Here is a 56643-nt window from a genome sequence, read left to right as displayed (position 1 = left end):
GCTGCGCGCCATGGGGTGGCCACTGGTCGCTGCGGGCGTCGGCATCGGCGCCGCTGCCCTGCTGCATTTTCGTGATCCACACCGCGAAGGCTCGTACGGAATCTGCCCCGTCTACGCGCTGACCGGGTTCTACTGCCCCGGCTGCGGTGGCATGCGGGGTATGCACAATCTGACCGACGGCCGGATCCTCGATGCGGTGCACAGCAATTTGCTCGTGCTGCCACTGGTCCTGGCCTTCGTGCTGTGGATCGGTGACTGGTCGCTGCGCGCCTGGCGAGGGGAGCCGATGCGACTGCCGCGGACCAGCCGCACCACGTTGTGGGTGTTCATCGCGCTGCTCATCGGCTATACGGTGCTGCGGAATACGCCATGGGGGACCTGGCTGACGCCGGTGTGACGTGATGGAATCGCTGAAGGACAGGGTGCGAGCGAAGCTATTACGTCAGCTCGCCGAGGACGGCGCGCTCGATCAGGAACAGGACGATCCCCGCCTGATCTCGGTCGTCGCCGATCTCGGCGCCCTGAACAGCGTCGCGGCCGATGATCCCCTCGTCGAGGAATTGGCCACGCGCTACCTGGTGTTCTGAGGGCGCGTCAACGCGATGTCGTATTGGCCTGTCCGCCGATCGGCGGCAGTTGCGGCAGCGGTTGGGCGAGCAGCCAGGCATCCCATAGCGGCCGCAGTGGTACCAGGCTGTAATGGCCGGCCAGATCGGTGAATTCCTCGGTGCTGACCGAGGCGTGTCGATAGCGAATCGTCCACTCGCGCAGTAGCTCCCAGAAGGCTCGCTCACCGAGTTCCAGACGCAGTGCGTGCACAGTGAGTGCACCGCGCTTGTACACGCGATCATCGAACATGCGCTGTGGGCTCGGATCGCCGATGATGATGTCCTGCGGTTCCCTGGACAGATTGTGTCGGGCGGCGCGCGCCAGCTGATCGGCGGTCGGCCCGCCCGCGGCCTCCGACCAGATCCATTCGGCGTAACAGGCGAAGCCTTCGTGTAGCCAGATATCGCGCCACTGCCGGATGGTGAGGCTATTGCCGAACCACTGGTGCGCGAGTTCGTGTGCGACAAGGCGTTCCGCGCCGCGGCGGCCGTCGCAGTGGTTGGCACCGAAGACCGAGATGCCCTGGGCCTCGATCGGGATCTCGAGGTCGTCGTCGGTAATGACGACGGTGTAGCCGTCGAAGGGATACGGGCCGAACTTCTCGATGAACAGCTCCATCATCTTCGACTGGCGGGCGAAGTCGTGCTCGAAATTGGCGCGCAGCCGGGCCGGGGCGACGGCCTGCATCGCCACCGAACCGTGCGGGGCATCGAACCGGTGCTTCCGGTACGGCCCGATCTGGATGGTGGCCAGATAGCTCGACATCGGTTCCGGCTGTTCGTAGACCCAGGTGGTCTGGCTCGCCTTGGTCTGCTTGCGGACCAGGGTGCCGTTGGCCAGCGCGTAATACGGGGTATCGGTGGTGATCGAAATCCGGTAGCTGGCCTTGGAACTCGGATGATCGTCGCAGGGGAACCAGGATGCGGCGCCATTGGGCTGGCTGGCGACCAGGGCGCCCTCGGTCAGTTCCTCCCAGCCGACCTCACCCCACGGCCCGCGCACCGGCTTCGGAACACCCGCGTACTGCACGACCAGTCCGAGCACCCCGCCCGCCGGAATCCGATGCTGCGGGGTGATCACCAGCTTGCCGTGCTGGTGGACGTACTTCGCAGGCTTGGCCCCGTTGACGAAGACCTTGGCGACGGTGAGCGCTTGGGACAGATCGAGTGCGAAACGATCGCGCACCTCGGTGGTCACCGCGGTGATCGCGGCCCGGCCTGCCAGGCGGTTGCTGGTGACCTTGTAGGTGAGCTCCAGTTCGTATCGCGATACCCGGTAGCCCCGATTTCCGTTCTGCGGTAGGTATTCGTCGATGGGCTCTTCGTAGAACTTGCCCCGCATCAGTTGGCTGCTCCGACCTCGCTCGGCCTCGGCGCCGCACTGGACCACGGCGCGATCGGATTTCCCCACCAGCGACTGGACGCCGGGACGGTGTCACCCCGCATGACCAGCGACGCGGGACCGATGGTCGCGCCGTCGCCGATGCTCGCGGCGGGCAGCGCGACACAGTGTGGTCCGAGGGTGGCACCGGCGCCGAGGGTGACGGTGTCCATGGCCATGATTCGATCGTGGAAGAGGTGGGTCTGCACCACACAGCCTCGTTCCACGGTCGCGCCATCACCGAGTGTCACCAGGTCTGCCTCCGGTAGCCAGTAGGACTCGCACCATACCCCGTGACCGATCTTTGCGCCGAGTCCACGAAGCCACAGATTCAGCACCGGGGTGCCGGTCGCGGCCCGCGCGAACCAGGGCGCGGCAACGGTTTCGACGAAGGTGTCGGCAACCTCATTGCGCCAGACGAACGAACTCCACAGCGGATGTTCCTCGGCGCCGATTCGCCCGACCAGCAACCACTTCGCGATGACCGAGCTGGTGCCCGCGATCGCACCAGCGGCCAGCAGCACCACACCGCTGAGCAGCGCGGCGGCCAGATAGCCCACCGATTCCGCGATCCAGGCCAGTGTGAACAGCACACCGAGGCCGATCGCGAAGGTCACCAGTACCGGTATCAGCCTGCAGGTTTCGACGATGCCGCGGAAAACCTTGAGACGTGGGGGCGGATCGAAGGTGCGCTCGGTATCGCCGGTTTCGGAGGCGCGGCGCAGCCGGACCGGCGGGCTGCCGAGCCAGGACGAACCCGCCTTGGCCTTGGACGGCGCGGCCGAGAGCACCGCGACCAGACCGTTCTTCGGCACCCGCCGACCGGGCGCGGTCATTCCGGAATTGCCGAGGAACGCGCGCTTGCCGACCTTGGCATCGCCGATGCGCAGCCAGCCCCCGCCGAGTTCGTAGCTGGCGATCATGGTGTCGTCGGCGAGGAAAGCGCCGTCGGCGACGGTGGTGAACTTCGGCAGCAGCAGCACCGTGGAGGCCTCGACGCTCTTGCCGACCTTCGCGCCGAGCAGCCGCAGCCACAGCGGGGTCAGCAGGCTGGCGTAGAGCGGAAACAGGAAGGTGCGCGCCGAATCCAGCAGGCGTTCGGTGGCCCAGGCCTGCCAGCCGACCCGGCTGCGGACGGGGTGATGGCCCTCGGTGAGTCCGATGCTGAGCAGTCGGACCGCGAGCACCGTCGTCACCGCGTAGATGGTCAGGCTGAGCAGGGTGGCGACGGGCAGGATCGCGAAGCCGCGCCCGAGCGCGCCCGCGAGCGTGGTCGCATCGCGGATGAACCAGGCGATGAACGCGCCGCCGGTGGCCAGGCCGAGAATGGGCATGGCCGCCAATGCCATCGACGTCACGCCGAAGATCGCGACCCAATGTGCCGCCCTGGCGGGGGTGTTTTCCGGCCAACGGTGCGGTGCCTTGCCGACCTTCGTGGCTGGCGAGCCCGCCCACTCCTGTTCGGCCTTGACCTTGCCGGCCACCGAGGAGCCCGGTGCGATCTCGGCGTTCTTGCCGATTTTGCTGCCGGGCAGCAGGATCGATCGCGCGCCGATCACGGCGCCGGGGCCGATGGTGATCGGCCCGATGTGCACGATATCGCCATCGATCCAGTAACCCGAGAGGTCGACCTCCGGTTCCACACTGCAACCGTCGCCGAGTTCGAGCATGCCGGTGACCGGCGGCAGGGTATGCAGATCGATACCGGTGCCGATCTTGGCGCCGAGTGCCCGCGCGAACGGCACCATCCACGGTGCGCCGGAAAGGCTTTCGGCGCCGCTGGCCTCGGACAGCCGGACCGCGGCCCACAGCCGCAGATGTACCGACCCGCCACGTGGGTAGCTGCCCGGCGCGACGCCGCGCAACAGCACCCGCGCACCCGTTGCGCATATCACCATGCGACCGGGCGGGGAGATGAACAGCAGGAAGGCGGCCAGCGTCCACCACCACGAAAGATGCGGCAGCCAAGGCAGCGAGCCGGACCAGCCCGCGATATTCCCGGCAATGGCCAGCCAGGTGAGCCACTGCATGCCGGTGAGGGTGCTCAGCGGGACGGTGGCGAGCACCTGTGCCCACTGGGCGCTGCGCGGGGTGGGGCGCACGACGCGGGTTTCGACCGTCTCCGATGGTGCGGTCTCGTCCAGTAGTTCGGCGAGTGCGCCGAGGCGCGGATGGTCGTACAGGTCGGCCACGGCAATGCTCGGATAGCGTTCGCGCAGGGCGGTGACCAGTTGGGCGGCCGCGAGCGAGCCGCCGCCGAGATCGAAGAAGTCGCCGTCGGGGCCGGTGACCTCGGCGCCGAGAATCGAATCCCACAGTCCGGCGATCCATTGCTCGGTTTCGGTGAGGTCGGCGCGCGGGGCGTCGTTCTCATTGGGCAGCGGCCACGGCAGGGCGTCGCGGTCGACCTTGCCCGAGGTGCGGGTCGGCAGATCGGGGACGATGGCGAGCCTGGGGACCAGTGGGGCCGGGAGTCGTTGGGCGAGTTGGGCTCTGGCCGAGGACAGGTCGAAATCCGGTGCGGTACCGGTGAGATAGCCGACCAGGATCTTATTGCCCGCCTTGGTGGATCGGATGGCGGCTGCGGCCCCGGTCACGCCGGGCAGATGCTGTAGCGCGTTATCGATCTCGCCGAGTTCGATGCGGCGGCCGCCGAGTTTGATCTGATCGTCGGCGCGGCCGAGGAAGACCAGCCCCTCGCTGTCATTGCGAACCAGATCGCCGCTGCGATAGGCCCGGTCCCAGCCGAGTGACGGTAGGGGAGCGTACTTTTCGGCGTCCTTGGCCGGATCGAGATAGCGGGCCAGGCCGACGCCGCCGATCACGAGTTCACCGGATTCGCCCTCGCCCACCGGATTGCCCTCGGTATCGACGACCGTCAGATCCCAGCCGTCGAGCGGGAGTCCGATCCGGACCGGGAAGCCGCCGTCGAGCAGGGCCGCACATGCGACCACCGTTGCCTCGGTGGGGCCGTAGGTATTCCACACCTCGCGGTCCGAACGGCGTTCGCCCGGCCCTTCGTGATCCGCTTCCTCATCCGAGTCCGCCGCTCGCGCCGCGGGCCGTCCGGCAAGGCGTTCGGCGAGTTCGGGCGGCACCGCCTCGCCGCCGAAGATCAGCAGCCGGACCGGGTCGAGCGCCTCGGCGGGCCAGGTCGCGGCCAATGTGGGCACCGTCGAGACGATGCTGATCTCGCGACGGACCAGCCAGGGGCCGAGATCCGCGCCGGTGCGGACCAGGGCGCGCGGCGCGGGCACCAGACAGGCGCCATTGCGCCAGGCCAGCCACATCTCCTCACAGGAGGCGTCGAACGCGACCGAGAGTCCGGCCAGGACCCGGTCGCCGGGCCCGATCGGGGCGTCCTGGAGGAACAGGCGTGCCTCGGCGTCGACGAATGCCGCGGCATTGCGGTGCGAGACCGCGACGCCCTTCGGGGTTCCGGTGGATCCGGAGGTGAAGATGATCCAGGCGTCGTCGTCGGTGGTAGGGCGAACGGTCGATTCGGCGGCGGTCGATTCCGGGTGTCGATCGGTTCGTTCGGCGGCCGCGACCGTCGGTTCGATGCCCTCGGCCGTCGCGATGGCGGTAACTCGGGCTTCGCCGAAGACCAGTCGGGCGCGCTCCTCCGGATCGTCGGCGTCCACCGGGACGTAGGCGGCACCGGCATAGAGAATGGCCAGGATTGTGACGTAGAGCTCATGCGAACCGGACGGCATGCGGACGCCGACGCGATCGCCCGGGCGCACGCCCGCCGCGATCAATCCGACGACACCGGCGTCGATCTCGGACAGCAGCTCGGTATAGCTGAGCGCCACGCGGCCGTCATCGATCGCGGGTGCCTCGGGGTGGGCCTGCGCGGTGCTGTTCAGAACGTCGACAAGGGTCCTGGCCTGCGGCACGAGTGCGGCGCGTAGCAAGGGGTTCGGCGTCGGGAGCCCCGTCGCCTGGTCCTTGCCCGCCGCGGTGTCGACCTGCGGCTGCAGCATTACGTCCTGCCCACCTCTCATAGACCTGCCTAGCGCTTTCCCCGTTGTTGTTCCACAAGATGGTTACCAGTGGGCAAACGCCACGGTGACCAACTGTCTACGGTACCTGCGGTATCGGCATGTTGTCGTCGACCGAACCGGGTGGTCGGTTGGCGGCGGCGGGCTCAGAGGTCTTCGCCGAGCGCCTTCAGGGCCAGGCGATGCAGCGTGCGCCGCTCCTCGTCGTCGAGCCGGTGCAGCACCCGCTCGGCGGCCTGTTCGATGAGTTCATCGGTCTTGCGGCGCTCGGCCCGTCCGGCCCGGGTGATGGAGAGCCGGTACTTGCGCCGGTCCGTCGAATCGCGGGTGCGGACCACGAATCCGGCGTCTTCCAGGCCATCGATCAGCCGCACCACCTCGCTGCGATCGATGCCGAGCGCGGTGGAGACCTGCTGCTGGGACAGGTCGTCGAACTCCTCCAGACAGACCAGCACCCAATGTTCGCGCAGGGACGTGCCCATTTCGGCGTGCACGGCCTTGTGCAGCTTGCCGAGCGCATAGGTCGGGAAGCGGAGTAGGCCGCGGGGGTGGATGTGGTCGGCGGGCATTCGGTAATTGTATCTATTGTTGATGCATGCGATTGTTGATAACCTCCACAATCTAGATTGTCTACAAATAGCGGAGGATCCATGTCGGATACTCGAACGGCCGTCGCCGCCACCGCACCCGCACCCGCACTCGAACCGATTCCGGCGCGGGTATGGCGGGTCGCCGGTGTGGTGGTCTTCGGCGCCGTGATGAGCATGTTGGATACGTCACTGGTCAATATCGGCCTGAACACCATTGCCACGGATCTCGGTGCGGCACTGGACAGTGCGCAGTGGATTGCGAGCGGATATCTGCTGGCACTGGCCGTGACGCTGCCGCTGTGCGGTTGGCTCGGACGCCGGTTCGGGATGGATCGGGTCTGGTTGAGCGCACTCGCCGGGTTCACCGTCACCTCGGGGTTGTGCGCGCTCGCGCCGAATATCGATTGGCTCATCGGGCTGCGGATCGCACAGGGGTTGGCTGCAGGTTTGCTGGTGCCCGCTGGGCAGACGCTGATCGGTCAGGTCGCCGGTCCGCATCGGCTGGGTCGGGTGATGAGCGTGGTCGGGATCGCGGTGGTCGCCGCGCCCGCGATCGGGCCGACGATCGGCGGAATCATGCTCGCGAACCTGGACTGGCAGTGGTTGTTCCTGATCAATATCCCGTTCGGGCTGGTGGCGTTCGTACTGGCGCGCCGGGTATTGCCGCGGGCGGCGACGGCGGATACCGGGGGCCGATTCGATGCCACCGGATTCGCGTTGATCGGCGTCGGTCTGTCGGCACTGGTCTACGGGCTCGGCGAATTCGGTAGTCGCGGCAGCGTTTCCGCGCCGACGGTGTGGGTTTCGGTGCTGCTCGGCGCGCTGGCACTCGGACTGTTCGTGGCGCGGTCGGTGCGCGGGCGCGGTGCGAATCTGCTCGATGTCGGACTGTTCCGGCACCCGGTGTTCGCGACGGCGAATGTGGCGAACTTCTTCGCCGGTGCCTCGATGTTCGGGTCGATGCTGGTGCTGCCGCTGTACTTTCAGGTCCTGCACCGCGAGGGTCTGATAGCGACCGGATTGCTGCTGATGTCGTTCGGGCTCGGCGGCATTATCGCGATGCCGATCGGCGGCCGGTTGACCGATCGGTACGGCGGGGGCGTTGTCGCGGTGGTCGGCAGTGCGGTCACGGTCGCTGTCACGGTGCCGTTCGCGCTCGGCGATGCCTCGATGAATCCTGTTGTGATACAGGCGCTTTTGCTGATTCGGGGCATGGCGACCGGGTTGACCGGAATGCCCATCGTCGCTGCGGCGTACGCGGCGGTGCGCCCTCAGCAGATGCCGGATGCGGCGTCGTTCGTCAATATTCTGCAGCGGGTCGGCGGGTCGATCGGGGCCGCGTTGCTGGCGGTTGTGCTGTATCGCGCTGCGGCCGCCGGATTGCCGGTGGATGCCGGGTTCCGGCAGGCGTTCTGGTGGCTCACCGCTGCCGCGGTGGTTTCCTTGGTCGCGTCGGTGCTGCTGTGGCGCAAGGAGATTCAGCCGAAATAGCGATGCTGTCCGCCTTGTCGACGGCGACCGGAGGTGGCTGTCGACAAGACGCGCAATGGATTACGCGGCCGAGGCGGCGGTGCCGACACCGAGTGCGGCGAGAATCGCCGCGCTGATCTGCTCCAGCCGATCGCGGACCTGGGGGCGGCGCAGCATGGCCACCGCCCGGGAGGCGAGCAGGGCGAGCAGGATCATCTCCACGGCCGCGATGGTGCTTTCGATGGCGCCGAGCGCGAGGGTGTTCGCGAAGGTGACGTCGGTGAGGAACTGCGGCAGTACCGCCAGGTAGAACAGACCGACCTTCGGGTTGAACATGCACGACACCAGGCCCGCGGCGAATGCCGAGCGAATCGAGGTCGCCTCACCCGCGCTCGGCTGACCGGACACCTGCGCGCTGGCCCCGCGCTGTTTGCGGTGCTCGATCAGCGCCCGAATTCCCAAGTACACCAAGTAGATTCCGCCGATGACCTTGAGTGTCCGGTAGGCCGTCGCGGACTGTTCCAGCAGTGCGGCAACCCCCGCCGCGACCACTACCGCCCAGACGATGCCGCCCAGCGCCGAACCGATTGCCGCGGCGATGCCGGGGCGTGCGTCCACGATCGAGAATCGCAGCACCAGGAACGAGTCCGGGCCGGGCGTGATCGACAGCAGAACGCACAGGCCGACAAAGCTGAGCAGCAGGGAAAGCGTCACCTCTCGATGAGATCGCAGATCGCCCGGCTTTGCAAGGTTATTTATTTGAGTGCATGTATATGCACTGGCGAAAACGGCGGTTGACACGGCGGTGCGGCATCTGCCAATCTCGGTTCAGGTCATGAGTACCAGCGTCAAGCCCCGGCTAGCTGGTCGGCAACCCTCCTCCGCGGTGGGGTGCTCCGGGTGACGACCGGGCCGCAGCCCGACCGGGTGCGGCAAGCGCGGACTCGGATAATCACCTGATTACGGGTCCCATAACCGATGGGATTTTGTGATGACTGCTGCCGTTGACCAGACCTGTTCCGCCTTCGCCCGGGTCTCCGGCGACGATCTCCGGGTACCGCTGGTCCAGGGCGGGACGACCACCTACGCTAACTTCGACTACGCCGCGAGCGCACCGGCATTGGCGCAGGTCACCGATCGGGTGCAGCAGTTGCTGCCGTACTACGCGAGTGTGCACCGCGGCGCGGGCTACGCCTCGCGGATCTCCACCGAGTGCTACGAGGCGGCCCGCGGTTCGGTCACGCGTTTCCTCGATGCCGCCGACGACCAGGTGGTGGTATTCACCCGCAACACCACCGATTCGCTCAACCTGCTCGCCGCCTGCGTCCCCGGTGACACCGTGGTGCTGGATATCGAGCATCACGCGAACTTCCTGCCGTGGACCCGGCACGGCCGCCGCGTCGTCCGGGCGGCGTCGACCGTCGGGGAGACCATCCGCCAGCTCATCGCCGAATTGTGCAGTAAGCCAGCCGCATTGCTGGCGGTCACCGGCGCCTCCAATGTGACCGGTGAGGTACTGCCGCTCGAGCGCCTGGCCACCATCGCGCACCAGTGCGGCGCCCGCATCCTGGTCGATGCCGCCCAACTGGCACCGCATCGTCGGATCAGCCTGCGCGACACCGGCATCGATTACCTCGCCTTTTCCGGGCACAAGCTCTACGCGCCGTTCGGCGCGGGAGTGCTTGTCGGACGCCGGGATTGGCTCGATGCCGCCGAACCGTATCTGGCGGGCGGCGGCGCGGTCCGCGAGGTCGGTGTTGCCCGCACGGAGTGGGCACCCGCGCCACAGCGTCATGAGGCCGGCTCCCCTAATGTCCTCGGTGCGGCCGCGCTCGCCGCCGCATGTGACGCGCTCTGTGCGATCGATCCCGAATCCCTTACCACTCACGAACATCTGCTCGCCGATCGGCTGCGCACCGGCCTGTCCGCCATTCCCGGCGTCAACCTGCTGCGCATCTGGGACGACAGCCCGGATACCGTCGGCATCGTCGCCTTCACCCTGGACGGTTTCGCCCCCGGCCAGGTCGCGGCCTACCTCTCCGCCGAACACGGCATCGGCATTCGCGACGGCCGCTTCTGCGCCCACCCCTTGCTCGCGCGCCTCGGCCTCGACGGCGCGCTGCGTGCCAGCATCGGCCTCGGCACCAGCTCCGCCGATGTGGACCGTCTGATCGAGGCCATCGCCACCCTTGTCACCAGCGGCGCGAGCTGGAACTACGCCTGCACCGATGGACTGTGGCATCCGACCCCCGAGACCCGCCCCTTCACCAGCGACAATGCCGCGGACGGCGCCGCACCCTGCGTGATCGGCTAGCCCCACGTCCAGATCGATTGCTGCGCTACTCCCTCCGACTGCTCGCCGAGCGTAGTCATACAGCGGTCGAATACGGCGGCCTGGGCGACCACCATTCGGCTACGTTCGACGGACCCCGGCCCGGGGCTGAATATGGCAGGAGCTAGCTGGATGCGGCACTGAGGCCGCCGACTTCGTTCTGCGAAATTCACCGCGCGATCGCGACCCGATGGAACCTCCGCCCGGTCACCTGCGTCTAGGAAGGCGATGGCACTCGTCCAGCGAATCTCGGAAAGGCGGCTGAATGAATTCGGCAGAGCGGGATGCGCTCCAGTCCTGGACGGCTGGGATGCGCGGCCGTCGACTGACCGATGTCTACGAGCGCCAGCTACAGCAGTTCGGCGCAGCCAAATCGGAGCCCCGACCATGAGTTCGCCCGGGACGACCACCAAGGATCCGTCCACGGCGCCGCCGAAGGAACCGGTCAAGCCGAACTGACCCCGGACTCGACCCGGCCGTCATTATTGGACCTCGGTGCGGGCGACACCTTCCACATCGAGGTTCACCGGGGCTCATCGCTCGATCTCTAGCGATCGAACTCTATTGCTGCCCAGCAGAATTCGACTGCGCTCACTCTTCGAGCGAGGTCGGGCGGTAGTAGCGGCCCCGGTAGTAGAGCAGGGGCGCGGCGGCGGGCTGTTCCTCGGTGCTGTCGCGCACCCGGGTGACCAGGCCGACGACGAAGGTGTGGTCACCGATCGGGATCAGCTGCTTAATGGTGGCCCGGATCCAGATGGGGGTGCCGTGCAGCACCGGCTCGCCGCTGTCCAGGGTGGTCCACAGCGAACGATCGGTGAAGCGTTGATCGGCGGTGCGGGCGAAGCGCTGGGCCAGATCGTGCTGATGTTCGCCGAGGAAGTGGATGACCACGGACTCGGCCGCCCGCAGCGCGGTCAGGCTCGATGAGGTGTGGGCGATATTGAAGGAGACCAGCGGCGGCTCCAGCGACAGCGATGCGAAGGACGTGGCCGTGAAACCGACCGGACCATTTTCCGAGCCGAGGGTGACCACCGTGACGCCCGCGGGATAGTGCCGCATGGAGGCGCGGTACTGCTCGGCGGTGATACCGCTCAGATCGTCGGGAACCTGGATGTCCGTGGCAGGCGGTTGCGCATCGGTCACAGCTGCGCCTCGTCAGCGCTCGGTTCCGCTGCGACCGTTGGTGCTGTGTTGATGGCTCTCCGCTCGCTCACATGACGAAACTACGCCGGGTTTGTCGGTAATGGATCGCCCCATGGTTGTTGGATTGATCTCCATCCCGCGATCCGCGCTGTTCCCGGGCGGGCGCGGAATTCAGTCCACGTCGATCGGAAGTCCGGCGGTAATGCGCACCAGTTCGCGAAACGAGGTGCGGAACACGGTATTCGGAACGCCGCCCGCGGCCCACACCTCCCGGTGCGCCGATAGCGCATTGTCCACCCAGGTCGGCAGGTTGGTGGGGTGGCCGACCGGTGCGATACCGCCGATGGGCTGACCGGTCACCTGCTGCACCATATCGGCGGGGGCGGGGGTGAGCGTGCCCTCCAGCCGCGCGCCGGTGTTCGCCAGATCCACCTGATGCGCCCCGGAGACCAGCAGCAGCACCGGATCCTCGTCGAGCAGGAACACCAGCGACTTCGTAATGGCGCCCACATCGACGCCGAGTGCCCGTGCGGCATCGGCGGCGGTGGGCGTGGGAGCGGGCTGAGTGACGATGACACCATGGTGGCCGCGCGCGATCAGGGTATCCGCGACCCGGCATGCGACTGGTGGAAGCGACCTGCGCATGGATCCAGAGTAGAGCGATTGCGGGCGATACGCCGGGCGAGTTTCGCCGGTCAGTATTCGGGATATCCTTCGGTGGGTCCGAGCAGCCGGTCGATCCGGTCGTGCACCACCCGGACCAGCTCCGTTATGTTGCGCTGCGAGACCTGTTCGTGCACAACCGCATCGAAGGCGCGATCGAGATCGGATTGCGAGAGCGCGAGCAGTTCGACATCCGCCGTGGCCAGCAGCGCATCGCGATCCGGATAGGGCCGGGCGTCGGCGAGCGTGGCCGCCCAGGTGACATTGCAGCAGACTTCGAACAACGCGTGTACGGCACGGGCGCGAGTCATCGCATTGAAACGGTCGAGCCCTATTCCCTGATGCATCAGCACGATGGCCTCCCAGCCGGATGATGCGGAGTTTGCTGACTCGACCATCATGCGGCCAGCGTCGACTGGGCAACCAGCGCGCCACGCCAACTTTTGCACAGGATTTACATGCTGTGTTGGATTTGCAGCGCCTGCGTCGTATGCGCTTCGACGACTCGGACGCGAGACGGGCCGCGAACGTCGCTCGTAAGACTCGCTCCGTGGTGGTTACGGAAGTGGCCGGGCTGCGAACTGATCGCAAACCGGACTGCGAGGCGCGGGCAATCCGGTACCAGTGGCCGAGGTTCATGGCTTCGGCGCCGGTACTTCGACGGCTCGGACGCGAGACGTGCCGCGAACGTCGCTCGTGAGACTCGCTCCGTGGTGGTTGCGAGAGGCCGCAGACGACCGTCTCGATACGCTGTACAAATGACTGATTGGCAGGCGTTTACCGTTGCAACCAAAGACCATGTCGCGCAGGTCACACTGACCGGTCCCGGCAAGGGCAATGCGATGGGTCCGGACTTCTGGCGGGAGCTGCCGGAGATCTTCCGCGGCCTGGACGCCGATCCCGAGGTGCGTGCCATTGTGCTCACCGGTTCCGGGAAACACTTCTCCTATGGACTCGACCTGCCCGCGATGGCCGGGATGTTCGGTCCGCTGCTGGCGGATAAGGCACTGGCCGCGCCGCGCACCGACTTCCTCTACGAGGTGCGCCGAATGCAGGCCGCCGTGACCGCGGTGGCCGATTGCCGCAAGCCGGTCATCGTCGCGGTCTCCGGCTGGTGCATCGGTGGTGGGCTGGATCTGATCGCCGCCGCCGATATCCGCTATGCGAGCGCGGACGCGAAGTTCAGCCTGCGCGAGGCGAAGGTCGCGATCGTCGCCGATATCGGGTCGCTGCACCGGCTGCCCGGGATCATCGGCGAGGGGCATCTGCGCGAACTCGCCTACACCGGCAAGGACATCGATGCGGCGCGCGCCGAGAAGATCGGCCTGGTCAATGACGTATTCGCCGATCAGGACGCAGTACTGGACGCGGCGCACGCCACTGCGCGCGAGATCGCCGCGAACCCGCCGCTGGTGGTGCAGGGCGCGAAGGATGTGCTCGAGCAGCGCACCAAGGATCAGGTGGCGGCCGGGCTGCGCTATGTGTCCGCGTGGAACTCCGCATTCCTGCCGTCCGAGGACCTGACCGAGGCCATCCAGTCGGTCTTCGAGAAGCGCGCCCCGGAGTTCAAGGGCCGGTAAAGGCCGTTTAATTGCTTGCCCTAGCCGCCAGGTCGCCTACATACTTGTATCACGCAACTAATTGATTGACGCAAGTAAAGGTGAGTCCAGTGGATGAGGACGAGCGGTCGGTCGACACGATCGCAATTCAGCTCACCCGCCTGCAGCGGATCCGCGATCGGACCGCGGCGCAGCTGCGGACCAGGGACGGCGTGGATCCCGCGGCATTCGCGATCTTGTTCCGGCTGCTCTGTGACGGGCCGATGCGCTCGGGCGCACTCGCCGACGCGGTGCACTCGGATGCGTCGACGATCAGTCGGCACGTCGCCCACCTGGTCGAGCGGCAACTGGTCGAGCGGCAGGCCGATCGCAATGACGGTCGCGCCACCGTGCTGGTCGTCACCGAACTCGGTCGCGAGGTCGCCGAGCGGATCCGCAGGCGCAGGCACGAAAACCTGACGCGGGTAATGGCGGCTTGGACGCCACGGGACCGGGTCGCCTTCGCCGGGCTGCTGCGACAGTTCGTCGACGACTACGAGCTGGCCAAGCCCGCCATGCTCGCGGCCATCCGCAACGACCAGAACCTGTACAGATTCGAGATGGAGAACGACTCGTGACAGCACCGGCCACCGTGGAGGAGTCCACGGGTTTCACCCACCGGCAGATCCTGACCATTCTCAGTGGTCTGATGCTCGGCATGCTGCTCGCGGCATTGGACCAGACGATCGTCTCCACCTCGATCCGCACCATTGCCGACGATCTCAGCGGCTATTCGATGCAGGCCTGGGCGACCACCGCCTATCTGATCACCGCGACGCTCGCGACGCCGCTGTACGGCAAGTTGTCCGATATGTTCGGCCGCAAGCCGTTCTTCATGGCGGCCATCTCGATCTTCATAATCGGTTCGCTGCTGTGCACGATGGCGCAGTCGATGTACCAGCTGGCGGCGTTCCGCGCATTCCAGGGCCTCGGTGCGGGTGGTTTGATGTCGCTGGCGCTGACCATCCTCGGCGATATCCTCAGCCCGCGTGAACGCGCCAAGTACCAGGGCTACTTCCTGGCGGTATTCGGCACCTCGAGCGTGATCGGCCCGGTGCTCGGCGGTGTGCTCGCCGGACAGGACACCATCCTCGGGGTCAGCGGCTGGCGCTGGGTCTTCCTGGTGAATGTGCCGGTCGGCCTGATCGCGCTCGGCGTTGTCTCCAGGGTGCTCAAGCTGCCGAAGCGGCCGCACTCCACCGACCGAGTCGACTGGTGGGGTGTGCTGGTGCTCGCCATCGGCATGGTCCCGCTGCTCATCGTCGCCGAGCAGGGCCGCGAATGGGGTTGGGGCAGTGGACGATCCATTCTCTGCTATGTGATCGGCGTGCTCGGCGTCATCGGGTTCGTGCTGGTCGAGAAGGCGATGCGGGATAAGGCGCTGATTCCGCTGCGGATGTTCGCCAATGGGACGTTCGCACTCGGCGTGCTGATTTCCTTCGTGGTCGGCGCCGCCATGTTCGGCGGTATTTCGCTGCTGCCGCAGTACCTGCAGGTGGTGCGCGGGGCCAGCCCGACGATGGCGGGTCTGCAGCTGCTGCCGATGGTGGTCGGCATGATGACCGGCTCGATTGTTTCCGGCCAGTTGATCTCGCGGACCGGGCGCTACCGGATCTTCCCGGTCATCGGTGCGACCATGCTGACGCTGGGCCTGTTCCTGTTGCATTTCCTGAATGCCGACAGCCCGCTGTGGGTCGCCATGATCTTCATGGTCTGCACCGGATTCGGGCTCGGCAATCTGATGCAGCCGCTCACCGTGGCGCTGCAGAATGCGTTGCCGCCCAAGGATATGGGCGTCTCGACGGCCGCGGCGACCTTCTTCCGGCAGATCGGCGGCACCCTGGGTGTCGCGGTATTCCTGTCGATTCTGTTCGCGCAGCTGACGCCGAATATCTCCACCGAGATGCAGTCCGCGGCCACCGATCCGGCGTTCCAGCACGCCGTGGCCGAGGGTGCGCAGAGCAGCAATCCCGCCGATGCCGCGCTCGCGAAAGGTCTACTCGCGCATGACACTTCGGCGGCCGGTGGGGTGCTGAAGGACAGCTCGATCGTGCAGCAGCTGAATCCGGAGCTGGCGCGGCCGTTCAAGGTCGGATTCTCCGAATCGATGTCGACGGTATTCCTTTCGGTGACCGGTGTCGCGCTGCTCGCGCTCATCCTGGTGCTGTTCTGGAAGGAAGTGCCGCTGCGGATGGTCGGCGGTATCGAGGCGGCCAAGGGTGATGCGGCCAATGGTGCCGGACCGGATGTGGTCGAGCGCACCGAATTGTCGACCGTCGGTGGCGAGGCACTGCTATCCGAGGATGCGGTGAGTTCGACCAACGGTGCCGGACCGAGGTCCGGCGGTTCCGCCTGAACCCGTCCGGAGTGAATCGCGCCCGGTCCCGGCAGTCGTCGGGGCCGGGCGCAACCCGTTTCACGGTCCCAGGCAGCAGCGTTCGCCGGGCCCATTGAATCGAGTTGTGGTCAGAGTCGGGTTCGTGACCTCTCTCGACGCCAGTGCTGCGCAAAGCATTCCTGGACGAGAGCGATCTGCTCGCCGACCTGTACCGGTCCGCCGACCCGAAGACGCCGCTACCGACCTGCCCCGGCTGGACCATGGCTAACCTGATCGCCCACGTCAGCGGTGAAAACCGTTGGGCCGCAGCGATGATCGCCGACCGGGCCACCGAACGCCCGGAATTCCAACAGGTCCCCGAAGTCCGTCGGCCACGTGACCTGGACGAGGCCGACCGCTGGCTGCAAGCTGGTGCCCGAGCGGTGGTCGACAACATCGACACAGTGGGTTCCGGAGTCCCGGTCTGGACGCCGTTCGGCTCCACGCATCCGGCTGCCTAGAGATCGGAAACCCCTTCGGAGTCGGCAAGTTCAGCGATCACCTCGGCGTGGCACGGCTGGGGGAGGCACCAGCATCCGAGGCGGCGGCCGCGAAGAGCTGGGAGCAGTGCCAGGAGATCCGGTCGGCCGAGTAAGTGGGCGCGGTACTTGGCCAGGACTTCTGCACGCGTGCCGTCAGGCCCGGGGCGGAAAGGGCTGGCCATCGGGGATTCCGCCAGATGCCAGCCACCTCTGGTCATAGCCCGGCCCACGTAGACGACGTCCGCGTAGTCGGGGTCGTCTCGATGGCCTTTGAGGTTCACGACCGTCGTACGGCTCATGGTCTGCCTTCTTTCGGTGGTCTTCTCGGCCGAACGGCTCAGGAGGCGGTTTGGTCCTGGCCCGCGTTCGAGGGTGTGAGGAGCAGGTGCTCGCCGGGATCGCCCTCGAACGCTGCTGTGCCCTCGGCGACCTCCACCAAGCGCAATCCCAGCGTCCCGGCGATGGGCGGCTCCGGGATCTCCTCTTCGAGGATCTTCTGAAGCAGTTCCAGGCCGGTCAGATCACCGGCGTCAGCCCAGGTCAGCGGCTGTTGCCAGGTGTGGGTTCGTGAACGCAGCACGCGGGGGTTCGTGGTCACCGTCATGGTTGTCCGTCTCTCACACGGATGTGGTCCGCCGAGTCCCGTCAGGAGATTTTGACGCCGAGCAGGTCCACGGGTGTGATGACCGGAGCCGAGCTGAGCATGGTTTCCGCAGCGCCCATGAGTGCGGCGGCGATCTCGCCGTTCAGATGCTCCTGACGCCCCTGCTCATCGTTGAACGTGTCGAATACTCCGAAGGTGGTGGCGTCCAGGCGGAACGAGAACCAGGTCACCGTGTGCTGCTCCCGCTCGGCGAGCGTCACCGCATCTCGCAGCATCTCCGCCACCTTGTCGGCGTACTCGGGTTTGGCCTCGATACGGGCCAGCAGACCGATCTTCATCGTGGTCACTCCTTGTCTGGGAAAGCCGCCGGATCTGCGGCTTATAGCAAACCTACGTCGCTGATCAGCGACCGCGTCAGTGGCAGAAACGACACTTTTGATATCATTTACGCCATGAAGGTGGCGGTTCTCGTCTACGAGGGGGTGTTCGACTCCGGCCTCGCGGCGATCCTCGACGTACTGGACAGCGCCAATGCGATGGGCGAGGAGGCCGACGTGATGGGCGAGGAGATCGTCGAACCGCCGTCCTGGCACGTGACCACGGTCGGCCCCCAGCCCCAGGTACGCACCGGAGCCGGACACCTGGTCACGGCCGAGCCCCTTGCGCACGCCGATGCGGCAGATCTGCTGATCGTCCCCGCCCTGGCGGAACGTCGCCCCGCGGCGCTGCTCGACCATGTCGGCGGTGACCAGTCGCTTCCCGTTCGGAACCTGATCGCACGAACCCGTGAACGCGGCGCCGCCATCGCCTCGGCCTGCACCGGCACCTTCCTGTTGGCCGAGGCGGGAGTCCTGGACGGCCTGCGCGCGACGACGACCTGGTGGCTGGCGCCGATTTTCCGCGGGAGGTACCCGGCGGTCCAGCTCGATCAGAGCCGGATGGTCATCGCCTCGGGCGGCGTCACTACCGCAGGTGCAGCCTTCGGACACGTAGACCTCGCCCTGGCGATCGTCCGGGCGAGCAGCCCCGCACTGGCCGACCTGGTGGCCCGCTACCTGGTGGTCGACGAACGCCCGTCCCAGTCCACCTACACCATTCCCAGTGCCCTGGCACAGAACGATCCCACGGTCGCGGACTTCGAACGCTGGGTCCGCGAACGCCTGTCCGAGCCCATCAGCATCCCCGATGCCGCGAAAGCCATCGGCGTCAGCAACCGCACGCTGCAACGCTCCATCCGGCGCACCATGGGAACCTCGCCGATCCGCTTCGTCCAGGACCTCAGGATCCAGCAGGCTTCCCACTTGCTGCGCACCACCGAACTGCCGCTGGAAGCCATCGCCCGGAGAGTCGGCTACGAGCACCCGAACACGCTGCGAGTGCTGCTTCGCGAACGCACCGGCAAGACCACGCTGGCCCTTCGGGGCGTCTGACCCACCCAGAACCCGTTGGCGGCAGGGGCTGAACTGCTGCGGCTGCAGGCGCAGGCTGTCGGTCAGGGAGTTGGCGCGCGTGCTCCGATACGACGCTGGTGTGCTCTCTCGCTGCGAGAACGGTCGCCGCAAACCTCTCCCTGGGTGGCGTGGACTACCGTCGCTTCGTGACGATATTGGCGAAGTGCTGACCATGCGATATGTCGGGTCCGGGCTGCGGCGGCTGCCGTCCGCGGTCGGGTATCTGGCGGTCGGCGGCGCGACCTCGGTACTGGCCATGTTCGCGCTGATCGGTCTGCTCTTCGTGGCGGCGCTGAGTCTGATCGGGGTGGGGATTCCGGCGATTCCCGAGGCGATTCGGGTGATCCGGCCGCTGATCGGAGCCGAACGGCGCAGGGCGGCGTGGCGACTCGGTGCACCGATCGAGGCGGTATATCGGCCGATGGAAGGCGATCTGCGGCAGCGCCTAGGGACGGCATTTGCCGATCCGGCCAATCGCCGCGATATCGGGTGGCTGCTGCTGCATGCGGTGACCGGGATCTATGTCGCGATTCTGGCGGTCGCGTTGCCGGTCAGTGTGGTCAATCAGCTGTTGATTCCGGTGTACTGGCAATTGCTGCCCGCGGGTACGATCGCCAACTTCGGTATTACCGTCGACTCGTGGCCGAAGGCGGTGCTGAGCATGGTGATCGCGGTGCCGGTCGCCGCGCTGGCCTTGCAACTGCCGATGATCGCGGACTGGCAGGCCATGGCCGCGCGCCTGCTGCTGTCGCCCTCGGAGGATGTCCTGCTGGCCGATCGGGTGGCCGCGCTCACCGCGACCAGGGCGGCCGCACTGGATGCGCACGGCGCGGAACTGCGGCGGATCGAGCGTGATCTGCACGATGGCGCGCAGGCCAGGATCGCCGCGGTGATCATGCAGCTCGGTTTGGCCGATCAGCTGCGCGAACAGGATCCGGAAGCGGCGCAGCGCATGGCCCGCAAGGCGCAGGACACCGCGACCGCTGCGCTCGCGGAGCTGCGTGATGTGGTGCGCAGTGTCTATCCACCGGTGCTGTCGGATCGCGGGCTGGCCAGCGCACTGTCGGCGCTCGCCGCGCGCAGTCCCATTCCGGTGGTGCTGGATTCGAGCCGGGTGGGCAGGCTCCCGGCAGCGGTCGAGGCCGCGGCCTATTTCGTCATCGCCGAAGCTTTGACGAATGCCACCAAACACTCTGGAGCCCAGTCTATTTCGATTGTGCTCGGCAGTGCCGCCGAGGTGTTGGCGATCGTGATCACCGATGACGGTGTCGGCGGTGCGCGGGAGGCGTACGGCGGCGGGCTGGCTGGCATCCGCCGCCGCGCCGAGGCGCTGGACGGGCGGATGACGCTCACCAGTCCGGTCGGTGGCCCTACTGTGTTGCGAGTGGAGCTGCCGTGCGGGTCATGATCGCCGAGGATGACGCCCTGCTCCGGGAGGGGTTGGTGTTGTTGCTGAATACCGCGGGTATCGAGGTAGCCGCGGCCTTCGACAATGCCGACGATTTCCTCGCCGCGGTGACCGCCGACCGCCCGGATGCGGTGGTCATCGACATTCGATTGCCGCCGACCTTCACCGATGACGGCCTGCGAGCCGCGGTGCGCGCCCGCGAGCTGCATCCCGGCCTGCCGGTGCTCGTGTTGTCGTCGTATGTGGAGGACTCCTACGCCACCGAACTACTCGGCGACGGTGCCGGTGGCGTCGGCTATCTGCTCAAGGAGCGGGTCGGCAAGGTCGACCGCTTCCTCGATTCGCTGCGCCGCGTCGCCGACGGCGGTACCGCAATGGATCCCGAGGTCATCTCGCAATTGTTGGTGCGGCGCAAGGCGGATGATCCGTTGGCCGCATTGACCGCGCGGGAGCGGGAGGTGCTCGCATTGATGGCGGAGGGGCATAGCAATACCACCATTGCCGAGCGGTTGGTGGTCACCGAAGGTGCTGTGCACAAACATATTCGGAGTATTTTCGCGAAGCTCGGATTGGCGGCCGATGAGGTCGGTCATCGGCGTGTGCTCGCCGTGCTCGCGTATCTGAACGCGTGAATTCGCCGATCGCCCGAACCGCAATGGGGTTCGGGCGATCGGCGTGTCGGTCAGTCCGCGTGGCAGGTCACGTCCGCAGCCGGGAGCGTGCCGTCGCGGAGGTAGGTGTTCACCACGTCGTAGGCGCAGTTGTTCGGATAATTCCCGAAGATCCAGTGGATCGGGACATCCTGCAGGGTGACCATGCGGGATGCGGTCAGATCCCGGTGCATGGCGACCGCACCCGAATAGGTCGTGCGGGTGTCACCGGTGGACTGCACGATCAGCGTCGGCACCGAATTGCGTACCTGCGTCGGCGATTCGGCGGGCGGAGCCCAGAACGCACACGGTGTCAGATTGTTGACGAAATCGCCGAATACCGGTTGGCTGGCGCGGGCGGCTTCGATATTGCCCCAATACCAAGCCGGGTCTCTTGGTACCGCCACATCGCCGCACATGATGGCGAACTGTGCCGAATTGTCGCGTGGCTGTGCGTTGAGCATGAAGTCCAGCGCCGAATGCAATTCGGGCGCGAGCTCGACTGTTCTGCCGTCGGCAGCGTCGGCGAGCTGACGTACGGTGGCGGCCAGCGTCGGATACTTTCTCGGGGCGTCCAGCTCGATGAACAGCAGTACCGGCAGGATGTGGTCGTCGATGGTGAAGTCGCCGAACCGGATCGGGTCCGCGGCCGAGCGGCGGATCAGTTCCAGCACCTTGTCGCGGACCTGTTGGCGGGTTGCGCCCAGGTGATATTCGTCCTCGTGCGCGGCGGTCCAGTCCGCCCACATGTCCAGCGCGGCCTCATTGGCCGGGCCCATATCCTGCATCATGCCGACGGGCCCGTACCGGTCCGGATCGGCGGTGCTGTCCAATACGATTCGGTCGCTGCGCTCGGGAAACATCTGGGTGAAGACCGCTCCCAGGTAGGTGCCATAGGAGGTGCCGAAGTAGCTGATCCGCTGCTCGCCGAGCGCACCGCGGATCACATCCATATCCCGCGCGGTATTGCGCGTGGTGAAGTGCCGCAATCGCTCGCCCTCGGTGGTGGCGCAGCGGTTCGCCAGATCACGCTGTGTGGCTGCGGATTCGGCGAAGCTGGCCGCGTCGATACCGGCCGCCTGCAGTCCGTAGCCGTGTGGCCAGTGACAGTCGACCGGTGACGAGCGCCCGACCCCGCGCGGGTCGATGCCGATCAGGTCATAGCTGCCCCGCACATCGGGGGTCATCGCCGCACCGACATCGACCATGAAATCGAGCCCCTCCCCGCCGGGTCCGCCGGAGTTGGACAGCACCACCCCGTGCCGCCGCGCGGGATCGGTCGCGGCCATGCGCGAGATCGCCACGGTGATCGTCTCGCCCTGCGGGGCACTGTAATTCAGCGGAACGGTCACATCGGCGCACTGGGCGTGCGCTTCGTCCAGCCGCGGGTTATCACACGATTTCCATTGCAGCGCTTGACTATAGAAGCGTTCCAGGCCCGGACCGTCCGTATCGGCAGGGTTGGCGCAGGCCAGTCCCGTACCCGCGAGCAGAACGGCCAAGCCGGCCTGCACGGCCATCGCCATCTTATTGCGTAGCACTGTCGATTCTCCGTTTCTCGGTCGCATGTTTTCGCTGGTCATCCGCTACAGATGGCGATATCGAATACCTTCTCGACAGCGTCGAAGGCAGTTTGACCGGCGGGCAATTGGTTCGTGCTCACCACTACCGCGGTCCCGTCGGCGGCGACGCCGGTGCGCACTTCGAAACCGGGAATACTGCCGCCGTGTCCCCACACTTCCTTGCCGCACGGCACGGGGCGGTGGATCAGCCCCAATCCGTAACCCTCGCCGGGGCTGCGGTCGAATGGGACGGTCTGCTGCATCTGCGCTAATTGCGCTGCGGGCAACAGCTTTCCGCTCAACAATGCGATGAAGAATCGATTCAGATCCGATCCGGTCGAGATCATCGCTCCCGCTGTGCCCGCCCATGAGGTATTCAGTTCTGTGAAATCTATTCGCCTGCCGTCGATTTCGTGATAGCCCGACGGGTGTGGATCGTGAATTCCGGTGTCGCCGTCGGCTGGAAAGTACGTCGCTCGCAAATCGAGCGGTTCGATGATCCTGCGGGTGATCTCCGCGGCGGGCGGTTGACCGGTGACGCGTTCGATCAGCATACCGAGCAGAATGTAGTTGGTATTGGTGTAGACCGATTTCGCGCCGGGTTCGAAGTTCGGCGGCATGGTCATGGCCATGCGGACCAGGTCCGCGGGTGCGAACTGCCGTCGGCGGGCGGCATCCGAGGTGGGGTCGAGTTGATCGCCCGTGGTTTCCATGCCGCCCTCGGCACTGCCATGCCCCAAATAGTCGGGCACGCCACTGGTGTGCTGCAGCAACTGCCGCACGGTTATCCGGTTGCCGTCGTTCCCACTGCCCTGCACCACACCCGGGAGATACCGTTCCACGGGCGCGTCGAGTTCGACCTTGCCCTCGGTCGCCAATTGCAGAATCACCGTCGCCACGAAGGTTTTGGTATTGCTGCCGATCCGCACCTGCGCGTTATCGGCGAATGGCGCACCCGTCTGCAGGTCGCCGACGCCCGCGGTCAGCGTGCGGTGTCCGCCCGGACCGTCGATTACCGCCTGCACGCCGGGGAAGCCGCTCTTGACCACCTGCTCCATGGCGGCCGTCAGTTCCTGAGACGGTGTCGCGGTGGTGGATGGCGCGCAAGCCGCACTGGCCAGGGCCGCCGCCACCGCGATTCCCAATAACGCGCCCCTGCTGGAATGGCGCCGAAATACCTTCATGAGCAGTGATTTCCTCCTGTTCGAGCGCAGGAGTCATCGTTTGCTCCCTCGCGATTCGAGCCTAGAAATCCGGGCTGGTCGTGCCCATGCTGTGCGCACCCGAATTCCGGGTAGCACCACCTGGTGTCGGTTGGTAGTGCCTGCACTACCAAGGGCAGGTGCGCCGAAAACCTCTCGGGCACAGGGCAAGGTGAAGAAGGTGGCATTGCCCAAGGGGGCGATCTTCGAGCCCTAGGGTCGGCTGTTCAGGCCGCGCGGCGTACCTACGGTTAGCGAGGTAATCAATCAACCTCGCTTTCAGGAGCAGTGAAATGCGAATCAAGTCCTTCATCGCGGCCGGTCTTCTTGCCACCGCCGCCGTCGCCGGGGTGTCGACGGCAGCCACCGCCTCGGCCGCAACGGGCTACTACTACGGCAGCTACGCCACCTATGCGGCATGTGCGTCGGACGGCGCCTCGCCCGCCACCGGCGGCTACTACTGGGAGTGCGTCGACACCTACAGCGGCTGGGATCTGTACATCTACTACTGAGTTGATGCGCTACTCGAATTCGGTATTACCGCACCGTAATTCGAACTCGAAGGGACATCCGGACGATCCGGATGTCCCTTTCGCATATCCGGCGCAGACTCGAGGTGAACCAGTGGCGGTCCTGTCGTCTACTGAACGGACCGTCCTCGCGGATGTCTCGGGGGCGGAGCAACTTCCGTCCAGTACGCGTGCCGAATCGCATCCCACAACCGCGACAGTTCGGGAAATTGCTCGCGCATCTGCACAAGGTCCGGAGCCGGTGCTGCGGCGCACGAAACCAAAGGCTCCTCGGACCCGTTGCATACCAGAATCATCCGAATGCCGCGGCAGTCGATCCGCCATTCGGCAAGCCAGCCGTCTATCTCGGTGCGGTGTACGTGCATTCGCGGATGTGCGCTATCGGGTTCGCACATCGTCCGAGTCGTGCGCCAGCGACTCGAGCCGGTCCAACACTTCACGTAACGTCCCCAGCGTGGCGCCGCCGTGTATCGGTGTGCCGATCCCCGGTGTCGGCGGGTAGTCGATACCTCGCGCCGCGGCGCGCTCACGCGGGCTCATCGACTGCGGAACCAGTCGACCGGCCAGGACAAGCGTGTGCTGCGCCGCCGCTTTCCACACGCACTGATGAATACGGCACGCCCGATGCCGCTGCCACAGCTCATGCGCCAGCTGCACGTCCGCGAAATTGCACAACGGCTGCGGCACAACGAATATCTGTCGCTTGGCCACTCGACCGATGCCGTTGCGGTCGTCGACGATTTCCGGGTCGACCTCCCATCCCTCGTCGTCGATGAGAGAACATGACCCGTCGGCGCGTTCGAGGTATCGCGGACTGTCATCCTCCGCTGCTATCGCGAGTTTCCGGGCATCCTCATCGTCAAATCGCGCGGGTTCTTTCATAGCCTGCCCCCTAACGTCGTCCGGTTTGGTGGCACCCGCCGCCGAGGGGTAAGGCATCGACTCGGCGGCGGGGCTACCGGAAGCGTCCTGCGACCAGCGGATTCGCGCTAGCGTTGCAGTGTGGCCAAGGCGTTGCCAAATGAACTGGCAACGTTGCAACGCTGCTCAGGGCGGTCGCGAGAGGGGGCTGGATGGAGGATTGGAAAGCGTTCGGGGCTGAACTGCGGCGGCTGCGGCTGCAGGCGAGGCTGTCGGTCAGGGAGTTGGCGCGCCTGCTCCGATACGACGCTGGTGCGCTCTCTCGCTTCGAGAACGGTCGCCGCAAACCCCCTCCCGATATCGTTGAGAAGCTCGATCGTGTTCTCGAATCCGACGGGGTGCTCGCCAGCATCTACGAGAATCTGATCGTCGTGGCGGCCGCTGCCGCGCAGGCTCCACTGCTCGAACATGAGTCGGCTGCCTTGGCCGAACGGCGCTATATCGACCGCAGGTTGGCCAAGGACCTTGCGGAATTGCTGTCGGAAACTCGGCGGCTCGAGGATCAGGTTGGTTCCAAACTCGTTCTGTCGCTGGGAGTTCGGCAAACGGGCGTGGCCTCAGCGCTGGCCGTGGAGGCTCGGCGGACGGCCCGCGCCGATATGGTCGACGTTGCCGCTGGATGGCAGCAGTTCACCGGCTGGCTCCATGCCAGCCTCGGCCAGCATGCCGCCGCGGTCCAGCACTATCGCATCGCGCTCGAACTGGCCACCGAGAGTGGCAACCGCGACATGATTTCCACTGCGCTGTCCATGCGCGGCCATGTCGCCTGGATGGCGGGCGAGGTCGGTCCGATGATCGGTTTATCGCGGGCCGCGCAGCGTGATGGCGATGCCCTGAGCCCAACGGTTCTCGCACTGGCCGTTCAGCAGGAGGGGCGTGGACTTGCGATCGAAGGTGATCTCGACGAGTTGGAGGCCAAACTCGAGCAGGCCGCCGAGTTGGTAACGCAGGGCGATTCCGACAAGCCCGATGCCCAGTACTTCTACTCCGACGCATTCATCGAAATGCAGCGCGGCTTGGCCTATCGCTTGGCTCGACAGTGGGACAAGGCCGTCGTATCGCTCAGTCGCGGCTTGGCGGGATTCGATTCCGACCTACGCACATCCGAGTGGGCGACCTGGTACATCGCAGAGTTGGCCTGCGCACTGGCCGGAGTCGGGGAACCCGAAGCCGCCTCTGAACGAGCCTCGGAGGCACTGCGAGTCGGGGTTGCGACGCCAGGTTCCAGGCTGACCAAATTCATTCGAGTTCTCCACCATGAGATGTCAGCGAAATGGCCGACCAACGATGCCGTCGGCGCCCTGGGCGAGGAATTGCGTCAGACCCGCTCGAAACAGGCGAGAGGGTAATTCTCGAGGTCGCGCGAATTACCGGGCTGGTCACAGACTTTCGAGCCAGCTTGCCCATGCGGACCGCCGAGGCTCGAGCTCTGGACGATGCGCTGGCAACCGGCTGCTCCGTAAATGACCGCGTTCTTGTTTCGAGCAACATGGCTGCACCATCGGCGTAAACGGGCCGCTTCTGTTTGGACGATCTTGCGTTCTCCGTCGTACTCGTTGGGCGATGGCTGCGGCCGTTCAGGTTCTGCGCGAGATGACCATGATGTATTCGCAGGGAGCGTTCGTTCGGTTGGCGAAGCCGTGGTCCGCGTCGGCCTGGAAGAACAGGGAGTCGCCTGTGTTCAGGGTCTCGCTGATCCCGCCGATCGCGACGGTGAGGGTGCCTTCGAGCACCACGAGTTGTTTCTCCGTACCTGGCGGATACGCGGGCAGCAGCCCGGTAGAGACCTGTGCGGGGAGGTAGTGGACGACCATCTCGGCTCCTCCCGCGCCCGGGGCCGCTGACACCATGTGCCGTTCGAAGCCGGTTTCCGGGTCACGGAAAACGGGGCGATCGTTCTTGCGCATGACAACGGCCACACCAGACGCGGCAGCAGCTGTCCCACCGATCAGGTCCGAGAGCGACGCGTCGAGCGCGTGGGCGATCCGGGACGCGACGCCGATCGTCGGGCTCTTCTCACCGCGTTCGACCTTGGACAGCATCGCCCGGCTGACCGACGACTGTGTGGACAGCTGCTCCAGCGTCAGGCCCGCCTCCTCGCGGCGTCGCCGCACGTTAGCGCCGAACGCGCCGGCCAGGTCGTCACCGTGCTGTGGTTCAGCCGCGTTTGCGTCTTGCTCGACCACCATGCTCCTCGATCGATGGGTACCTTGCTGCCCACAGTGTAGATTTCTCCTAAAGAAGATGTATTCTTCTATCGGAGACGCGCGATATGCGCCCAACACGACGGAGGTTCCATGCGTTTGATCTCGAGTGGCCAGCACCATGCCACGTTCGAATTCGGCGATCTGCAGGTGATCTCGTTGCGAGACGGGTACATCGACATGCCGCCGACACGGCTCCGCGACGAGGACGGTCGCACGCTCGATGAGCTGCCAGCCGCCGTGCCGCTGGCCGGCGAGAACTTGCGGCTGTCGGTCAACGCCTTCTTCGTCACCGACGGCACTCGGTCGGTTCTCATCGACACCGGCGCGTCCAACGCCTGGCACGACCCCACCATGGGATTGATCTACGACGCGCTCGCCGAAGCGGGAATCGACCGCGCGCATGTCACCGATGTGGCCATCACTCACAACCATGAAGACCATGTGAGCGGCCTGATCGCGCCGGACGGTTCAGAGGCGTTCAGCAAACTCGAGCGCGTGTGGATCGGCGCGGGCGACACCTCGGTGTTCACCGGGCGGCTCGAGCCGATCCGCGACCGGGTGGTACCCGTGTCGGAGAAGGTCGCGATCAATGACTGGACCACCGCGATCCCGACACCGGGCCACACACCCGGTCATACCGTCTACGACGTCAGGAGCGGCACCGGCCACCTGCTCGTCTGGGGCGACACCGTTCACGTTCCCACGCTCCAATTCGATCAGCCGAACGTGTCCTGGGAGTTCGACGGCAACCAGTCCCAGGCCCGCGCCGCGCGAGCGGCCCTCCTCGAACAACTGACCCAGCCACACCACTTCGTAGCCGGCGCCCACCTCGACTCACCCGGCATCGCCCGCGTAACCCCCTCCGGCGATGGTTATGCGCTGGAATACCTCGCACCACCGATCGGCTGATCGAGCCTGTCGGCTCGGGGCGGCGCCGGAGTCGGCAGGACCTCCGGTGGCGGCACCTCATCGCACGTGGCCGCACGAAGGGCGCCTAACGCTGTGAGGTGCTGCCCGCATGACCGAGTAGGGTCCGAACGAAGGTGAGGTCGATCACATACCGGTCGAGGAGGTCTGTATGTCGATAGCTTTTCCAAACGAGTCGCGGGAGTATCGCGAAGCGCGTGACGCGCTGCTGGAACGGGAGATCGAACTCCGGCGGCAAATGGAGGCCGTCGTGGCGCAACGGAGATCATTACCGCCCGGCGGCAAGGTCCCCGAAGACTATGTGTTCGACCGAATCGGCGACGACGGCGCCGCCACGACGGTGCGTATGTCCGAGCTATTCGGCGATAGCGACACGCTGATGCTCTACCACTACATGTTCCCGCGCCACCCCGTGGATGACCGCCCCAGACCGACGCGCGGTATCTTCTCGGAACTGCCCACGGCCGAAGGCCCGTGCCCCTCGTGCACCGCGCTGATCGACATGTGGGACGGCACGACGCCCCAATTCGACGATTTGGGTGGCAATTTGGTGATCGTTGCAAAGGCCCCGATCGAGCGGGTAGCGGCGTTCGCGCAGGACAGGGGGTGGCGAAATACCCGGCTGCTGTCGGCGGCGCACTGCAATTTTCGCGGTGATTATGGCGGCGACGGCGCTGACGGTCACCCCGTACCGCTGCTGACCGTCTTCAAACTTTGGCCCGACAGCACAATACGGCTGCACTGGGCAAGCGAACTCATGTTCGCACCACCGGATGATCCGGGGCAGGCCCCAAGGCACCCGGACACAGTGGAGCCGCTCTGGACACTGTTCGATCTGGCCACAATGCCCCGATTCCGGGAATGGCGAGTTCGACACCTGCCTGCGAATTGGTGACGACACTGATCCACTGAGCCGGACACGACGACGTCGGCGACAAAAAGAAAGCGGGAAGTCCGGAGGTGCCGGTCTTCCCGCTTTCCTTGGTGGCAGGCGAATCGTCCACCCGCCCAATGAGACTCAGTGGCCGCCGTTTTCCTGCAGGCGCTTGAAAGAGGCCTCGATCTCGGCCTCGGCCTCGGCGCGCCCGACCCACTCGGAGCCCTTGACGAACTTGCCCGGTTCCAGGTCCTTGTAGCGCTCGAAGAAGTGCTTGATCGCGGCCAGTTCGAACTCCGGCACATCGGCCAGGTCCTGGATGTGATCCCAGCGCTTATCGCCCGCGGGCACGCACAGGACCTTGTCGTCGCCGCCCTTCTCGTCGACCATCTTGTACATGGCGACCGGGCGTACCTCGATCAGGCAGCCGGGAAATACCGGCTCCGGCAGCAGGACCAGCGCGTCCAGCGGGTCGCCGTCCTCACCGAGGGTGTTCTCGATGTAGCCGTAGTCGGCCGGGTAGACCATGGACGTGTAAAGGAACCGGTCGAGCCGGACCCGGCCGGTCTCGTGATCGACCTCGTACTTGTTCCGAGAACCCTTGGGGATCTCGATGGTGACGTCGAACTCCACGCCATCTCCTTACTCGGTGCTTCTGTGTGGACTGTCGCAAGCGGTCGTTGGAACGCCGACTCGACAGGTGTTCGGGGGGAACGGTGCCGCAACGAGGATAGTGTGGTCCGCGGGCACTTGGGTGCGGTAGGTGGGTGGCCCCGGCGACTGTTCGAGGTCACGGGAAACGACTACGACAGAGACGGCGGGCACGTGGTGGGTGGCAGCAGCAGGAATATCGGTGGCTTGGCCGCCAAGCGGCGCCGAAATATGTGGATCGGCGTCGCGCTCACGCTGGCCTTGCTGCTCGGTGCCGTGGCAGGCGTAGTGATTGCGCTGAAGCCGTGGACCGAGGAATTCCGGCACGGCGGGCTGAAGATCGCCGCGCCACCCGCGCCCGTAAAGCCGATTCCGCAGGTAGCGCCCGCGCCGTCGAATGCGTCCGCACCCACCGCGGCCGGTATCGCCGCCGCGCTCGCCCCGGCAGTCGCCAATCCCGACCTCGGGGCATTCGCCGGTGAGGTCACCGACGCCACCTCGGCGACGGTGCTGTGGAGTGCGACGTCCGATAAGCCGATGATCCCGTCCTCCACCGCCAAAGTCCTCACCACCGCGGCCGCCCTGCTCACGCTGCCGTCGGATCACCGGGTGAGCACCCGCGTCGTCACCGGATCGGCGCCCAATGAATTGGTGCTGGTCGGTGGTGGTGATCCGACGCTGACCGCGCAGCCCGATGGCAACGGGTACTACCCGAACGGGCCGCGGCTGTCGGATCTGGTGGCGCAGATCAGGTCCTCCGGCCACGCCGCCGACACCATCGTGGTCGACACCTCCGCATATGCCGGTGCGCCAATGGCTCCCGGCTGGGATCCGGTCGATATCGGCGAGGGCTCCATCGCGCCGATGGATCCGGTGATGCTCGACGGCGGCCGCCTCGATCCGCTGGTGGAGTACTCGCCGCGCACCCCGACTCCGGCCCTGGCCACCGGCCAGCGCCTGGCCGTCGAACTCGGACTCGATCCGGCCAAGGTACGGATCGGCAATGCCGCCGCCGATGCCACGGAAATCGCGAGTGTCCAGTCCGCGCCGCTGCGCGACCGGCTGCGCGACACGATGGTCCACTCCGACAATGTGCTCGCCGAGGCCATCGGCCGCGAGATCGCGGTGGCGAGCGGCAACGAGCCATCGTTCACCGGAGCCGTCGCCGCACTCGAAACCGCCCTCGGCAAGGCCGGATTCGATATCACCGGCCTCTCGATGCGCGATGCCAGCGGCCTGTCGACCGAGGACCGGGTGCCACCGCGACTGCTCGACAAGATCATCGCCACCGCGGCGAAGCCCAGCGGCGCCAATGTCGTACAGCCGAGCAACACCATGGCAAGGCCGGAAACCGATCGGATCGCGGTCACCTTGGCGCCGATGCTCGACGATCTGCCGATCGCGGGTGCGACCGGGTCGCTGATCAGCCGTTATGTCACGCAGAACCGGGGCGGTGCGGGCTGGGTGCGGGCCAAGACCGGAACTCTGTCGGTGGCGAGCACGTTGGTCGGTTATGTGCTGGACAGCGACGGGCGGGTATTGACCTTCGCACTGATGTCGAACGATCGGCCACCGGAGCTGAGTCGTCCCGCATTGGACGCCATCGCTGGCACGCTGCGCAACTGTGGATGCTCGTGACGGGTGGTTGACCATGTTCGAAGGCACTGACAAACCTGGCGTTATGCCCGCTGTGGATTCGGGTGCGGATGCTCCGGCCGAGCGCAGGCGCTCCGGATTCTCGGGCGCGGTCGATTGGCGACTCGCCGCGCGCACCGGTGCGGCCCTGGTGCCGTCCGGCCCGCGGACCTCACGGTATTCGGCCGAGCAGGTGGTCAGCGAACTCGCCGACGCCTCGGTGCGCGCGGAAGGGCCGGTCCGTGAGGTGAGCGGACTGCTCGACGACAAACCGGTGCCCTCGGCCCGCGTTGTCGACCGGCCCGGCTGGATCACCGCCGCGGCCGACTCCATGTCCCAGCTGACCGGCACCGGCGCGCAGTCCTCGGATAAGGGCCTGCTGTCCGGCAAACCCGCCGGTGTGCAGGCAGGCGCGATGCTGGCCTTCCTCTCCACCGCGATCCTCGGCCAGTACGACCCGTTCACCGGACCCGATGGGACGCTGCTGCTGGTGGCGCCGAACATCATGGCCGTGGAGCGCGCACTCGGGGTTGCGCCCACCGACTTCCGCTTCTGGGTCTGCCTGCACGAGGTGACCCACCGGGTGCAGTTCTCCTCCGCGCCGTGGTTGACCGACTACATGCGCGCCAATGTCGACATCCTCGGCGAGGTCGGTGACGAACCGCTGGCCGATATGCTCGGCCGACTCGTCGACGAGGTGCGCGACCGCCGTCGCCGCACGGCTGCGGACGATCCGAATTCGCGCGGTGTGGTCGGGCTGCTGCGTGCTACCCAAGCTCCAGCGCAGCGCGAGGCGCTGGACCGGCTGCTGATGCTCGGCACGCTGTTGGAAGGCCATGCGGACCACGTCATGGACGCGGTCGGCCCGGCCGTCATCCCCACGGTCGAACACATCCGCGCTGCCTTCGACAAGCGCCGCAAACGCCCGTCCAACCCGCTGCAGCGGATACTTCGTGCCCTGCTCGGGGTGGACGCGAAGGTCGCCCAGTACGTCCGCGGCAAGAAATTCGTGGACGCCGTGGTGGACCGCGTCGGCATGACCCAGTTCAACACCGTCTGGACCAACCCCGAAACCCTCCCTCGCCCAGACGAAATCGAAGACCCCCAGCGCTGGATCACCCGCGTACTCGGCTAACCCGCGTCGCCGCCCCCTCGGTGGTTGCCGCATACGGGGTCTGATCGGTTCGGCGGTAATCTCCGGGTATGACGCGTGCGGCTGGCGGGGCGCCGGGGAGTTCGCGGCGGCTGCCCGAGACCGGGGCGGTGCTCGAGGTGCGGCGCGCGGTGCGGGGGTGGCTGGCTGATTATGCGCCGGAGGCGGGGCAGGGCGTGGCGGTCGCATTGTCCGGCGGTGCGGATTCGCTGGCGCTGACCGCCGCTGCGGTGATCGAGGCCGCCGCGGTTGACGCGCTCGTCGTCGATCATCGGCTGCAGTCCGGATCGGACAGGGTTGCGGCCGAGGCCGCGGCGAAGGCATTGTCGCTCGGATGTCGATCGGCACATGTGCTCCCGGTCGAGGTGGGCAGTGCCGGGGGGCTGGAGGCGGCGGCGCGCCAGGCTCGGTATGCGGCGCTCGATGCGGCACGCGGCGGCCTACCCGTCCTGCTCGGGCACACCCTCGATGACCAGGCCGAAACCGTATTGCTCGGACTCGCGCGGGGTTCGGGTGGGCGGTCGATTCAGGGGATGGCGGCATTCGCGGAGCCTTGGGGGCGGCCGTTGCTCGGGGTGCGGCGGGCGGTGACCAGGCGGTTGTGTGCCGATCTCGGGTTGACCCCGCATGAGGATCCGCACAATTCGGCGCCGGAATTCACCAGGGTGCGGTTGCGCCATGAGGTGCTGCCGTTACTGGAGGAGGTACTCGGCGGTGGGGTCGCGGGGGCGCTGGCCCGCACGGCCGAGCAGTTACGCGATGACGGTGCGGTGCTCGACGCGCTGGCCGACGAACTGCTGCACGTCGCGAGTGCTGCTCCGGTGCGTGCGGGCGGGCCGAGCGGGGGTGACGGTCCTCACAATGACGGCGCGGACAGTGATGGCCCGACCCTCTCGATCGAGACACTCGCCACTGCCCCCGCGGCATTGCGCCGACGCGCGATTCGTGCATGGCTGCGGGCCGGTGGTGCTAAAGCGCTGACCAACAAGCATTTACAGGCGGTTGACGAATTGATTACCGCATGGCGCGGTCAGGGCGGCGTCGCCGTCGGCGGCGGAGCGCCGGGTAGCAGGTTGGTCGCGGCGCGCGAACATGGCAGGCTGACTTTGCGTTTGCATGGGAGCCGATGACACATAATGGATCGGCCGGAAGCGACGCCCGTGGCGCGCACGACGGGCCCGGACAGACGGGTACAGTCGGCCGCAGGCCGTCCGTTGAGAGTGGCGGTGGGCGACGGGCGGGCCCACGAAGGGTCCTGGAACGCCGCCGACACAACACCGGAAGGGAAACCAACTGACGTGTACGAGGGCGATATCGCGTCGGTGCTGATCACCGAGGAAGAGATTGCGGCCAAGACCCAGGAGCTGGCCGAACTCATTGCCAAGCGCTATCCGGCCGATGCCCCCGAGGGTGATCTGCTGCTCGTCGGCGTCCTCAAGGGCGCGATCTTCTTCATGACCGACCTTGCCAAGGCATTGCCGATTCCCACGCAGATGGAATTCATGGCGGTCTCCTCCTATGGATCTTCGACCTCGTCCTCCGGCGTGGTGCGCATCATGAAGGATCTGGACAAGGACATCGCGGGCCGCAATGTGCTGATCGTCGAGGACATCATCGACTCCGGTCTCACGCTGTCCTGGCTCAAGCGCAATCTGTCCACCCGCAATCCGGCCTCGCTCGAGGTCGTCACCCTGCTACGCAAGCCGGACGCGCTACGCACCCATGTGGACGTCGCCCATGTCGGCTTCGATATCCCGAATGAATTCGTCGTCGGCTACGGCCTCGATTACGCGGAGCGCTACCGCGACCTGCCCTATATCGGCACCCTCGACCCGAAGGTCTACGGCGGCTGATTCAGCCCGCCCTCGCGGTGCACAGCGCAACCGTTGCGGTTCGACCAGCACTCATGGCATGAGCGCGAATATCGTTGCGGGCGAACCCGACCCGCCCCGATAGAGCGCGCCGCCAACGAGCACCCAGGCCCCTGTCGCGGGCAGTTCGGCGAGATTCGCCAGACACTCCAGGCTGATCCGGTGGTCGCGATACAGCAGCTTCGATACCGCATAGGTATCGTCGGTCCCCAGATCCGGGCCGAAGGTATCGATGCCGAGTGCCCCGCGCCGCCCGAGCCGCCCGGTCCGCAATAGCCATTCGACCGTCTGGACCGCGAATCCCGGCTGATGGTAGGCACTTTCGTCGGTGCCGATGAACTCCGGCGTCCCCCATTTCCCGTCCCACCCGGTCCACGCCACTACCGCCGACCCATCGGGAATGCGCCCGTGCCGACTTTCCCACTGCTTCAGGTCATCGACGCTGATCGCATAATCCCGATCGTGCACACACTGATCCCGCACGTCGATTTTCACCGCGGGCAGCAATAAATCCGCGAGGTCGAGTTCGTCGGCGGCCAGCCCGTCGGCGTGGAAGTGAATCGGTGCGCCCCAATGGGTTCCGGTGTGCTCGCCCTGCTGGATATGGCGCAGGTAATAGCCGTCGTTCGCCACCGTCGCGGCGATATCGGTGCGGAATTCCGGATCACCGGGAAATAGCGGTGTCGTCGCCGGATCATGCACATGGGACAGACTGACCAGCCGCCGGAACGGCCGCGCGCTGGTCATCGCTGCCGTTGCGGAATCGCCCGCGCCAGGGCCAGCAGATCGGCCTCGAGCATTCGGGCCAACCGATAGCTGAGCACGAACGCCAGGATGCCGCCCACGCTGAGCACCCGCACCGGAAAGAGGATCAGATTCAGATCGGCGGCGTCGACGAAGGTCGCACTGGCCACGCTGAGCAGCGGGACCGACGCGGCCACACCCAGATAGAAATTGCCGCGCGCGGCGACCTTGCGCAATTGCCGTGCGTCCTTGGCGCCGATGCCGCCGCGCACCAGCAGCTGCGGATACACCGACCGCACCGCGAAGATCATGATCGGGAAGAACGGGTAGGCGAGTGCGATTGCGGCGCAAACCAGTTGTGCGGCAAAGAAATGAAAGAAGGTCTGCCGTGGCAGATCGACGCCGGAGAAGGCGAGTGCCAATGGCCATCCCACCCCGGAGACCAGCCAGAAGCTGAACGGCAGCCAGACCGCCCAGTCACCCATGTGCAAGGTGTCACGCCGCGCCGCGGCCAGCAGGCGCGGGGAGTATTCGCGACCGCGCGAGAGTCGCAATCCGATGGTCAGCGGACGGCGGGTGAGGAACAGCAGCAGCAGTGCGGCGATCGGAAAGGTGATCAGATTATTGATCAGACCCACCGTGGCGAACCGTTCCTGATCGGCCGCCGACATCCGATCGATGACCAGCGACTGGTTCAGGTTGATGTTGTAGAGGCTGGCGAGCACATTCGGCACGCCGATGCACAGCCCGAGGATCGGCAGCAGCCAGCGGCGTGCCCGATAGGCCAGGCTGGTCGGTGCCGGATCGACCAACTCCCTGGCGCGGGCGTCGAGGCACAGATCGAGTTGTGCGGCGAGTTCGGCGCCATTGCCCCAGCGCCGTTGCGGATCCGCCTGCAGACATTCGAGCAGCACCCGGCGCAGGGCGCTCGGGGTGTCTGCGGGCAGTTGCGCCAGCGTCGCGTCGGTGACGCCGTGCTTGCGCAGGCGCACCATGGTCGCGAAGGTTTCGGCGCGGGCATCCGGATCGGCGGGCATCGGCGGATCGTCGAAGGGGGCCGCGCCGGTGAGCAATTCCCACAGCAATGCGCCGAGGGAAAAGATATCGCTGCGCGGACCCGGTGCCGGGGCGGCCGGGTCGAGCAGTCCGGCCAGCTGTTCCGGGGAGCGGTACGGCAGTGAATCCGGTTCGACCGCTACCGAATTCGTCACCGATCGCGGCGCGGCCGTACGCACCGCGAAATCGGCGAGCTTGGGTATGCCCTCGGCGGTGAACAGCACATTGGCCGGTTTGATATCGCGGTGCAGTACGCCGCGCTGCTCGGCGTAATTGAGCGCGTCCGCCAGTCGCCTGCCGATCCAGGCGACCGTCTCCGGCCAACTAAGTGTGGCGATTTCGGCGCGCACACTCGAATCGGCCGGGCGGATTTCGCCCTTGGCTTCCATGGCCGTATCGATGGCGCGCAGTAGCAGGACGCCACCGTCGGTCTCCGCACCGCGCCGACGCTGCTCGAGCACCCCGGCCGCCGTGCCACCGGGCAGGTACTGCATGTAGACCAGACGCGTCGATGCGGTCGTCTCCGGTTCCGCCTCCGGTGTGGCGGTGACCAGGCGCTGATCGAAAACCCGCACCAGATGCGGGTGGTCCAGTTGCGCCATGCTGTGCCCGCCCGCCGCCCGACCGGCCGAAAGCCGCACGGCGACCAGGCGCTGCATGGATCGCTGCCGGGCGAGGAAGACCCGGCCGAGTGTGCCGGTGCCCAGATCGGTGAGCAGATCGAAGTCATCGATGCGGCGGCCCGGACGCAGGTCGGCGACCAGTGCGGCCGCGCGCTCGGTATCCGCCGCGGTATCGCCTTCGTCTGCGAAATCGGTCAGCCGCGCGCGGAGGTCCGGCGCCAGCTCCGGATATTCGGTGAGGAATTCATCCAGTTCGAGCGGGCCGTACCGGCGCCGGGCCAGGAACTCCTCGCAGATCAGGTCGACCAATCCCGCACTGTCCTCGACCTCGGGAAATTCCTTGCGGTACTCGGTGATGCGTTTGCCGAGACCCGCCCGGTCCCAGCGATGACGCAGGTCTATGCGGACCAGATCGGTAAGCACCGCCAGCCGCACCTGGGCGCCGTCGGGGACGTATTCGGCGATCAGGGGCGGTTCGGTCCGATCGCCACGGAGGCAGCGCTGCCAGTCTTCGGTGAATTGTCTGATGGGGTCGGTCTCGCCGCGATACGCGAAATCGGCAGATGTCACGATGGCCGCTCCAGCGCGGCGGGTGTGCTGCGCTCCCGCCCTGCCGACACCAGTTCCCGGTCCAGGGTTTCCTCGGGCGCAACTACCCGCTCCAGTGCGCGCAGATCGGCCTCCAGCGCGCGGAAGAGCAGGTAGGAGCCGATGAACGCGATAATGCCGCCCACACACAGCACGCGCACCGCGGCGATCACCATCGGAATATCCTCTGGTGGTAGGAAGGTCACCCCGGCCACCGCGAGCAGCGGCACCGATGCCGCGACCGCCAGATACAGATTGGCGCGGCGGTCCAGACCGCGCAGCCACACCGCGTCCTCGGTGCTGATCTCCCCGTGCCGCAGGAAGATCGGATAGATGCAGCGGACCATGTAGAAGCAAACCAGGAAGAACGGGTACGCCACCGCGATCGCACCACACACCACGATCGAGGTGAGGAAGTGCAGCAGCGCGCGTGCGGGTACATCCCCGGCCGCCGCATCCAGCGCGATCGGGAAGGTGAATCCGGCGATGACCCACAGCGAGAAGACGACCACGACAGCCCTATCGCCGAACAGTAGGGAATCCGCTCTGGCCAGCCGGAGCGTCTCCGAATCGTACCGTCGCCCTCGGCGCAGCCCGTACGGCACCGTCATCACTCTTCGGCCCATATAGAGGATCAGCGTCGCGCCCAGCGGGAAGAAGATGCCGTTCACCACGGTGGTGATGATCATGAAGGTGCGCCCGGCATCGGCGGGTAGCCGGTCCACGATCAGATGCTGGTTGTGCTGGATGTTGTAGGCCGAGGCGAGGATATTCGGGATCCCGATGGCCAGCGTGACGATCACGAGTCGCCACATCCGCATCCGCAGCCGCCAACTGCCGGGCGGCGGGTCGACCAGATCCCGGGCCCTGGGGTCCATGCACAGATCGAACTGCTTGGCCAGCACCGCGCCATTGGACCAGCGCCGCGTCCGATCCGATTCCAGACAGGTCAGCAGCACCCGCCGCAACGCAGCTGGGCAGTCCGCCGGAACGCGTTGCAGCGCAATCTCATCCACCCCGGTGGTGCGGCGTTCCAGCATGCCCTCCAGTGCCGTATCGTCGCCGTGTTCGGTCGCGGTCGCGGTGGAATCATCGAACGGTTTCGCGCCGGTCAGCAATTCCCAGAGCACCACACCGAGCGCGTAGATATCGGAGCGGGTGTCCAGATCCTCGGCGGTGCGCTCGCGGCCGGGATGGCAGGCCTCCAACTGCTCGGGCGACATATACGCCAGCGATCCGCCGAAATAGGCGACCGGACTGGTGCCAGCCACATTGCGGCTGAAGCTGATATTGAAATCGGCCAGCTTCGGTACCGCTTCGGCGGTGAGCAGGATATTGGCCGGTTTCACATCCCGGTGCAGCACGCCGTGCGCGGAGGCGTACTCCAGTGCCTCGGCCAGTCTGCGGCCCAGCCAGGCCACGGTTTCCGGCCAGCTCAGTCCGGCGATCTCGGTGCGCACGCTGGAATCGGTCGGCCGGATCTCGCCCTTCTCCTCCATGGCCGCGTCGACCGCGTCGAGCAGCAACTGGCCGGTGCGTTCCGCGGGCGGGGTCGCGCGCAGCCAGCGCAGCACGCCGAGCAATGTGCCGCCGGGCAGAAATTGCATGTACAACAACCGGAGTCGGCGCATGGCCGGATCGCGGGCGTCCTCCGAGCCGAGCAGCCGCTGATCGAAGACGCGCACGATGTAGTCGTGATCCAGTTGGGCCAGGGTCTGCGGTTCGGTGCCGTGGTCGGCGGAAATCTTCACCGCGACCAATCGCTGCAATGACCGCTGCCTGGCCAGGAAGACGCGGGCAAAGGCGCCGCTGCCGAGCCCGGTGAGCAGATCGAAATCGTCGATGCGCTGGCCGATCTGGATCTGGTCGAGCGCGTCGAAGCTCCCCGGACCGTTGCCGACCGTGGTCCGGGTGGCGGTCGAGGTCCCGATCGAATCGATGGCTGCGGTTGCGTTCGGGTCGATGGCTGCGGTTGCGTTCGGGTCGATGGCTGCGGTTGCGTTCGGGTCGATGGCTGCCGTTGCGTTCGAATCGACGGTTGCGCGGGTCACGTCATTAGCACGAACGGACCCCTTGCTTTGGTTCAGCTGGGTCGATTCGTTCAGTTCGTTGTATTGCGCGGTCCGGGTCTGCTCAGCGGCCGCGCGAGTTCTGGCCAACTCGGTCAGTACGGAATCCTCCAGCACCGCCCGTCGAGTGCTCTGATCGAAGTCGTCGGCATTGAGCAACACGCGCAATTCGGCCGCTTGTTCGGGATATTCCCGCAGACAATCCTTGGGGTCGACGCGCTCGCCGCTTTGCCGGCGGATGACGAACTCTTCATAGACCAAACCCGCTGGAATACCACCCGGTTCGAGTTCGGGGAACTCGGCGCAGTAGTCGAAAAGGCGCTTGCGTGTGGTGGGGTCGCTACTGGATTCGCGGCGTTCCTGGGGCGATGCCCGCTCGGTTACCGTCTCGGTATCCGTCGCGCGCGCCGCAGCGCTGCGCCGGATCCAGCGATGTCGCAGGTCGACGCGGATCAATTCGATCAGTGCCGCCTGGCGCAGGGACTCCGCATCGGGCAGAAAGTCGGCGATCTCCGGCGGTCGGCTGGCGGATTCCCAGCTGGCCGATTCCCATGCGGCGGAGAACGCACCGACAACTTCGTTATCGGTGTGCAGCAGCGGTCCACCCCAATCGCGGGTCGGATCGGAGTCGAGACCGGGGCGGTAAGTCTTTTCGGAATCTGCACTCATTTTCGGACCTAGCTGCTGAGCGGATCCAGAGAATCCGCAGTGTTCGGTCGGTGGATGTGCCGATGAATTTTCCGCCACACCCGACGCCATCGTCCCCCGAGCAGTAATCGGAATGATAACTTGCGGCTCAACAGCGGATCACCCGATTTCGACAACCACGCGACGGGGAAGAACCAGCACATGCAAAAAGCAGCCACGGGCACGAAGGCGGTAGCCGAACGTGACCGCAAAGCCATGACTCCGGCAGCCCAGCCCCCGGAGATGCAGACCGCCAACGGGGTGTCCGGTGCGGCGGCCGACGCCGTGCATACTTCGATGGAATCCAGCATGCCACGCGAATCCGGCATGGCACGAGGTCCGGCCTCGGCGATGGCCGCGAGCGTGCGCGACGGCTCGCTGACACCGACCCAGACGGTCGGCACCGCCCTGGACCGGATCGCCGCCGGAAATCGAAAGACGAACGCTTTCGCCGTCGTTCGCTCGGCCACGGCGCGGGCCGAGGCGCTCGCGCTGGAACAGCGCTCCGATCTGGACGTGCTGCCCTTGGCGGGTGTTCCCATTGCGATCGAACACAACATCGCGGTCGAGGGCGAGTCGACGTCGGCCGGTTCCACGGCGACCGATACCGGTCCGGCCGCCGCCGACCATCCGGTGGTGCGCCGACTGCGGGCCGCCGGCGCGGTGGTGGTCGGGCAGACCGCGGTATCGGAGCTGGGGCTGTGGAGCACCACCGAGAGCGAGGGCCGGATCACCCGCAACCCGTGGAATTCCGCGCGCAGCACCGGCGGATCGTCGGGCGGCTCGGCCGCGGCGGTCGCCGCCGGGCTGGTACCGGTGGCACACGGCAGTGACGGGCTCGGTTCGGTGCGGATTCCCGCGGCCTGCTGTGGGGTGTTCGGGATCAAGCCGGGACGGCACACCGTGCCAGCCGAGTGCGGCGTCGATTCCTGGTCGGGGATGGTCGAAAGCGGTGTGCTCGCAACCACGGTCGGTGATGCGGCACTCGCGCTATCGGTATTGGCCGCGCGCCCGGACCTAGCCGAGCTAGATCCGCCGGGCCGACTACGCATCGGGCTGGCCGTTGCGCCGCCCTCACGTTTGTTCCGGGTCGATCGGCACTGGACCGTGGCGGCTCGCACCGCCGCCTCGGCCGCCGTCGCGGCCGGGCACCTGGTGGAGCCCGCGACCCTGCCGTATGGCGAATCGATCATCTCCGTTGGCCTGCGCTGGCTGGCATTCGCCGCCCGCGAGGCCGTGACACTCGTGCACCCCGAACGTTTGCAGCCGCGCACCCGCCGACACCTCGCACTCGGCCGGTTGGTCCAGCGCCTGCGGCTGATCCGCCCGGCTCAGGTGGACCGGGTGGAGGCGCGACTGCTGGAATTCTTCGAGCGCTACGACGTCGTGATCACCCCGACGCTCGCCGCGCCGCCGCCGCGGGCCCGGGCCTGGCACACCCTGGGCTGGTTGGCGAATGTCGTTACCAGCGCACGGTATTCATCGTTCACACCGCTGTGGAACCTGGTCGGCTGGCCCGCCGCCTCGATCCCGATGGGTATGCACCCCGGCTCGAAGACGCCGGTCGCCGCCCAGCTCGCGGCACCGCCCGGCGGTGAATCGACCCTGCTGCGCCTGTCGGCGCAGCTCGAGTCGATCCACCCCTGGAAGCGAACGGTGAGCGACTAACTCGCGACGGCGGCCTGGTGCTGGACCGAGAAACCGCCCTCTACCGCGCGTGTGGCGAATTCGAGAATGGTCGGCCGGTTATCGTCGGCGCGCCAGGCGACGGCCAGTTCGCACGGGGCGAGCCCGTTGAGCGGGCGGGCGGTCAGTCCGGGCCAGCGGTACATCGGCACATTGTTCTCGGCGAGCAGGCAGACGCCGAGGCCGAGGCTCACCGCCTCCAGCTTGTCCTCAGGGGTCGCCGCCTCGGCGCCGATCTTGGGCTGACGGCCATTGCGCGCGTCGTTGCCGAGCCAGAAGTCGCGCACCGCACCGGCCTCGGTGGGCAGCGCGATGAACGGTTCGTCGAGCAGGTCGGCGAAGTCGATGGTCTCGTTATCGGCCAGCGGATGGTTCTCTGGCAGCAGCACCCAGCGCGGTTCGGTGCGCAGCACCTGCCAGCGGAACCGGTTCGGATCGGGCAGCGGAAGCCAGACCATCGCCAGATCGGCCTGCCGACCGGCCAGACCGCTGGACGGGTCGGTCCAGGAGGCGGCGTGCAGGGCGAGCCGGTGCCCGCTCGCGCTCTCCAGATCGTTGAGCAGACCGCGGCCGAGTGCGGACTGGATGCCGACGCGCAGCACCTCACCCGCCTCCTGCAGGGAGACGTTGGTGACTTCCCACAGCTCCAGGATCTTGCGGGCGCCCTCGAGCAGTTCCTTACCCGCGACGGTCAGCGCCACGCTGCGCTGGTTGCGGTCGAACAGGACCACGTCGAGCTGGCGTTCCAGTTGACGAATCTGACGCGACAGGGTGGGTTGAGCGATGTGCAGCCGCTGAGCGGCGTTGGTGAAGTGCAGTTCCTCAGCGACGGCGACGAAATACCGCAGGTCGCGCAAATGCGGGTCCATAGCCCCTTGCTATCAGAATCGGTCCTGAATTTCTAGCCTATTGAGGCCGGAAAGTCTGGATATGGCAGCTGAAACAGTCGACAGGTTTGTTAGAGACAGCATATGGCCTGTCATGGTCATTTGCACCATCGACTTGGCGAATCTCCGGCACTCGTGGTGCGTGCGACCTCGCCGAAGCTAATTGGGCAGATGACCAGCAATGATGTGGCGTGAGGCAGGCTCGGAGCCTCGGTTTCGGTGTGTTGAAGTGTGGCCGGTCACCCTCGGGGAAACCGGCCCGCAACGACGTCGGAGCCGTTACAACCATGAGTAGTGAGATTGGTCACAATTACGTTTGCAGTCGCCGAAGCGCAAGAGGGCGCCGTGGTCGCGACAACACGACCACGGCGCCCTCCATGCGCGATCAGAGGCCGCGCGCGCGATCCTCGTACGCCTTGCGCTCGACCGCGTCGACATCGTCGAGGAAGGCATTGCTGGACCCCAGCGCCCTGGCCAGTCCATCGGCCACCGGTTCGGGCAGCAGATTCACCAGCTGCGAGAGCAGACCGGCCACCGCGGTCACCCGGACCTTGGATCGGGGTGCGGCGATCAACGCGACGATGGCGTCGGCGATCTCCTCCGGCTCGGCCGGGCGCAGCAGCTTCGGGCCGCTCACACCGGAGCCGAGTTCGGTATTGGTCAGCGTCGGCAGCACCGAGGAGAACGCGACACCGGAACCCCGGTACTCCTCCCGCAGCGTATCGGTGAAGCCCAGCACCGCATGCTTGCTGGCGTTATAGGTCGCCAGGCCGGGGATATGGGTCTCACCCGCGAGCGAGGCGATATTGATGACGTGTCCGCGTTTGCGCGGCAGCATCCGGGCCAGGCCCAGTTTGGATCCGAGGATCACACCGTAGACGTTGATATCGAGGATGCGGCGGGTGATCTGGTCCGGCTCGTCGACGAATTTGCCGGTCGGCATGATGCCCGCGTTGTTGATCAGCACATCGATCGGACCGACGGTGCGCTCGACCTCGTCGAGGAAGCTCTCGAACGAGATGGCATCGGTGACATCGAGCCTGCCGTACAGCTCGAAATTCCGGGTGGTTCCGGACTCCTTGACCGTGGTCTCGTCGATATCGCCGATCGCGATCTTGGCGCCGAGCGCTTGGAGTGCGGTCGCCGTGGCCAGTCCGATGCCGCGCGCACCGCCGGTGATCACGACGACCTTGCCACGGATCTTCGCCACATCCGTGTTGGATTTGCGGCGCTCCCGGTGCCCTCCGTGGTCACGCTCCGCGGCCGCCTCCGGGCCCGTCGCTCGCGCCGCGGTCACTTGTTGTCTCCCTTGAGCTTCAAGATGGCCGGAATATTGATCCGCCGCAGACCGCGAGCCCCTGCCGCGCGCATCGCGCCGAGCCCGAACAGCACCTTCGGTATCTGGTACGGGAACCAGAGCAGTTCCTTCTGCTGGGTCGGCAGGATCGGCGTGGTGATCGCCTTCTGCCTGCAGTACTTGCGCACCCCGTCCGGACCGCCCCAGCGGGCGCCGACCCCGGACTGCCCCCAGCCGCCCATCGGCAGTGCGAAGCTGAACAGATTGACGAAGACATCGTTGATATTCACCGCGCCGACATCGAGTTCGCGGGCCACCCGCTCGCCGCGCTCCTTGTCCCCGGTCCACACCGAGGCCGACAGGCCGTAGACCGAATCATTGGCCAGCCGAACGGCTTCCGCCTCGTCGGTGACCCTGATCACCGGCAGGGTCGGGCCGAAGGTCTCCTCGGTGATGCAGGACATGCTCTGGTCGACATCGACCAGCACGGTCGGCTCGAACAGCGTGCCGACACCGGTCCGCTTGCCACCGGTGGTGACCCGGGCACCCGCCGCGATGGCCTCGTCGACATGGCGCTGCACGATCTGGACCTGGTTCTCGTTTGCGAGCGCGCCGACGTCATGTTCGGACTCGCGCCCGTCGAGGCCCTGACGCAGATTCTGGACCGCGTCGGTGAGTTTGGCGACGAACCTGTCGTAGACCGGCGCCTCGACATACACCCGTTCGACCGAGATGCAGACCTGGCCCGAATTGAACATGCCGCCGAAGGCGATGCCGTGCGCGGCGCGATCCAGGTCGGCATCGGCCAGCACGATGGCCGGATCCTTACCGCCCAATTCCAGGCTGTAGGGAATCATCCGCTCGACGCAGGCGGCCGCGATCTTGCGCCCGGTCGCGGTCGAACCGGTGAACTGGATGTAGTCGGCGTTCTCGATCACTGCGGCGCCGGTCGCACCCGCGCCGGTGACCACGGCGAAGACCGGCGGTGCGCCGATTTCGGCCCAGCCCCTTGCCAATTCGAGCGCAGAGAGCGGGGTCACCTCCGAGGGCTTGAGGATCACCGCGGCGCCAGCGGCCAGCGCCGGGATCACATCGATGACCGGCATGGCCAGCGGGAAGTTCCACGGTGTGATCACGCCGACCACCGGATACGGCTTGTACACCGTGGTCAGCTTCTTGACCCGGGCCAGCGGGCTGTGTGGCGAGGGATGGTCGTCGGCGAGGAATTTGGCGGCCCGGCGCGCGTAGTAGCCGATCAGATCGGTGGAGAAGGCCGGGTCGATCAGCGCGTCCACCCGTGGCTTGCCCGTCTCGGACTGCAGCACGTCGGCCAGGTGCTCGGTATTGTCGATGATCCAGTCCTGCAGTTTCAACAGCCATTCCTTGCGGCCGTCGGGGCCGATGGCCTCCCACTCCGGCTGGTACAGGCGCAATTCACGGATCTTGGCTGCGACCGCCTCGGCGCTCTGTTCCGGCACGGTGCCGACCACCGCACCGGTACCCGGATTGCGCACCTCGATCAGCGTCGGATCCGTCGTTTTTGCCGCTGTCTTGCGTGCCGTCGCTTTCTTTGCCGCGCCGGGCACCGATTCGGTGTTGGTCACTGCTGTTCTCCCACTGACGTTGTGCTGTGAACCGCTGGCAGCCGACTACTGTGAATCAGCTCACTGACCTATGATCGTGACACAAGATTGTGGGACTTTCTTGGGCCTTTTTGTCAACCGACTCGGTTGATTTTGTATCAAAAGTACAACTCGGAGGAATCATGGTCGCTGCCTCGACCGATCGTCCGGCGACCACGGAGCCGCTGCGGACCGATTCGGATCCGAACGTCGAGGTCGTGCGCGACTGGCTGGCCGAATATGTCTACGAGACGATGCGGACCCAGACGCTCGAGCAGATCGTGGACCGGCTCGACAACGCGATCATCGCTCGCATCCCGGAGCTCGCCGACCGCGATATCCGCCGTGATCTCGCGGCCAGCACCAGGGCACATGCCAGGGTCATGCTGAGCGGGTTGACCAGCGACACCTTCGATTTCCCGCTGCCCGACGAGGTGCACGCCTTCGCGCGCACGATCGCCCGGCGCGGCTTCCAGCTGCGACTGCTGCTGCGGACCTACCACGTCGGGCAGGAGGCCGTACTCGACTACATGAGCGATGCGATCGAGGAGCGCCGTCCACCACAGCAGATCGAGCGCGCGGTCATGCTGCGGCTGTTCGAGCGATCGATCAGATGGGTCAGCAATTCGGTGGAGGCGCTGACCGATACCTACATGGAGGAACGCGAACGGATCCTGCGCGCCGATCTCAACCGCCGCTCCGAAACCGTCCGCGCGCTATTGGCCGGCGGCGACGTAGATATCGACCAGGCCTCGATTCGGCTCGGATATCGCCTCGCCCAACAGCATTTGGCCTTCGTGCTCTGGGCCGACGAGTCGGGCGACGCCGAGATGAGCGGACAGCTGGATCGGGTCGCGGCGCGACTGGCGGCCGCGCTCGGCAGCACACGGGTGCTGACGGTTCCGTCCGGTGCGAGTGGCATGTGGGCCTGGGTCGGCTTGGATGACGAGGCGCATGCGGCGCACGTGGCCGAACCCGGTCGGCTGGCACGACTGGTGGCCGGATCGGTGGAGCCGCCGATGCGGGTCGCCTTTGGTGTGCCAGCGGCGCACCTGGCCGGATTCCGCAACAGTCATCGCGAAGCTGTCTCGGCCAGGCAGGTGGCCGAGCGCAGCGCGACGGCAGCGCGGATGACCGGCTATCGCGAGGTGGAGATCGCCTATCTGGTGGGCGCCGACGACGCGGCCATGCGCGGTCTGATCGGACGCGAATTGCGCGCGCTGGCGGGCCGTGATGCCAATGCCACACGCCTGCGCGAAACACTGCACGCGTATCTGAAGAGCCATCGCAGCCCGGAGGCCACGGCGAAACTACTGGGTGTGCACAAGAACACGGTCCGCTATCGGATCCAGCGGATCGAGGAACTGCTCGGCCATCCGATCGAAGCGCGCGGGCTGCCGCTCGAGATCGCGCTGGCCTGCGTCGCCACTTACGGCACGGACGCCCTACCTTGAACTGCTACGAACTATTCCGTCTCCGCACCCGCACGTTCGCGGCGTGGTGGCGGTTCGGTGGTCGGTGCGACTCGCGCATTCGGCAGATCCGCGAGCAATTGCGTTGTCGCGGCCGCGATGGCGTGCACCGCCTTGTCCACCGCCGCCTTGGTTGTGGTGCTCAGGCCGGACACGCCACCGACCGTACGCACGTACTGCAGTGCGGCAGCATAGATTTCCTGCTCGGTAGGCGCAGGATCCAGGCCACGAAGGAGGGTGATGTTGCTACTCATGCGTGCACATTAGCCCTCAGTACTGCTGCTCGGCAGGACAAGAATCCAATCCGACAAAGCCGGACGATTACTCAGCCGCTTCCAAGATCGATGGGGAACAATCGGTGGCATGCCTGCCCGTGGTGTACCCACCCTGACCACCTTCCCCTACGAGGAACTCGACAAGCGGGAAGAGGATCATTGGTCCGGCGCGGCGATATCGGATGACGAACTGCGCGCCCTCGCGCTCGGCGGCTTCTATTCGGCGCGCTGGGACGCGTTCCACGATGCGCTGCTGCTGGGGCCCGAGCGCGACCATCCGCTCGGCGACCGCCGCGAACTCGCCATCGATACGCTGACCGGCGCATGGGGCATAACCGACGGCACCGAGGCGCAGGCCTCCATGGAGCAGTTGCTCAACGGTATGCACGCACCGCTGTACGCGATGGTGCATCCGCTGGTGATGGCATCGATCAATGCCAGTGAACGCGACCGGTTCGGTGAGCGGGCCGATCGGCATCGGGCCTTCCTGCGTCAGGTCGGTTCGTTCCGGGGGATGGACAATCCGGAGGCGCTGGTCCGCGATTACGACATCTGGTCGCAGGCGATCAAGATCGGCTTCACCGATCATCTGGCCCGGCCGCTGCCGAGCGATATCCATGCCTGGGATCTGGCCCGAGTGGTCGCGGTGGCCCGAATGGCTTTCACCGCAGGCTATCTCGATGCCGAGGTGGCCTGGGACTATCTGCTGCGGGCACTGCCGCTGGCCCAGCGCAAATATCAGAACTGGCGCCAATTCGGCGATGCCTACCTGACCGGCTGGACCTACTGGCAGGCCTGTGAGGATCTGGCCGAACTGAAAAACGGCGGCGTGGATCGGCGCATGGAGCTGTTGCGCCTGTGGCTGCGGCCGACGAGTCCCTGGCGGCGGATTACCTTGGCGGAGCCCAGCGCTGGGAAGTAACCACCACGCGCGAGTCTTACGAGTGCCGTTCGCGGCCCGTCTCGCGTCTGCGCGAAGGCGCGGCCGTCGAACTCAGCCGAGTGGCCGAAGCGCAGGCGATGCAGTCGCGAGTCTCGACGGCTCGGACGCGCGGCCCACCCGTCGCCCGACCATCACCCCTCATCGAATCGCTACGCGATGTTCGCGGATTGCATGACCCCGGCCGGTGTCGGTGGTCTGATCCGCGCGGCCGTCGCCAAGACCGGCGCCACCATCACCCCCGGCGCAGAGGCTGAATATCCGGGGCCGCCTACACGCAGCGCCGCAGGCGCGGCAAATCGAACACAGTCAGTTCCCGTCGGGGAGTGAGCGCAGGATTCCTCGGCCGTAACGCTGGAACTGTCCGTCATCGACCATGCCGAGGGAATGCCGTTCCACCAGTAACTCCCACTCGGAATAGAGCTGGGCGACACCGGGATCGGCCGGACCCGCTGCGCCGTTCGCCGAATCACGCCGGACGGCGAAATTCACCGCACAGGTGACGCGTTCGGTATCGGCTCGGTCGGTGCCGGTGAAACGCAGCGTGATATTCCCGTCGTGTACGTCGATACCGGTTTCGCCGCGCGCCGAACCGATCTCGCCCGGCGCCCCTGCGGCGCCCTCGGTGGTGCGTGCCCACAGGACGGCGGGGATGGGTAGCTCATGTGCGTATTTGTCGCCGGTGCCGATGGAAATGAACAGCAGTCGCCCAGTGGTCGCGGCCAGCAGGCCGGGGCCGCGGCCCGCGGGCGGATGTGCGATGGCGATCGCGGTCTCGAGCACATATTCGTCGGCGGTGACATAGCGATGCAGTGCGTCTATCGCAGACTTGGCATCGCGCTTGGGTGCCATCCGCCGCACGGCGCGATCGACATCGGCTCGGGTCGGCCCGTTCTTACCCCACTGCGGGGCGGGCGGCTGTAGATCGGGGGCGGCGACATCGACGCGCTGACCGGCCAGGATCTGGTCATTGATGCGCTCGACGATCTCGGCGGCCGCGGGGAAGTCGTGTTCGGCGATGAGGACGGGCAGCGGTGTGCGGTCGGCGGGCACGCCGGTCAGCACGGGAGTCGGATAGCGTAGGTAGATCTCGATGACGACCGCGTCGTCGGCACGTCGGTTGAGCCGGACCTTGAGTAGGTCGGTCACCGGCACATCCAGCACGCGCTCGCCGTCACTGCCCGGTCGCAGCACGATCAATCGCCCGCGTCCGTGCCGCAGTATCGCTGTGGGTGTCCGTAGCTCGACTATGTCCATACCCCCTGCGCTCTGTTGTTTACGGTGCTCCCGGGGCCCACGTGGGGTACGCAAGCTACCGCCTTCGGGCCCGTCGCTCGCACCGCGGTGTTGTGTCGTCGCTCACGATAGGCCGAACATGACATGATTGTGACCACTTGGAGTAACCCCGACCGGAGACCTCGGGAACCACGAACGTTCCCCAGCCGTTTACCTGTCGAACTACACCAGCTGCCGAACTGCGCGATGTATCGACTAGACCGTACGCGGTAACGTGGCCTGTCCGCATCCGATCCACCGGACGGGACGCGCCCGACGCCACGCTAGGCATGCACCGGAGACACCGGAAAGGACTGGCCGCCCGGCCTAAGCTCTATGAACCGCAAGACTGTGTTTCGCACTCTGGCCATAGTCGCGGGCATTGCGCTCGTGATCTATGCGTTCGGCTACTTCAGCAATGACACACGCGGCTGGAAGAGCGTCGATACCTCGGTGGCGTTGAGTCAGCTGACCGACAAGAGCAACGTCAAGAACGTCCAGATCGACGACCGCGAGCAGCAGCTGCGCATCGAGCTGAACAATGGGACCGACGCCACTTCCGGCTCGAAGAAGATCCTTGCCAAGTACCCGGGTGGCAGTGAGACCTCCAACCAGGTCTTCGACGCCGTGCAGAAGTCCGGCGCACCCTTCAACACCGTGGTCAAACAGGACAACGTGTTCTCCCAGATCCTGGTGTTCGTACTGCCGATGGTGATCTTGTTGGGGCTGTTCATCTTTGTGATGTCCCGCATGCAGGGCGGTGGCCGCGGCGGCATGATGGGCTTCGGCAAATCGAAGGCCAAACAGCTGACCAAGGACATGCCGAAGACCACATTCGCGGATGTGGCCGGTGCCGACGAGGCCGTCGAAGAGCTCTACGAGATCAAGGACTTTCTGCAGAATCCGGTGCGCTACCAGGCGCTCGGCGCGAAGATCCCCAAGGGCGTGCTGCTCTACGGCCCGCCCGGTACCGGTAAGACCCTGCTCGCGCGTGCCGTCGCGGGTGAGGCCGGGGTGCCGTTCTTCACCATCTCCGGTTCGGACTTCGTCGAAATGTTCGTCGGTGTCGGTGCCTCTCGGGTGCGCGACCTGTTCGAACAGGCCAAGCAGAACAGCCCGTGCATCATCTTCGTCGACGAGATCGACGCGGTCGGCCGCCAGCGCGGCGCCGGCCTCGGCGGCGGTCACGACGAGCGCGAGCAGACCCTGAACCAGCTGCTGGTCGAGATGGATGGCTTCGGCGATCGCACCGGCATCATCCTGATCGCCGCGACCAACCGCCCCGACATCCTCGATCCGGCGCTGCTGCGTCCCGGCCGGTTCGACCGCCAGATCCCGGTCAGCAATCCGGACCTGGCCGGTCGGCGGGCCATCCTGCGGGTGCATTCGCAGGGCAAGCCGATTTCGCCGGAGGCCGATCTCGACGGCCTGGCCAAGCGCACCGTCGGCATGTCCGGCGCGGATCTGGCCAATGTCGTCAACGAGGCCGCCCTGCTCACCGCCCGCGAGAACGGCGCGGTGATCACCGGCGAGCAGCTCGAGGAATCGGTGGACCGCGTCATCGGTGGTCCACGCCGCAAGAGCCGCATCATCAGCGAGCACGAGAAGAAGATCACCGCCTACCACGAGGGCGGCCACACCCTGGCCGCGTGGGCGATGCCGGATATCGAGCCGGTCTACAAGGTCACCATCCTGGCCCGCGGTCGCACCGGCGGCCACGCCATGACGGTGCCCGAGGACGACAAGGGCCTGATGACCCGCTCGGAGATGATCGCCCGCCTGGTGATGGCAATGGGTGGCCGCGCGGCCGAGGAACTGGTGTTCCACGAGCCGACCACCGGTGCCTCCTCCGATATCGATCAGGCCACCAAGATCGCCCGTGCGATGGTCACCGAATACGGCATGAGCGCGCGCCTCGGCGCGGTGCGCTACGGCCAGGAACAGGGCGATCCATTCCTCGGTCGCTCGATGGGCATGGGTTCGGACTACTCACACGAGGTCGCGGGCGCCATCGACGAGGAGGTGCGCAATCTCATCGAGGCCGCGCACACCGAGGCGTGGGCCATTCTCAACGAATATCGCGATGTGCTCGACGTGCTGGCCACGGCGCTGCTGGAGCGCGAGACACTGCACCGCAAGGATCTCGAGGAGATTCTCGCCGCGGTGGAGAAGCGGCCGCGGATCACCGCGTTCAACGATTTCGGTGAGCGTGTCCCCTCGGATAAGCCGCCGGTGAAGACCCCTGGCGAACTGGCCGCCGAACGCGGTGAGCCGTGGCCGCCGCAGGAGCCGGTCAAGCCGCGGCTGCCGCAGCGCGAAGCCGCCTCGGCCAATGGCTACCCGGACGCCGGTTACCAGGAACCGCGCTACGGCGGCTACGCACAGCAGCCCGCGACCGGTTATCCGCTGCCGCAGGCGCCGACCCAGGCATACCCGCGGCCGGGATCGACGCACGGCTCGCGACCCGACTACGGTGCCCCGGCCGGTTGGTCGGCGCCGGGCTGGCCGCCGCGTGACGAGCCGCAGCAGCAGTCGGGTCAGCCCGGTCACGGCGGCTGGCAGGGTGAGCCGCAGCCGCGCCACGGGTACCAGCAGCCGCAGCAGCAGTGGGGTCAGCAGGGGCACGGCAACGACCCCTACGACGAGCCCGCCACCGGCACCGGGAATAACGATGGCGAGAACCACGATTGGGATGGACCGAACGGTCGGCACTGACCAGTGGCGATTAGGCTCGACCATCTGGGTGCCGGGTGATTGCCGGTACCTGAGATTTTGGAGGTGTCTCGCTTGTCTGCCAACAATCACGTCGGTGGCCGCCGCACTGGCAATGCCGCCATCGACGAAGCGGATAAGGTCCAGCACAACGGTTCGGGGCCGGCCAAGCCGGAGCTGGTCGCACTCGAGACAGGCCGCTCGTTCGATCAGGCCCGCGCCGAGGCGGCGATCCGGGAGCTGCTGATCGCGGTCGGCGAGGACCCGGACCGTCCGGGTCTGATCGATACGCCCTCGCGGGTTGCCCGCTCCTATCGGGAGATGTTCGCCGGGCTCTACCTAGAGCCGGATTCGGTGCTGAACACCACCTTCGACGAAGGCCACCAGGAGCTCGTGCTGGTGCGCGATATCCCGCTGTACTCGACCTGTGAACACCACCTGGTGTCCTTCCATGGCGTCGCGCACGTCGGCTATATCCCTGGGACGCACGGCCGGGTGACCGGACTGTCCAAGCTGGCCAGGCTGGTCGATCTCTACGCCAAGCGTCCGCAGGTGCAGGAGCGGCTGACCAGCCAGATCGTCGAAGCCGTCATGCGCAAGCTGGATCCGCGCGGCGCGATCGTCGTGATCGAGGCCGAGCACCTGTGTATGGCCATGCGCGGCATTCGCAAGCCCGGCGCGAGCACCACCACCTCCGCAGTGCGCGGCCTGCTGCAGACCAGTGCCGCCTCGCGGGCCGAGGCCCTCGATCTGATCCTGCGCAAGTGAGGCAGGGCGCGGTGGAGCTGCACGGACTCGCGCGCAGCGGTCGCTCCTGTGTGGTGATGGGCGTGGTGAATGTCACCAGCGACTCATTCTCCGACGGCGGCCGCTACCTCGATCCGAGCCTGGCCATCGCGCACGGCATCGAGCTGTACCGGGCAGGTGCCGACATCATCGATATCGGTGGCGAGTCGACCCGACCCGGTGCGGTGCGAATCGATCCCGAAACCGAGGCCGCGCGTGTGGTCCCGGTGATTCGCGGATTGGTCGCCGCGGGCGTGCCGACCAGCGTGGACACCATGCGGGCCGGTGTCGCGGCGGCCGCGATCGCCGCCGGTGCCGCTGTGGTCAACGATGTCTCCGGCGGCCGCGCCGATCCCGATATGGTGAAAGTCGTTGCGGCGGCGCAGGTCCCGTGGATTCTCATGCACTGGCGGGCGGGTGCGGACTATCGGCACACGGGTCCGGCCGACCACTACGACGATGTGGTCGCCGAGGTGCTCGCTGAATTGACGGCGCAGGTCGAGCTGGCCGTCGCGGCCGGCGTCGACCCGTCCCGGCTGGTACTCGATCCCGGTCTCGGTTTCGCCAAGAACGCCGAACACAATTGGGCGCTGCTCGGTGCGCTGCCCGAACTGGTCGGCCACGGGCTGCCGATATTGATCGGCGCCTCCCGAAAACGTTTCCTCGGCGCCCTGCTCGCCGATGCCGCTGGCCCGCGCCCACCGGATGGCCGGGAGACCGCCACCGCGACGGTGTCGGCGCTGGCCGCGCTGCACGGGGCCTGGGGTGTCCGCGTCCACGATGTGCGCGCCTCCCTGGACGCCATCGCCGTAACCGACGCCTGGCAGCGCGCCGCCCGGCACAGCACGCGAGGAGCCGCGACATGAAGGTAGGCCGGGAGACGGCCGGGCGTGAGCAGCTCGACCGGATCGAGCTGTGCGGGCTGCGTGCCTACGGCTATCACGGCTGCTTCGACCACGAACGCCGCGACGGTCAGGAGTTCGTGGTGGATCTGACGGTGTGGGCCGATTTCGCGGCCGCCGCGGCCACCGACGACCTGGCCGACACCATCGACTACGGCGGCCTCGCCGAGCGCGCGGTCCAGATCATCCAGGGCCCGCCGCGCAATCTCATCGAGAAGGTGGTCTCCGAGATCGCCGACGATGCGATGACCGATCCGCGCATCCAGGCCGTCGAGGTCGTGGTGCACAAGCCGTCCGCGCCGATCCCACACACCTTCGCCGATGTCCGCGTCGTCACCTCACGGCAGCGGGGGTCACTGACATGAGCAGTGCCGTACTCTCGATCGGCTCGAATCTGGGCGACCGGCTCGCGCATCTGCGCGGCGTTGTCGACGGACTCGGGCGGCGGGCGGTCGCGGTATCGCCGGTGTACTCGACCGCGCCGTGGGGCGGTGTCGAACAGGACGACTACCTCAATGCCATTGTGCTGGTGGAAGATCCGGAATTCGGTGCGCGTGACTGGCTGCGCATCGGCCAGCAGCTGGAACAGGCCGCGGGGCGGGTGCGCGAGGTGCGCTGGGGCGCGCGAACCCTCGATGTCGATGTGGTCTGGTGCGCCGAGGGCGGACAGGTCTGCCACAGCGACGATCCGGAACTGACCCTGCCGCACCCGCAGGCCCGCAACCGGGCCTTCGTACTGATTCCGTGGTTGGACGTGCAGCCGGATGCGGTACTCGAGGTCGACGGGACCGCGCGGCCGGTGCGCGAGCTGCTCGCCGAACTCGACGCGGCCGAGCGCGCGGGTGTCCGATCGACCGAATTCGCGCTGCCGGGCGCGGCCGCGGCGGGGGGATCGGCGTCGTGAAGCTGAAGCCGACCCGGATCCTGGACCTCGTCGCAAATGTCGTTATCGCGGCCCTGATTGCCTGGCTGCTCACCCGCATGGCCTACGGCAGCTTCCCGCCGATCTCGATCTATGCGGGTGCCTCGCTCTATCCGGTGGCCGCGATCGAGATCGCGCTCGGCTTCGTGATCCGCTCGCGGGTCAATGAACATCAGATCGGTGACGGCACCCATCAGTTGCATCCGATCACCGCGGCCCGTGCGGTCGCGCTCGCCAAGGCGTCCACACAGGTCGGTTCGCTCGCCGCCGGTGTCTGGCTGGGCTTCCTGTTCTGGGTTTATCCGCAGCGCGGCACCTTGAATGCGGCGGGTGCGGACAGTCCGGGCGCCATCGTCGGGATGCTGGCGGGGGTGGCATTGGTTGCTGCGGCGCTCTGGCTGGAGTATTGCTGCCGCGCTCCCGAGGACCCTTCCGACGATCCGGCAACTACGTAGAAAATATTCTTGCTGTTATTCCCCTGTGAGAATCTGGGCGCGGCTGGCTGATCAAGCTACCCTGGCGTGCATGGTTTCGCCCTCCCGTACCAGCACCTCTCGTCGACGGCAGGACGACGCGGGAAAATTGTTCATTGGCGCCCTGATTCTTCTCGGTCTGGTTGCCAGCGTTTTCCTGGTTTTCAGCGATCGTCTGCAGTTCGTCCGGATCGGTTTGGTCGCGGCGCTGTGGGCTGCCGTCATCGGCGCTTTGGCCGCGACGCGGTACCGCAAGGAAGCCACGATCGATAAGGCCAAGGTCCGTGACCTGCAGACGGTGTACGAGCTCCAGTTGGAGCGCGAGGTCACCGCGCGACGAGAATACGAACTCGGCGTCGAGGCGCGAGTGCGCGAGGAGGTCGGCGCCGACGCAGCCGAAATGGCCTCCCTGCGCGCCGAACTCACCGTGCTCCGCCAGAGTCTGCAGCGGCTCTTCGACGGCGATCTGCCGATGGATCGCCCCGCGCTGCGGGCCGATTCGACCCGGATTCAGGAGCTGCCGAGCGCATTTGGAAATTCGTCCAACAATAGCTCGACGAATGCCGACGACTGGCCGGATACGGCCTCCCAGCAATCCCGCAGCAGTTTCACCCCGGTCTTCGAATTCGATCATCCGCAGGCCCCGCTGTTCGCCAGCCCCTTCGACGATCCGGTGACCGCGGAGACCGCCGTCGTGCCGGTCGACAATGTCGACGACTCGGAAATCACCGATGCCGATTTCGACGATGGGTACCACACCGGACCGATCGGCTGGGCGGACGCGTTCACCGAGGATCCGGAAAAGACCGGGGTCCCACCGCGACTGGATCCGCTCGAGCCGACCGTGCCGCCGCGCTCGGCGCCGCCGGAGCCGACTCAGTATTCGTCGCTCGATTTCTCGACGCCGGAGCCGTCCACCCCGACGCCACATCCGGAGTCGCCCCCGCCCCCGACGACATCCGTCCCGCCCGTCGGCACCGCCACCTCCCGCAGACGTCGCCGGGTCGACCCGGACGCCGATTCCGGCAATTCCTCACGCCGACTTTCGGTGGCCGAGATCATGGCCAACCTGGCATCCGAAGAAAACGGCCGCGGGGGGCACTGACCTGCGCTGAGACGGTGGCGCACCGGCCTTCCAGGCCGTCTCGCGTCCGAGCCGTCGAAGCGCGTGCGCAGTCGTAAGTCTCGGCCACTGGGCGGCGTACCTTTGGCGCCGAACTCCCCGCCCCAGGTGACTACGACGGAGCGAGTCTTACGAGCGACCGTTCGCGGCCCGTCTCGCGTCCGAGTCGTCGAAGCGCATGCGACGAAGTCGCGAGTCTCGACGGCT

52 protein-coding genes and 1 riboswitch (1 of these 53 only partly in view) are annotated in these 56643 nt (G+C 66.5%); of the genes, 29 read left to right on the top strand and 23 right to left on the bottom strand.

Features of this window, described 5'->3' with window-relative positions; all coding sequences use genetic code 11:
• Both ACWEO2_RS37405 and ACWEO2_RS37400 read left to right on the top strand, forming a co-directional pair.
• Positions 1 to 397 carry the 3' portion of a DUF2752 domain-containing protein gene (locus tag ACWEO2_RS37405; protein WP_452409683.1) on the top strand. It extends 92 nt beyond the left edge of the window, so 397 of the gene's 489 nt are visible here — the last part of the coding sequence; the start codon falls outside the window, past its left edge; it ends in the stop codon at positions 395 to 397.
• A gap of 1 nt (position 398) precedes the next feature.
• Complete coding sequence (locus ACWEO2_RS37400; RefSeq protein WP_354959815.1) at positions 399 to 587, top strand: hypothetical protein; 189 nt, start codon at positions 399 to 401, stop codon at positions 585 to 587.
• Between the two features lie 7 nt (positions 588 to 594).
• On the opposite strand, the gene ACWEO2_RS37395 is transcribed toward ACWEO2_RS37400, so the two are convergent.
• The 3 genes from ACWEO2_RS37395 to ACWEO2_RS37385 all read right to left on the bottom strand — a co-directional run bounded on the left by ACWEO2_RS37395 (position 595) and on the right by ACWEO2_RS37385 (position 6562).
• Positions 595 to 1950 carry a M1 family metallopeptidase gene (locus ACWEO2_RS37395; protein WP_452409682.1) on the bottom strand — a complete coding sequence of 452 codons (1356 nt, stop codon included), beginning with the start codon at positions 1948 to 1950 and terminating at the stop codon, positions 595 to 597.
• A complete protein-coding gene (locus ACWEO2_RS37390) occupies positions 1950 to 5975 on the bottom strand; it encodes a Pls/PosA family non-ribosomal peptide synthetase (RefSeq protein WP_452409681.1) in 4026 nt (1341 codons plus the stop codon). The genes ACWEO2_RS37395 and ACWEO2_RS37390 overlap by 1 nt, the downstream gene beginning before the upstream one ends.
• Before the next feature lie 164 nt (positions 5976 to 6139).
• Positions 6140 to 6562, bottom strand: a complete 423-nt coding sequence (locus tag ACWEO2_RS37385) for a MarR family winged helix-turn-helix transcriptional regulator (RefSeq protein ID WP_354959818.1) — start codon at positions 6560 to 6562, stop codon at positions 6140 to 6142.
• Between the two features lie 81 nt (positions 6563 to 6643).
• Between ACWEO2_RS37385 and ACWEO2_RS37380 the strand changes: the two genes are divergently transcribed.
• Positions 6644 to 8074, top strand: coding sequence for a DHA2 family efflux MFS transporter permease subunit (locus ACWEO2_RS37380; RefSeq protein ID WP_452409680.1), 1431 nt, complete (start codon positions 6644 to 6646; stop codon positions 8072 to 8074).
• Between the two features lie 60 nt (positions 8075 to 8134).
• Here the strand turns inward: ACWEO2_RS37380 and ACWEO2_RS37375 are convergent, their stop codons facing one another.
• On the bottom strand, positions 8135 to 8767 hold the full coding sequence (locus ACWEO2_RS37375; RefSeq protein ID WP_452409679.1) for a LysE family translocator: 633 nt from the start codon (positions 8765 to 8767) through the stop codon (positions 8135 to 8137).
• A 117-nt stretch (positions 8768 to 8884) separates the two neighbouring features.
• Positions 8885 to 8998: riboswitch (SAM riboswitch) on the top strand.
• 46 nt (positions 8999 to 9044) lie between these two features.
• On the opposite strand from ACWEO2_RS37375, the gene ACWEO2_RS37370 reads away from it, so the two are divergent.
• Complete coding sequence (locus tag ACWEO2_RS37370) at positions 9045 to 10367, top strand: aminotransferase class V-fold PLP-dependent enzyme (protein ID WP_452409678.1); 1323 nt, start codon at positions 9045 to 9047, stop codon at positions 10365 to 10367.
• A gap of 609 nt (positions 10368 to 10976) precedes the next feature.
• On the opposite strand, the gene ACWEO2_RS37365 is transcribed toward ACWEO2_RS37370, so the two are convergent.
• The 3 genes from ACWEO2_RS37365 to ACWEO2_RS37355 all read right to left on the bottom strand — a co-directional run bounded on the left by ACWEO2_RS37365 (position 10977) and on the right by ACWEO2_RS37355 (position 12592).
• Entirely contained in the window at positions 10977 to 11444 is a 468-nt protein-coding gene (locus ACWEO2_RS37365) for a flavin reductase family protein (protein WP_452409707.1), read from the bottom strand.
• Positions 11445 to 11699: 255 nt separating this feature from the next.
• The gene (locus ACWEO2_RS37360; protein WP_354962057.1) at positions 11700 to 12173 is read right to left on the bottom strand and encodes a YbaK/EbsC family protein; all 474 of its coding nucleotides are present in this window, start codon (positions 12171 to 12173) and stop codon (positions 11700 to 11702) included.
• A gap of 50 nt (positions 12174 to 12223) precedes the next feature.
• On the bottom strand, positions 12224 to 12592 hold the full coding sequence (locus ACWEO2_RS37355) for a 2-oxo-4-hydroxy-4-carboxy-5-ureidoimidazoline decarboxylase (RefSeq protein ID WP_452409677.1): 369 nt from the start codon (positions 12590 to 12592) through the stop codon (positions 12224 to 12226).
• 357 nt (positions 12593 to 12949) lie between these two features.
• Here ACWEO2_RS37355 and ACWEO2_RS37350 point away from each other — a divergent pair, with 357 nt between their 5' ends.
• The 4 genes from ACWEO2_RS37350 to ACWEO2_RS37335 all read left to right on the top strand — a co-directional run bounded on the left by ACWEO2_RS37350 (position 12950) and on the right by ACWEO2_RS37335 (position 16627).
• On the top strand, positions 12950 to 13771 hold the full coding sequence (locus tag ACWEO2_RS37350) for a crotonase/enoyl-CoA hydratase family protein (RefSeq protein WP_452409676.1): 822 nt from the start codon (positions 12950 to 12952) through the stop codon (positions 13769 to 13771).
• A gap of 89 nt (positions 13772 to 13860) precedes the next feature.
• Positions 13861 to 14367 carry a MarR family winged helix-turn-helix transcriptional regulator gene (locus ACWEO2_RS37345; RefSeq protein ID WP_354961509.1) on the top strand — a complete coding sequence of 169 codons (507 nt, stop codon included), beginning with the start codon at positions 13861 to 13863 and terminating at the stop codon, positions 14365 to 14367.
• Positions 14364 to 16145: an MDR family MFS transporter gene (locus ACWEO2_RS37340; RefSeq protein WP_452409675.1), complete on the top strand. Its 1782-nt coding sequence runs from the start codon at positions 14364 to 14366 to the stop codon at positions 16143 to 16145. Before ACWEO2_RS37345 ends, ACWEO2_RS37340 begins: the two co-directional genes overlap by 4 nt.
• Before the next feature lie 143 nt (positions 16146 to 16288).
• Positions 16289 to 16627, top strand: a complete 339-nt coding sequence (locus ACWEO2_RS37335) for a maleylpyruvate isomerase N-terminal domain-containing protein (protein ID WP_452409674.1) — start codon at positions 16289 to 16291, stop codon at positions 16625 to 16627.
• Here the strand turns inward: ACWEO2_RS37335 and ACWEO2_RS37330 are convergent.
• The 3 genes from ACWEO2_RS37330 to ACWEO2_RS37320 are packed head-to-tail and all read right to left on the bottom strand — an operon-like array spanning position 16624 to position 17590.
• Positions 16624 to 16947, bottom strand: coding sequence for a DUF4326 domain-containing protein (locus tag ACWEO2_RS37330; RefSeq protein WP_452409673.1), 324 nt, complete (start codon positions 16945 to 16947; stop codon positions 16624 to 16626). The two genes, ACWEO2_RS37335 and ACWEO2_RS37330, sit on opposite strands and share 4 nt — an antisense overlap.
• Positions 16948 to 16985: 38 nt before the next feature.
• The gene (locus tag ACWEO2_RS37325; protein WP_452409672.1) at positions 16986 to 17246 is read right to left on the bottom strand and encodes a hypothetical protein; all 261 of its coding nucleotides are present in this window, start codon (positions 17244 to 17246) and stop codon (positions 16986 to 16988) included.
• Between the two features lie 47 nt (positions 17247 to 17293).
• Positions 17294 to 17590 carry a putative quinol monooxygenase gene (locus tag ACWEO2_RS37320; RefSeq protein ID WP_452409671.1) on the bottom strand — a complete coding sequence of 99 codons (297 nt, stop codon included), beginning with the start codon at positions 17588 to 17590 and terminating at the stop codon, positions 17294 to 17296.
• Positions 17591 to 17704: 114 nt separating this feature from the next.
• On the opposite strand from ACWEO2_RS37320, the gene ACWEO2_RS37315 reads away from it, so the two are divergent.
• From ACWEO2_RS37315 to ACWEO2_RS37305, 3 genes are all read left to right on the top strand, one after another.
• Positions 17705 to 18682 (top strand): GlxA family transcriptional regulator, encoded by a 978-nt coding sequence (locus ACWEO2_RS37315; RefSeq protein ID WP_452409670.1) that lies wholly within the window; start codon positions 17705 to 17707, stop codon positions 18680 to 18682.
• A gap of 193 nt (positions 18683 to 18875) precedes the next feature.
• Positions 18876 to 20111: a sensor histidine kinase gene (locus ACWEO2_RS37310; protein ID WP_452409706.1), complete on the top strand. Its 1236-nt coding sequence runs from the start codon at positions 18876 to 18878 to the stop codon at positions 20109 to 20111.
• Positions 20099 to 20743, top strand: a complete 645-nt coding sequence (locus ACWEO2_RS37305; protein WP_452409669.1) for a response regulator — start codon at positions 20099 to 20101, stop codon at positions 20741 to 20743. Before ACWEO2_RS37310 ends, ACWEO2_RS37305 begins: the two co-directional genes overlap by 13 nt.
• A 50-nt stretch (positions 20744 to 20793) precedes the next feature.
• Here ACWEO2_RS37305 and ACWEO2_RS37300 read toward each other — a convergent pair whose 3' ends face one another.
• Complete coding sequence (locus ACWEO2_RS37300; RefSeq protein ID WP_452409668.1) at positions 20794 to 22302, bottom strand: alpha/beta fold hydrolase; 1509 nt, start codon at positions 22300 to 22302, stop codon at positions 20794 to 20796.
• A gap of 38 nt (positions 22303 to 22340) precedes the next feature.
• Complete coding sequence (locus tag ACWEO2_RS37295; protein WP_452409667.1) at positions 22341 to 23507, bottom strand: serine hydrolase domain-containing protein; 1167 nt, start codon at positions 23505 to 23507, stop codon at positions 22341 to 22343.
• 311 nt (positions 23508 to 23818) lie between these two features.
• Between ACWEO2_RS37295 and ACWEO2_RS37290 the strand changes: the two genes are divergently transcribed.
• Positions 23819 to 24037, top strand: a complete 219-nt coding sequence (locus ACWEO2_RS37290) for a hypothetical protein (RefSeq protein ID WP_354960862.1) — start codon at positions 23819 to 23821, stop codon at positions 24035 to 24037.
• A gap of 396 nt (positions 24038 to 24433) precedes the next feature.
• Here the strand turns inward: ACWEO2_RS37290 and ACWEO2_RS37285 are convergent, their stop codons facing one another.
• Positions 24434 to 24937: a hypothetical protein gene (locus ACWEO2_RS37285; RefSeq protein ID WP_452409666.1), complete on the bottom strand. Its 504-nt coding sequence runs from the start codon at positions 24935 to 24937 to the stop codon at positions 24434 to 24436.
• A 191-nt stretch (positions 24938 to 25128) separates the two neighbouring features.
• Between ACWEO2_RS37285 and ACWEO2_RS37280 the strand changes: the two genes are divergently transcribed.
• The gene (locus ACWEO2_RS37280) at positions 25129 to 26325 is read left to right on the top strand and encodes a helix-turn-helix domain-containing protein (protein WP_452409665.1); all 1197 of its coding nucleotides are present in this window, start codon (positions 25129 to 25131) and stop codon (positions 26323 to 26325) included.
• A gap of 228 nt (positions 26326 to 26553) precedes the next feature.
• On the opposite strand, the gene ACWEO2_RS37275 is transcribed toward ACWEO2_RS37280, so the two are convergent.
• Positions 26554 to 27165, bottom strand: a complete 612-nt coding sequence (locus ACWEO2_RS37275) for a helix-turn-helix domain-containing protein (RefSeq protein ID WP_452409664.1) — start codon at positions 27163 to 27165, stop codon at positions 26554 to 26556.
• A gap of 108 nt (positions 27166 to 27273) precedes the next feature.
• On the opposite strand from ACWEO2_RS37275, the gene ACWEO2_RS37270 reads away from it, so the two are divergent.
• Positions 27274 to 28092: an MBL fold metallo-hydrolase gene (locus ACWEO2_RS37270; protein ID WP_452409663.1), complete on the top strand. Its 819-nt coding sequence runs from the start codon at positions 27274 to 27276 to the stop codon at positions 28090 to 28092.
• Between the two features lie 169 nt (positions 28093 to 28261).
• Positions 28262 to 29005 carry a DUF899 family protein gene (locus ACWEO2_RS37265; RefSeq protein WP_452409662.1) on the top strand — a complete coding sequence of 248 codons (744 nt, stop codon included), beginning with the start codon at positions 28262 to 28264 and terminating at the stop codon, positions 29003 to 29005.
• A gap of 123 nt (positions 29006 to 29128) precedes the next feature.
• Here ACWEO2_RS37265 and ACWEO2_RS37260 read toward each other — a convergent pair whose 3' ends face one another.
• A complete protein-coding gene (locus ACWEO2_RS37260; RefSeq protein WP_355185868.1) occupies positions 29129 to 29620 on the bottom strand; it encodes an inorganic diphosphatase in 492 nt (163 codons plus the stop codon).
• A gap of 249 nt (positions 29621 to 29869) precedes the next feature.
• Between ACWEO2_RS37260 and dacB the strand changes: the two genes are divergently transcribed.
• The 4 genes from dacB (at position 29870) to hpt (ending at position 34279) form a co-directional block, all read left to right on the top strand.
• Positions 29870 to 31276, top strand: coding sequence for a D-alanyl-D-alanine carboxypeptidase/D-alanyl-D-alanine endopeptidase (dacB, locus tag ACWEO2_RS37255; protein ID WP_452409705.1), 1407 nt, complete (start codon positions 29870 to 29872; stop codon positions 31274 to 31276).
• Positions 31277 to 31319: 43 nt separating this feature from the next.
• A complete protein-coding gene (locus ACWEO2_RS37250) occupies positions 31320 to 32408 on the top strand; it encodes a zinc-dependent metalloprotease (RefSeq protein WP_452409661.1) in 1089 nt (362 codons plus the stop codon).
• A gap of 68 nt (positions 32409 to 32476) precedes the next feature.
• Positions 32477 to 33556, top strand: coding sequence for a tRNA lysidine(34) synthetase TilS (gene tilS, locus ACWEO2_RS37245; protein WP_452409660.1), 1080 nt, complete (start codon positions 32477 to 32479; stop codon positions 33554 to 33556).
• Between the two features lie 168 nt (positions 33557 to 33724).
• Positions 33725 to 34279 carry a hypoxanthine phosphoribosyltransferase gene (gene hpt, locus ACWEO2_RS37240; RefSeq protein WP_354960871.1) on the top strand — a complete coding sequence of 185 codons (555 nt, stop codon included), beginning with the start codon at positions 33725 to 33727 and terminating at the stop codon, positions 34277 to 34279.
• A gap of 51 nt (positions 34280 to 34330) precedes the next feature.
• Here hpt and ACWEO2_RS37235 read toward each other — a convergent pair whose 3' ends face one another.
• From ACWEO2_RS37235 to ACWEO2_RS37225, 3 genes are read right to left on the bottom strand one after another with little or no spacing between them, the layout of a single operon-like run.
• Positions 34331 to 35044, bottom strand: coding sequence for a cyclase family protein (locus ACWEO2_RS37235; RefSeq protein ID WP_452409659.1), 714 nt, complete (start codon positions 35042 to 35044; stop codon positions 34331 to 34333).
• On the bottom strand, positions 35041 to 37290 hold the full coding sequence (locus ACWEO2_RS37230) for a protein kinase domain-containing protein (protein ID WP_452409658.1): 2250 nt from the start codon (positions 37288 to 37290) through the stop codon (positions 35041 to 35043). The genes ACWEO2_RS37235 and ACWEO2_RS37230 overlap by 4 nt, the downstream gene beginning before the upstream one ends.
• Positions 37287 to 40046 (bottom strand): serine/threonine-protein kinase, encoded by a 2760-nt coding sequence (locus tag ACWEO2_RS37225; RefSeq protein WP_452409657.1) that lies wholly within the window; start codon positions 40044 to 40046, stop codon positions 37287 to 37289. The genes ACWEO2_RS37230 and ACWEO2_RS37225 overlap by 4 nt, the downstream gene beginning before the upstream one ends.
• Positions 40047 to 40361: 315 nt before the next feature.
• Here ACWEO2_RS37225 and ACWEO2_RS37220 point away from each other — a divergent pair, with 315 nt between their 5' ends.
• Positions 40362 to 41732 carry an amidase gene (locus tag ACWEO2_RS37220; RefSeq protein WP_452409704.1) on the top strand — a complete coding sequence of 457 codons (1371 nt, stop codon included), beginning with the start codon at positions 40362 to 40364 and terminating at the stop codon, positions 41730 to 41732.
• Here the strand turns inward: ACWEO2_RS37220 and ACWEO2_RS37215 are convergent.
• From ACWEO2_RS37215 to ACWEO2_RS37205, 3 genes are all read right to left on the bottom strand, one after another.
• On the bottom strand, positions 41729 to 42619 hold the full coding sequence (locus ACWEO2_RS37215; protein WP_452409656.1) for a LysR family transcriptional regulator: 891 nt from the start codon (positions 42617 to 42619) through the stop codon (positions 41729 to 41731). The genes ACWEO2_RS37220 and ACWEO2_RS37215 overlap by 4 nt on opposite strands.
• A gap of 403 nt (positions 42620 to 43022) precedes the next feature.
• Positions 43023 to 43847 carry an SDR family oxidoreductase gene (locus tag ACWEO2_RS37210; RefSeq protein ID WP_452409703.1) on the bottom strand — a complete coding sequence of 275 codons (825 nt, stop codon included), beginning with the start codon at positions 43845 to 43847 and terminating at the stop codon, positions 43023 to 43025.
• 83 nt (positions 43848 to 43930) lie between these two features.
• Complete coding sequence (locus ACWEO2_RS37205) at positions 43931 to 45538, bottom strand: aldehyde dehydrogenase family protein (protein WP_452409655.1); 1608 nt, start codon at positions 45536 to 45538, stop codon at positions 43931 to 43933.
• Positions 45539 to 45699: 161 nt separating this feature from the next.
• On the opposite strand from ACWEO2_RS37205, the gene ACWEO2_RS37200 reads away from it, so the two are divergent.
• Complete coding sequence (locus ACWEO2_RS37200) at positions 45700 to 47010, top strand: PucR family transcriptional regulator (RefSeq protein WP_452409654.1); 1311 nt, start codon at positions 45700 to 45702, stop codon at positions 47008 to 47010.
• 11 nt (positions 47011 to 47021) lie between these two features.
• On the opposite strand, the gene ACWEO2_RS37195 is transcribed toward ACWEO2_RS37200, so the two are convergent.
• Positions 47022 to 47282 (bottom strand): DUF2277 domain-containing protein, encoded by a 261-nt coding sequence (locus ACWEO2_RS37195; RefSeq protein ID WP_452409653.1) that lies wholly within the window; start codon positions 47280 to 47282, stop codon positions 47022 to 47024.
• Between the two features lie 109 nt (positions 47283 to 47391).
• Between ACWEO2_RS37195 and ACWEO2_RS37190 the strand changes: the two genes are divergently transcribed.
• Positions 47392 to 48225 (top strand): DUF1266 domain-containing protein, encoded by an 834-nt coding sequence (locus ACWEO2_RS37190; RefSeq protein WP_355185883.1) that lies wholly within the window; start codon positions 47392 to 47394, stop codon positions 48223 to 48225.
• 327 nt (positions 48226 to 48552) lie between these two features.
• Here the strand turns inward: ACWEO2_RS37190 and ACWEO2_RS37185 are convergent, their stop codons facing one another.
• A complete protein-coding gene (locus tag ACWEO2_RS37185) occupies positions 48553 to 49500 on the bottom strand; it encodes a hypothetical protein (RefSeq protein WP_452409652.1) in 948 nt (315 codons plus the stop codon).
• Positions 49501 to 49854: 354 nt separating this feature from the next.
• On the opposite strand from ACWEO2_RS37185, the gene ftsH reads away from it, so the two are divergent.
• From ftsH to ACWEO2_RS37150, 7 genes are all read left to right on the top strand, one after another.
• Positions 49855 to 52233: an ATP-dependent zinc metalloprotease FtsH gene (gene ftsH / locus ACWEO2_RS37180; protein ID WP_452409651.1), complete on the top strand. Its 2379-nt coding sequence runs from the start codon at positions 49855 to 49857 to the stop codon at positions 52231 to 52233.
• 120 nt (positions 52234 to 52353) lie between these two features.
• Positions 52354 to 52998: a GTP cyclohydrolase I FolE gene (gene folE, locus ACWEO2_RS37175; RefSeq protein ID WP_354960989.1), complete on the top strand. Its 645-nt coding sequence runs from the start codon at positions 52354 to 52356 to the stop codon at positions 52996 to 52998.
• A gap of 56 nt (positions 52999 to 53054) precedes the next feature.
• The gene (folP, locus tag ACWEO2_RS37170) at positions 53055 to 53882 is read left to right on the top strand and encodes a dihydropteroate synthase (protein WP_452409702.1); all 828 of its coding nucleotides are present in this window, start codon (positions 53055 to 53057) and stop codon (positions 53880 to 53882) included.
• On the top strand, positions 53879 to 54283 hold the full coding sequence (folB, locus tag ACWEO2_RS37165) for a dihydroneopterin aldolase (RefSeq protein WP_452409650.1): 405 nt from the start codon (positions 53879 to 53881) through the stop codon (positions 54281 to 54283). The genes folP and folB overlap by 4 nt, the downstream gene beginning before the upstream one ends.
• A complete protein-coding gene (gene folK / locus ACWEO2_RS37160) occupies positions 54280 to 54822 on the top strand; it encodes a 2-amino-4-hydroxy-6-hydroxymethyldihydropteridine diphosphokinase (RefSeq protein WP_452409649.1) in 543 nt (180 codons plus the stop codon). The genes folB and folK overlap by 4 nt, the downstream gene beginning before the upstream one ends.
• 2 nt (positions 54823 to 54824) lie before the next feature.
• The gene (locus tag ACWEO2_RS37155) at positions 54825 to 55295 is read left to right on the top strand and encodes a DUF3180 domain-containing protein (RefSeq protein ID WP_452409701.1); all 471 of its coding nucleotides are present in this window, start codon (positions 54825 to 54827) and stop codon (positions 55293 to 55295) included.
• A 70-nt stretch (positions 55296 to 55365) separates the two neighbouring features.
• The gene (locus ACWEO2_RS37150; RefSeq protein WP_452409648.1) at positions 55366 to 56418 is read left to right on the top strand and encodes a DUF6779 domain-containing protein; all 1053 of its coding nucleotides are present in this window, start codon (positions 55366 to 55368) and stop codon (positions 56416 to 56418) included.
• Positions 56419 to 56643: the final 225 nt, after the last annotated feature.

The organism is Nocardia sp. NPDC004278, from assembly GCF_053602975.1.
Note: the sequence above shows the minus strand (reverse complement) of the source record. Positions and strands in the feature narration are given on the sequence as shown.

Excerpts from the sequence above, each read along its gene's own strand:
- ACWEO2_RS37395 (WP_452409682.1), bottom strand. The coding sequence starts at position 1,950 with ATGCGGGGCAAGTTCTACGAAGAGCCCATCGACGAATACCTACCGCAG.
- ACWEO2_RS37390 (WP_452409681.1), bottom strand. The coding sequence starts at position 5,975 with ATGCTGCAGCCGCAGGTCGACACCGCGGCGGGCAAGGACCAGGCGACG.
- ACWEO2_RS37385 (WP_354959818.1), bottom strand. The coding sequence starts at position 6,562 with ATGCCCGCCGACCACATCCACCCCCGCGGCCTACTCCGCTTCCCGACC.
- ACWEO2_RS37380 (WP_452409680.1), top strand. The coding sequence starts at position 6,644 with ATGTCGGATACTCGAACGGCCGTCGCCGCCACCGCACCCGCACCCGCA.
- ACWEO2_RS37370 (WP_452409678.1), top strand. The coding sequence starts at position 9,045 with ATGACTGCTGCCGTTGACCAGACCTGTTCCGCCTTCGCCCGGGTCTCC.
- ACWEO2_RS37365 (WP_452409707.1), bottom strand. The coding sequence starts at position 11,444 with ATGCGGCACTATCCCGCGGGCGTCACGGTGGTCACCCTCGGCTCGGAA.
- ACWEO2_RS37360 (WP_354962057.1), bottom strand. The coding sequence starts at position 12,173 with ATGCGCAGGTCGCTTCCACCAGTCGCATGCCGGGTCGCGGATACCCTG.
- ACWEO2_RS37355 (WP_452409677.1), bottom strand. The coding sequence starts at position 12,592 with ATGATGGTCGAGTCAGCAAACTCCGCATCATCCGGCTGGGAGGCCATC.
- ACWEO2_RS37350 (WP_452409676.1), top strand. The coding sequence starts at position 12,950 with ATGACTGATTGGCAGGCGTTTACCGTTGCAACCAAAGACCATGTCGCG.
- ACWEO2_RS37330 (WP_452409673.1), bottom strand. The coding sequence starts at position 16,947 with ATGAGCCGTACGACGGTCGTGAACCTCAAAGGCCATCGAGACGACCCC.
- ACWEO2_RS37320 (WP_452409671.1), bottom strand. The coding sequence starts at position 17,590 with ATGAAGATCGGTCTGCTGGCCCGTATCGAGGCCAAACCCGAGTACGCC.
- ACWEO2_RS37315 (WP_452409670.1), top strand. The coding sequence starts at position 17,705 with ATGAAGGTGGCGGTTCTCGTCTACGAGGGGGTGTTCGACTCCGGCCTC.
- ACWEO2_RS37310 (WP_452409706.1), top strand. The coding sequence starts at position 18,876 with ATGCGATATGTCGGGTCCGGGCTGCGGCGGCTGCCGTCCGCGGTCGGG.
- ACWEO2_RS37295 (WP_452409667.1), bottom strand. The coding sequence starts at position 23,507 with ATGAAGGTATTTCGGCGCCATTCCAGCAGGGGCGCGTTATTGGGAATC.
- ACWEO2_RS37290 (WP_354960862.1), top strand. The coding sequence starts at position 23,819 with ATGCGAATCAAGTCCTTCATCGCGGCCGGTCTTCTTGCCACCGCCGCC.
- ACWEO2_RS37285 (WP_452409666.1), bottom strand. The coding sequence starts at position 24,937 with ATGAAAGAACCCGCGCGATTTGACGATGAGGATGCCCGGAAACTCGCG.
- ACWEO2_RS37280 (WP_452409665.1), top strand. The coding sequence starts at position 25,129 with ATGGAGGATTGGAAAGCGTTCGGGGCTGAACTGCGGCGGCTGCGGCTG.
- ACWEO2_RS37275 (WP_452409664.1), bottom strand. The coding sequence starts at position 27,165 with ATGGTGGTCGAGCAAGACGCAAACGCGGCTGAACCACAGCACGGTGAC.
- ACWEO2_RS37270 (WP_452409663.1), top strand. The coding sequence starts at position 27,274 with ATGCGTTTGATCTCGAGTGGCCAGCACCATGCCACGTTCGAATTCGGC.
- ACWEO2_RS37265 (WP_452409662.1), top strand. The coding sequence starts at position 28,262 with ATGTCGATAGCTTTTCCAAACGAGTCGCGGGAGTATCGCGAAGCGCGT.
- dacB (WP_452409705.1), top strand. The coding sequence starts at position 29,870 with ATGTGGATCGGCGTCGCGCTCACGCTGGCCTTGCTGCTCGGTGCCGTG.
- ACWEO2_RS37250 (WP_452409661.1), top strand. The coding sequence starts at position 31,320 with ATGCCCGCTGTGGATTCGGGTGCGGATGCTCCGGCCGAGCGCAGGCGC.
- tilS (WP_452409660.1), top strand. The coding sequence starts at position 32,477 with ATGACGCGTGCGGCTGGCGGGGCGCCGGGGAGTTCGCGGCGGCTGCCC.
- ACWEO2_RS37235 (WP_452409659.1), bottom strand. The coding sequence starts at position 35,044 with ATGACCAGCGCGCGGCCGTTCCGGCGGCTGGTCAGTCTGTCCCATGTG.
- ACWEO2_RS37225 (WP_452409657.1), bottom strand. The coding sequence starts at position 40,046 with ATGAGTGCAGATTCCGAAAAGACTTACCGCCCCGGTCTCGACTCCGAT.
- ACWEO2_RS37220 (WP_452409704.1), top strand. The coding sequence starts at position 40,362 with ATGGAATCCAGCATGCCACGCGAATCCGGCATGGCACGAGGTCCGGCC.
- ACWEO2_RS37215 (WP_452409656.1), bottom strand. The coding sequence starts at position 42,619 with ATGGACCCGCATTTGCGCGACCTGCGGTATTTCGTCGCCGTCGCTGAG.
- ACWEO2_RS37200 (WP_452409654.1), top strand. The coding sequence starts at position 45,700 with ATGGTCGCTGCCTCGACCGATCGTCCGGCGACCACGGAGCCGCTGCGG.
- ACWEO2_RS37195 (WP_452409653.1), bottom strand. The coding sequence starts at position 47,282 with ATGAGTAGCAACATCACCCTCCTTCGTGGCCTGGATCCTGCGCCTACC.
- ACWEO2_RS37190 (WP_355185883.1), top strand. The coding sequence starts at position 47,392 with ATGCCTGCCCGTGGTGTACCCACCCTGACCACCTTCCCCTACGAGGAA.
- ACWEO2_RS37185 (WP_452409652.1), bottom strand. The coding sequence starts at position 49,500 with ATGGACATAGTCGAGCTACGGACACCCACAGCGATACTGCGGCACGGA.
- ftsH (WP_452409651.1), top strand. The coding sequence starts at position 49,855 with ATGAACCGCAAGACTGTGTTTCGCACTCTGGCCATAGTCGCGGGCATT.
- folP (WP_452409702.1), top strand. The coding sequence starts at position 53,055 with ATGGGCGTGGTGAATGTCACCAGCGACTCATTCTCCGACGGCGGCCGC.
- folB (WP_452409650.1), top strand. The coding sequence starts at position 53,879 with ATGAAGGTAGGCCGGGAGACGGCCGGGCGTGAGCAGCTCGACCGGATC.
- folK (WP_452409649.1), top strand. The coding sequence starts at position 54,280 with ATGAGCAGTGCCGTACTCTCGATCGGCTCGAATCTGGGCGACCGGCTC.
- ACWEO2_RS37150 (WP_452409648.1), top strand. The coding sequence starts at position 55,366 with ATGGTTTCGCCCTCCCGTACCAGCACCTCTCGTCGACGGCAGGACGAC.